The sequence below is a fragment of the Carboxylicivirga mesophila genome (assembly GCF_018271975.1).
Lineage (GTDB): Bacteria > Bacteroidota > Bacteroidia > Bacteroidales > Marinilabiliaceae > Carboxylicivirga > Carboxylicivirga mesophila.
The window spans coordinates 1-57,671 of sequence record NZ_JAGUCN010000020.1; the positions used below are offsets into that span (position 1 = coordinate 1).

At 41.5% G+C, this 57,671-nt stretch carries 41 protein-coding genes (1 of these 41 running past the window's edge); 20 read left to right on the top strand and 21 right to left on the bottom strand.

Annotated elements, in window-relative coordinates:
* The 4 genes from KEM09_RS15955 to KEM09_RS15970 form a co-directional block, all read right to left on the bottom strand.
* Window positions 1-2,105: efflux RND transporter periplasmic adaptor subunit (locus KEM09_RS15955; protein ID WP_212229807.1), on the bottom strand; the 2,105-nt coding region annotated here is incomplete at its 3' end.
* Between the two features lie 24 nt (window positions 2,106-2,129).
* Window positions 2,130-3,359: a TolC family protein gene (locus KEM09_RS15960; protein WP_212229808.1), complete on the bottom strand. Its 1,230-nt coding sequence runs from the start codon at window positions 3,357-3,359 to the stop codon at window positions 2,130-2,132.
* 3 nt (window positions 3,360-3,362) lie between these two features.
* Window positions 3,363-7,169 (bottom strand): efflux RND transporter permease subunit, encoded by a 3,807-nt coding sequence (locus KEM09_RS15965; RefSeq protein ID WP_212229810.1) that lies wholly within the window; start codon window positions 7,167-7,169, stop codon window positions 3,363-3,365.
* A 90-nt stretch (window positions 7,170-7,259) separates the two neighbouring features.
* Entirely contained in the window at window positions 7,260-7,625 is a 366-nt protein-coding gene (locus tag KEM09_RS15970) for an HYC_CC_PP family protein (protein WP_212229812.1), read from the bottom strand.
* Window positions 7,626-7,816: 191 nt separating this feature from the next.
* Between KEM09_RS15970 and porE the strand changes: the two genes are divergently transcribed.
* Window positions 7,817-9,790: a PorE family type IX secretion system protein gene (gene porE, locus KEM09_RS15975; RefSeq protein WP_212229814.1), complete on the top strand. Its 1,974-nt coding sequence runs from the start codon at window positions 7,817-7,819 to the stop codon at window positions 9,788-9,790.
* Between the two features lie 22 nt (window positions 9,791-9,812).
* Here the strand turns inward: porE and KEM09_RS15980 are convergent, their stop codons facing one another.
* From KEM09_RS15980 to KEM09_RS16015, 8 genes are all read right to left on the bottom strand, one after another.
* Window positions 9,813-10,253 (bottom strand): small multi-drug export protein, encoded by a 441-nt coding sequence (locus KEM09_RS15980; protein WP_212229816.1) that lies wholly within the window; start codon window positions 10,251-10,253, stop codon window positions 9,813-9,815.
* Between the two features lie 57 nt (window positions 10,254-10,310).
* Window positions 10,311-12,500 (bottom strand): DUF4838 domain-containing protein, encoded by a 2,190-nt coding sequence (locus KEM09_RS15985; protein WP_212229818.1) that lies wholly within the window; start codon window positions 12,498-12,500, stop codon window positions 10,311-10,313.
* 147 nt (window positions 12,501-12,647) lie between these two features.
* On the bottom strand, window positions 12,648-13,616 hold the full coding sequence (locus KEM09_RS15990; RefSeq protein ID WP_212229819.1) for a bile acid:sodium symporter family protein: 969 nt from the start codon (window positions 13,614-13,616) through the stop codon (window positions 12,648-12,650).
* Between the two features lie 173 nt (window positions 13,617-13,789).
* The gene (locus tag KEM09_RS15995; RefSeq protein ID WP_212229820.1) at window positions 13,790-14,131 is read right to left on the bottom strand and encodes an SdrD B-like domain-containing protein; all 342 of its coding nucleotides are present in this window, start codon (window positions 14,129-14,131) and stop codon (window positions 13,790-13,792) included.
* Window positions 14,132-14,148: 17 nt separating this feature from the next.
* Window positions 14,149-16,143, bottom strand: a complete 1,995-nt coding sequence (locus KEM09_RS16000; protein ID WP_212229821.1) for a SusD/RagB family nutrient-binding outer membrane lipoprotein — start codon at window positions 16,141-16,143, stop codon at window positions 14,149-14,151.
* Window positions 16,144-16,160: 17 nt separating this feature from the next.
* Complete coding sequence (locus KEM09_RS16005) at window positions 16,161-19,796, bottom strand: SusC/RagA family TonB-linked outer membrane protein (protein ID WP_212229822.1); 3,636 nt, start codon at window positions 19,794-19,796, stop codon at window positions 16,161-16,163.
* A gap of 122 nt (window positions 19,797-19,918) precedes the next feature.
* A complete protein-coding gene (locus KEM09_RS16010; RefSeq protein WP_212229823.1) occupies window positions 19,919-20,920 on the bottom strand; it encodes a FecR family protein in 1,002 nt (333 codons plus the stop codon).
* A gap of 136 nt (window positions 20,921-21,056) precedes the next feature.
* Window positions 21,057-21,608: an RNA polymerase sigma-70 factor gene (locus KEM09_RS16015; RefSeq protein WP_212229824.1), complete on the bottom strand. Its 552-nt coding sequence runs from the start codon at window positions 21,606-21,608 to the stop codon at window positions 21,057-21,059.
* Between the two features lie 411 nt (window positions 21,609-22,019).
* Here KEM09_RS16015 and KEM09_RS16020 point away from each other — a divergent pair, with 411 nt between their 5' ends.
* From KEM09_RS16020 to KEM09_RS16070, 11 genes are all read left to right on the top strand, one after another.
* Window positions 22,020-23,189, top strand: a complete 1,170-nt coding sequence (locus tag KEM09_RS16020) for an AIR synthase related protein (protein WP_212229826.1) — start codon at window positions 22,020-22,022, stop codon at window positions 23,187-23,189.
* Window positions 23,190-23,264: 75 nt separating this feature from the next.
* Window positions 23,265-24,353, top strand: a complete 1,089-nt coding sequence (gene prfA / locus KEM09_RS16025) for a peptide chain release factor 1 (protein WP_212189876.1) — start codon at window positions 23,265-23,267, stop codon at window positions 24,351-24,353.
* Between the two features lie 101 nt (window positions 24,354-24,454).
* Window positions 24,455-25,282: an orotidine-5'-phosphate decarboxylase gene (gene pyrF / locus KEM09_RS16030; protein WP_212229828.1), complete on the top strand. Its 828-nt coding sequence runs from the start codon at window positions 24,455-24,457 to the stop codon at window positions 25,280-25,282.
* Window positions 25,283-25,409: 127 nt separating this feature from the next.
* The gene (locus KEM09_RS16035) at window positions 25,410-26,681 is read left to right on the top strand and encodes a DUF2851 family protein (protein WP_212229829.1); all 1,272 of its coding nucleotides are present in this window, start codon (window positions 25,410-25,412) and stop codon (window positions 26,679-26,681) included.
* Window positions 26,669-27,724 (top strand): potassium channel family protein, encoded by a 1,056-nt coding sequence (locus KEM09_RS16040; protein WP_212189873.1) that lies wholly within the window; start codon window positions 26,669-26,671, stop codon window positions 27,722-27,724. The genes KEM09_RS16035 and KEM09_RS16040 overlap by 13 nt, the downstream gene beginning before the upstream one ends.
* Window positions 27,725-27,910: 186 nt before the next feature.
* Window positions 27,911-28,498 (top strand): hypothetical protein, encoded by a 588-nt coding sequence (locus KEM09_RS16045; protein WP_212229830.1) that lies wholly within the window; start codon window positions 27,911-27,913, stop codon window positions 28,496-28,498.
* Window positions 28,499-28,634: 136 nt separating this feature from the next.
* Complete coding sequence (rpsO, locus tag KEM09_RS16050; protein ID WP_212189871.1) at window positions 28,635-28,904, top strand: 30S ribosomal protein S15; 270 nt, start codon at window positions 28,635-28,637, stop codon at window positions 28,902-28,904.
* A gap of 210 nt (window positions 28,905-29,114) precedes the next feature.
* Complete coding sequence (pnp, locus tag KEM09_RS16055) at window positions 29,115-31,262, top strand: polyribonucleotide nucleotidyltransferase (protein ID WP_212229831.1); 2,148 nt, start codon at window positions 29,115-29,117, stop codon at window positions 31,260-31,262.
* 109 nt (window positions 31,263-31,371) lie between these two features.
* Window positions 31,372-31,851: a hypothetical protein gene (locus tag KEM09_RS16060; protein ID WP_212229832.1), complete on the top strand. Its 480-nt coding sequence runs from the start codon at window positions 31,372-31,374 to the stop codon at window positions 31,849-31,851.
* Between the two features lie 11 nt (window positions 31,852-31,862).
* The gene (locus KEM09_RS16065; protein WP_212229833.1) at window positions 31,863-33,983 is read left to right on the top strand and encodes a prolyl oligopeptidase family serine peptidase; all 2,121 of its coding nucleotides are present in this window, start codon (window positions 31,863-31,865) and stop codon (window positions 33,981-33,983) included.
* 352 nt (window positions 33,984-34,335) lie between these two features.
* Window positions 34,336-36,057 carry a tetratricopeptide repeat protein gene (locus tag KEM09_RS16070; RefSeq protein ID WP_212229834.1) on the top strand — a complete coding sequence of 574 codons (1,722 nt, stop codon included), beginning with the start codon at window positions 34,336-34,338 and terminating at the stop codon, window positions 36,055-36,057.
* A gap of 76 nt (window positions 36,058-36,133) precedes the next feature.
* On the opposite strand, the gene KEM09_RS16075 is transcribed toward KEM09_RS16070, so the two are convergent.
* Window positions 36,134-36,661, bottom strand: a complete 528-nt coding sequence (locus KEM09_RS16075) for an RNA methyltransferase (RefSeq protein WP_212229835.1) — start codon at window positions 36,659-36,661, stop codon at window positions 36,134-36,136.
* 97 nt (window positions 36,662-36,758) lie between these two features.
* On the opposite strand from KEM09_RS16075, the gene sucC reads away from it, so the two are divergent.
* Complete coding sequence (gene sucC, locus KEM09_RS16080) at window positions 36,759-37,949, top strand: ADP-forming succinate--CoA ligase subunit beta (RefSeq protein WP_212229836.1); 1,191 nt, start codon at window positions 36,759-36,761, stop codon at window positions 37,947-37,949.
* Window positions 37,950-38,026: 77 nt separating this feature from the next.
* Here the strand turns inward: sucC and KEM09_RS16085 are convergent, their stop codons facing one another.
* Window positions 38,027-39,289: an arginine deiminase gene (locus tag KEM09_RS16085; protein ID WP_212189854.1), complete on the bottom strand. Its 1,263-nt coding sequence runs from the start codon at window positions 39,287-39,289 to the stop codon at window positions 38,027-38,029.
* Window positions 39,290-39,434: 145 nt separating this feature from the next.
* A complete protein-coding gene (locus tag KEM09_RS16090; protein WP_212229837.1) occupies window positions 39,435-40,646 on the bottom strand; it encodes an NAD(P)/FAD-dependent oxidoreductase in 1,212 nt (403 codons plus the stop codon).
* Between the two features lie 102 nt (window positions 40,647-40,748).
* Here KEM09_RS16090 and KEM09_RS16095 point away from each other — a divergent pair, with 102 nt between their 5' ends.
* From KEM09_RS16095 to KEM09_RS16115, 5 genes are all read left to right on the top strand, one after another.
* Complete coding sequence (locus KEM09_RS16095) at window positions 40,749-41,510, top strand: DUF2490 domain-containing protein (RefSeq protein ID WP_212229838.1); 762 nt, start codon at window positions 40,749-40,751, stop codon at window positions 41,508-41,510.
* Between the two features lie 44 nt (window positions 41,511-41,554).
* Entirely contained in the window at window positions 41,555-42,829 is a 1,275-nt protein-coding gene (locus KEM09_RS16100; protein ID WP_212229839.1) for a cytochrome b N-terminal domain-containing protein, read from the top strand.
* 10 nt (window positions 42,830-42,839) lie between these two features.
* The gene (locus tag KEM09_RS16105; protein WP_212229840.1) at window positions 42,840-43,313 is read left to right on the top strand and encodes a QcrA and Rieske domain-containing protein; all 474 of its coding nucleotides are present in this window, start codon (window positions 42,840-42,842) and stop codon (window positions 43,311-43,313) included.
* Window positions 43,314-45,623 carry a multiheme c-type cytochrome gene (locus KEM09_RS16110; RefSeq protein WP_212229841.1) on the top strand — a complete coding sequence of 770 codons (2,310 nt, stop codon included), beginning with the start codon at window positions 43,314-43,316 and terminating at the stop codon, window positions 45,621-45,623.
* Window positions 45,624-45,843: 220 nt separating this feature from the next.
* The gene (locus KEM09_RS16115) at window positions 45,844-48,660 is read left to right on the top strand and encodes a M16 family metallopeptidase (RefSeq protein WP_212229842.1); all 2,817 of its coding nucleotides are present in this window, start codon (window positions 45,844-45,846) and stop codon (window positions 48,658-48,660) included.
* A 52-nt stretch (window positions 48,661-48,712) separates the two neighbouring features.
* On the opposite strand, the gene KEM09_RS16120 is transcribed toward KEM09_RS16115, so the two are convergent.
* A complete protein-coding gene (locus KEM09_RS16120; protein ID WP_212229843.1) occupies window positions 48,713-49,252 on the bottom strand; it encodes a dihydrofolate reductase family protein in 540 nt (179 codons plus the stop codon).
* A 232-nt stretch (window positions 49,253-49,484) separates the two neighbouring features.
* On the opposite strand from KEM09_RS16120, the gene elbB reads away from it, so the two are divergent.
* A complete protein-coding gene (gene elbB / locus KEM09_RS16125; RefSeq protein WP_212229844.1) occupies window positions 49,485-50,141 on the top strand; it encodes an isoprenoid biosynthesis glyoxalase ElbB in 657 nt (218 codons plus the stop codon).
* An 86-nt stretch (window positions 50,142-50,227) separates the two neighbouring features.
* Here the strand turns inward: elbB and KEM09_RS16130 are convergent, their stop codons facing one another.
* From KEM09_RS16130 to KEM09_RS16140, 3 genes are all read right to left on the bottom strand, one after another.
* Window positions 50,228-52,417 (bottom strand): glutamine synthetase III family protein, encoded by a 2,190-nt coding sequence (locus tag KEM09_RS16130; RefSeq protein WP_212229845.1) that lies wholly within the window; start codon window positions 52,415-52,417, stop codon window positions 50,228-50,230.
* Window positions 52,418-52,718: 301 nt separating this feature from the next.
* On the bottom strand, window positions 52,719-54,089 hold the full coding sequence (locus KEM09_RS16135) for a dipeptidase (RefSeq protein ID WP_212229846.1): 1,371 nt from the start codon (window positions 54,087-54,089) through the stop codon (window positions 52,719-52,721).
* A gap of 175 nt (window positions 54,090-54,264) precedes the next feature.
* The gene (locus tag KEM09_RS16140) at window positions 54,265-54,975 is read right to left on the bottom strand and encodes a YebC/PmpR family DNA-binding transcriptional regulator (RefSeq protein ID WP_212189827.1); all 711 of its coding nucleotides are present in this window, start codon (window positions 54,973-54,975) and stop codon (window positions 54,265-54,267) included.
* Window positions 54,976-55,174: 199 nt separating this feature from the next.
* On the opposite strand from KEM09_RS16140, the gene KEM09_RS16145 reads away from it, so the two are divergent.
* Complete coding sequence (locus tag KEM09_RS16145; protein WP_212189826.1) at window positions 55,175-55,429, top strand: hypothetical protein; 255 nt, start codon at window positions 55,175-55,177, stop codon at window positions 55,427-55,429.
* Between the two features lie 10 nt (window positions 55,430-55,439).
* On the opposite strand, the gene KEM09_RS16150 is transcribed toward KEM09_RS16145, so the two are convergent.
* Complete coding sequence (locus KEM09_RS16150; RefSeq protein WP_212229847.1) at window positions 55,440-56,924, bottom strand: carboxypeptidase regulatory-like domain-containing protein; 1,485 nt, start codon at window positions 56,922-56,924, stop codon at window positions 55,440-55,442.
* An 8-nt stretch (window positions 56,925-56,932) separates the two neighbouring features.
* Window positions 56,933-57,671, bottom strand: partial view of a CsgG/HfaB family protein gene (locus tag KEM09_RS16155; protein ID WP_212229848.1) — the 3' portion only. Its footprint extends 653 nt past the window's final position; the window shows 739 of its 1,392 coding nt (coding positions 654-1,392); the start codon falls outside the window, past its right edge; it ends in the stop codon at window positions 56,933-56,935.

The window sequence follows — 57,671 nt, forward strand, 5'->3', positions numbered from 1 at the left end:
AGGTTATCGTATACCTCATCATCGGCTTTGTGGTGCTCTGTATCGTGCCCCACTGTGGCAATGGCTTTTTCAACAGCATCCACTGTAGCCTTACCGCCATAATTCAGGTGCAGCATTTTGGTGTCCTTATCCCATTTGGCCGTAGTCACACCTTCCACCGAAAGAGCAGCTTCTTCAATGCGATCCTGACACATGCCACAGTTACCAGCTACTTTAACCATGGCGTGCTTTGACTGAGCTGCAGATGTTTTATTGGTTGCCGATTCTCCCATACGATCATAATGACAGCATCCAGGTAACTTATCGTAAACCGCATCATCAGCTTTGTGATGCTCCGTATCGTGCCCCGCTGCAGCAATGGCTTTTTCAACCGCATCCACCGTTGCCTTGCCACCATAGTTCAGATGCAGCATTTTAGTGTTTTTATCCCATTTAGCGGAGGTCACGCCTTCCACCGAAAGAGCAGCTTCTTCAATGCGCTCCTGACACATACCGCAGTTACCGGCTACTTTAACCATGGCATGCTTCGCCTGACTCGATTGCTTAGCTGAAGACTTTGTAACAGCCTGCTTATCCAAACGCTCGTATAGACAGCAACTGTGTAACGTTTCATAAACTGCAGCATCGGCTTTGTATTTTTCAGTATCATGGCCTACCTGAGCAATGGCTCTTTGAATGGCATCCACATTAGTATGTTCAGGATCAAATACTACCCCGACCTCCTGAGTATCGGCTGACCACTCGGCACTTACAACACCAAACACCGTCATGGCTGCCTTTTCGATACGCTCCTTACACATGTCGCAATTACCGGCTACTGTAAAACTTACCTTATTCTTATTATGCGTTTCTGGGGCATTCATCATGCTCTTCAGTCCCATCAGCTGTGCCGAGGCATCAATCTTAAACACGCCGTTGGTCGCAATCTCTTCACCAACAGATAAACCTTCTTTCACAATGTAATTGTTACCGGCATTGGGTCCAAGCGTAATCTCCCTAAACAGGAAAGTAGGTGTTTCACGCTCCGGCACTTTGGTATACACAACAGCGCGTTTGCCCGTCCACAATACCGCCGACTTTGGAATCACCATCACATCCTCATTTGACAAACGTGCCTCCAGCATGGCATTGGCAAACATCTCCGGTTTGAGCTGCAAGTTGCTATTGCCTACTTCCACCCTCACTTTAGCTACGCGTGTTTTAGCATCAATCATCGGGTCAACATAAGTTACCTTAGCAGTAAACGTTTCACCAGGCAAGGCTTCCAGTGTAAAGCTCACTTTATCGCCTTGCTTCACCCACGGCAAATCGGATTCATAGGCATTAAACAAGGCCCAAACACGCGTAAGATCAGTCACTTTGAACAGCGGCATCCCTTGCTTCACATAATCGCCAAGGGCCACATTTCGCATCATTACCGTCCCTGAGATAGGCGATAAAATATCAAAATTCACCTGTGGCTCACCGCTTTTTTCAATGGTAGCAATCTGCTCATCCGATAAATCCCATGCTTGCAGCTTGGCTTTAGAAGCCTTGTATAATGATGGATTGCTTTCCCTGACAGCAAAAGCTTCAATCAGCTCACGCTGGGCACTTACCAGCTCAGGCGAGTAGATGGTAGCCAGCTTCTGCCCTTTTCGCACATTCTGCCCTGTAAAATTAATATTAAGCTGCTCGATACGTCCACCAAAACGGGCTGTCAACTCAGCTATACGTCGCTCATCTACATGAATCTTACCTTGTAAATAAAGTTCCTTCACCGGTTTTCCCAACTGCACCACACTGGTTTCCACCTCGGCCAGCTTAGCAGCCGCTTCTGTCATAACCACTTCATTGGGATCGGCATTCTCGGCCGATTGCATACCTGCCAGTGGAATCAGGTCCATGGCACATATTGGACATAAACCAAACTCACTCTGTTTAATCTGCGGGTGCATAGAGCAAGTCCAAACCGTTTCTTCTTCGTGCTGATGCCCCTCGTGCGCATCGGCCTGAGCATTTCCATTACCAGATGGCGCAATGGCCCATCCTACCAACAAACCGATAGCCAATGTTATCAGTACCGGCTTGTAATTAGCTTTTATATATTGAAAGATTGTGTTCATCTGTTTACAATTAATCATTAACAATTATTTCCCCATCAGATAGCCAATAAAAGCGATGGCGGCCTGTTTATCAGTGCGAGCCTTTTCCAGCTCCAGCTGATACTGCAACAAGCGTCGCTCCATACGCAGTATCTCTTCGAAATTTTTATTGGCGTAGGCATACTCGGTTTCCAGCAATTTCATCGCTTTACGTGCCAGGCTCAACTGGGCATCAAACAAATCAATACGACGATGGGCATCACTGTAATCCTTCCAGGTATTTTCAAAAAGCACCTCTAATACATTAGCCTTATCAACTCGTTCATAGTCTTTGGCCATCTCCAGGTAAACCACCTCCTGCACCATGCTCTGGTATTTATTCCGATACAAGGGAATAGTCAACCCCACCTTTGGAAAAGCAATAGCATCTTTCCCCGACAGGTTATTGGCTCCTTTACCAATAGCCACGTAATCGATACCCAAGCTAAAAGATGGAGCACCCGCCTTTTTAGCCGCCTGCTTTTTGAATGCCAGTGCTTCTTTTTGCATATCGATACTGAGCAACTGATGGTTCTTTGCTTTGATAGAGTCAAGAGCAGCCGATTTATTCAGGTAAAAATCCGTTGTCCATAAGCTATCGGGCCAGGTAAGCGTCACCGGCTCTTCCACATTCAGTAGTTTGTTGAAAGCCACCTCCTGCACGTATTGCTTGTCGCGCAGGTTAGCCAGCTGATCCTCCAAATCGTTAACTTCCATCTCGATACGATACTGATCCACCGCCGATACTTTTCCTGTTTCCACCTTCACAGCGGCCAGCTTTTTAAAAGTATTGAGAATATCAATGTTCTCCAGTGTGATACCCACCGCCTTGTTGGTAAAGTATAGATTGTACCAGTTGGCTTTGACCTCGTTGAACAGTTTGGAACGTTTTTCCTCAAACAGTTCGTACTGCGCCTGGGCCTGCTGAATGGTTGAATTTTCTTTTGCCTTCAGAGTCCCAAACCAGGGAAACATTTGAGTGGCCGAAAATTTAAACTCCTGGGGACCATTGCGCGTTTCCACGGGCTGAATGAAATAACCAAAAGCCAGTTGAGGATCGGGCAAAGCCCTAACCTGTGGTGCTTTCTCAAGTGCCGATAGATAGTTGTTAAAAGCTGCCTTAAGGCCCGGATTATTCTCTGCCGCAATGGTGAGGTACTTGTTCAGTTCCTCCTGCCCCATTGCCAGAACCGGTAACAGCAGCGCCAGAATATATGTTACTATTGTTCGTTTCATCGCTTAATTATTTTGCTGTTTTACCTTACGTTTAATCACGGTCTCCTGCCAGAAGCTGTAGAGAACCGGCACTACAAACATGGTCAGCACCTCAATGACCATGCCCCCAAACAGCGGAATAGCCATCGGCACCATGATATCAGAACCTTTACCGGTGGACGTTAATACCGGCAGCAAGGCAATAATGGTAGTGGCTGTGGTCATCACCGCCGGACGTACCCGCTTGGTACCTGCCTCAAGCACCAAAGCACGTACCTGGGCCACCGTTTGCGGCTGCCGCTTGTCTTGCAACTGCTTGATGTAAGTACTGATAAGCACACCATCATCGGTAGCCACACCAAAAAGGGCTATAAAACCGACCCACACCGCCACACTGAGGTTAATATTACTTACCTGAAATAGCGTTCGTAAGCTCATACCAGCCAGTGTTCCATCCATAAACCATGGCTGAGCATAAAGCCAAAGCATGATGAATCCGCCTGAGAAGGCCACCAGAATACCTGTAAAAATCAAGCTGGTGGAGATAACCGAACGGAACTGAAAGAACAAGATGAGGAAAATAATGATGAGCGATATCGGAATCACAATCATCAGTCGCTTGGTAGCTCGAATTTGATTTTCATAGTTACCAGTGAACTTGTAACTCACACCGGCCGGTAATACCAGTTTACCTTCAGCTAGCTGCTTGTCTAGGTATTCCTGTGCATTTTCCACCACATCCACCTCGGCGTAACCCGGTTTCTTATCAAAAATAACATAGCCCACCAAAAAGGTATCTTCACTCTTAATCATTTGCGGACCACGTTTATATTGTATCTCAACCAATTGTCCCAGCGGCACCTGAGCGCCCGTTGGAGTCGGAATGAGAATCTTATTTAAATCCTCAGGATTATCCCTGAACTCGCGGGCATAACGCAGACGTACTGGGTAACGTTCGCGTCCCTCCACGGTACTGGTCAGCGGCATTCCGCCAATGGCACTGCCAATAACTGCTTGTAAACTTTGCACACTTAAGCCGTAACGAGCAATCGCATCGCGGTTAATCACCATCTCCAGGTAAGGCTTACCCACCACACGATCGGCAAATACTGACATGCTATTGACACCCTCCACATGTTTGAGTAGCTGTTCGAGCTGGAAACCAACCTTTTCAATACTATTTAAGTCAGGCCCATATACCTTCATGCCCATAGGCGCACGCATTCCGGTTTGTAGCATCACCAGACGCGTTGAAATAGGTTGCAGCTTAGGTGCTGAAGTCAGCCCGGGTATAGTGCTTTGCTCTATGATCTCGTTCCAGATGTCATCGGGCGATTGTATCTCTTTACGCCACTGCCTGAAATACTCCCCATTCTTATCCTCCACCAGCAGTGTTTTATCAATCAGTCTGAATCCATCTTCTTTGGGATTATACACACTGCCATCAGTTAGTTCGTAGGCTCCATCACGGTTGACCTTAAAACGCATGCGGTGCCCTTTCTCATTGAGCATGTACTCGGGCTTGTAGTTGATGACGTTCTCATACATCGACACCGGTGCCGGGTCTAAAGCTGAATTAACGCGGCCCCATTTACCTATAACGGATTCTACTTCCGGGATCGCATTCACCCGTTTATCTAAAATACGAATCACTTCCAGATTTTCTTCAATGCCCGAATGCGGCATGGTAGTTGGCATCAATAGGAATGAACCTTCATCAAGCGAAGGCATAAACTCCTTACCAATACCGGGCAGTTTCTTATCGAGGTAGGCATAGGTATCACTATCTTTTACAAACTGCGGCATAAAACCAAAGAGCTTATCGAAGCCCTGCCAGCTCGTGATACCAAATATCACCACCAAGGCAGGTATAGTCAGGAACTGCCACTTATGATTCAGACACCAATTAAGGATGCGTTGATAAAACAGAACCACCAATGACAAACCACCCAATACTACCGTAACAATGGCAATTACAAACAAAAAGTTGGCAAACATCGTATTCTGCGCTCCCAAAGGCATCCAGGCTTTGGTTAAGAAGAATACAACCACCACGATTGTAATAGCCACATTGATAAAGTTAATCCATTGTTTCTTGCCTTCAGGCCATTGATGCGCTAACAAACCATTTATTCCAAAAGCAGAAATAGACAGGGCTATATAATTCCCTGAGGCAACAGACAGCACCACGCCAGCTGCTATCAGGATGATATTCCCCAATCGCTGGTAGCGTCGTTTGTCAATTTTAATTGAAAATACCAGATGCGCCAAGGTAGGAATGATGATTAAGCCAATCAGCAAAGCCGATATCATTGTAAACGTTTTGGTGAAGGCCAATGGCTTGAACAGTTTACCTTCAGCAGCCTCCATGGCGAATACCGGCAAGAAGCTGATGATGGTAGTGGACAGAGCTGTGATAACCGCCCCAGCCACTTCGGTAGTAGCATTGTAAACCACATGCAGCAGTTCTTTTCCCCTCGCCCCTTTGTTCTCAGGCAACTCAATGTGCCGGATAATGTTCTCAACAAACACCACACCCACATCCACCATCACACCAATGGCGATGGCAATACCCGAAAGGGCCACAATATTGGCATCTACTCCAAATTGTCGCATCGTTATAAAAGTGATGAGTACCCCAATGGGCAACAAACTTGATATCAGGAAAGAAGCACGCAGATTGAACACCAGTACTATCACCACCAGGATACTGATCAGTAGTTCCAGTGAGATGGCCTCCTCCAGTGTTCCAAGGGTCTCTTTAATCAAACCGGTACGATCGTAAAAGGGGACTATAGTGACCTTCGAAACAGTTCCATCGGCTAAGGTTTTGGATGGCAGGCCGGGCGCAATCTCGGCAATCTTAGCCTTCATATTTTCGATGGCCTTCAGCGGATTGGTTCCATAGCGCGCCACAACTACGCCTCCAACAGCCTCGGCACCACCTTTATCCAGCCCTCCTCGACGGGTAGCCGGTCCAAAAGTCACCTTGGCCACATCTTTAATGCGAATGGGTACGTTATCCCTCACCGTCACCACACTCTTTTCAATGTCTTCCAGGTTCTTGATGTAACCCAAGGCCCGCACAAGGTATTCCACGCGGTTAAACTCGATGGTTCGTGCACCAATATCTAGGTTGCTGTTTTTTATCGCACTCATGATTTGCGCCACCGTCACACCGTGACCTTTCATGGCATTGGGGTCGATATCGATTTGATACTCCTTTACAAAACCACCGATGGAAGCCACTTCGGCCACACCTTCGGCCGCTGTTAAAGCATAGCGAATCTGGAAATCCTGAATGCTCCGCAATTCATGTGGATCCCAGCCTCCTGTCGGATTCCCGTCTTTATCGCGCCCTTCCAGTGTGTACCAGTAAATTTGCCCCAAAGCAGTAGCATCAGGACCCAAAGCCGGACTCACATCACCTGGCAGCGTACCTGCCGGTAAAGAATTGAGCTTCTCAAGGATACGTGTGCGACTCCAGTAAAACTCCACATCTTCATCAAAAATAACATAGATACTTGACAGTCCGAAAATGGAGTTGCTACGAATGGTTTTTACGCCGGGAATTCCCAGTAAAGAAGTTGTTAATGGATACGATATCTGGTCTTCAATATCCTGCGGCGAGCGGCCCGGCCACTCAGTATATACAATTTGCTGATTCTCGCCAATATCCGGGATGGCATCAACGGGTACCGGGTCGCTTGGCAGTATCCCTGTATCCCAGCCAAATGGCGAATTAATAATCCCCCAACTGATAAATACGATAAGTACCAGAAAGGTGACTAATTTGTTTTCGAGAAAAAAACGTATTAATGAATTAATCATTTCCAATATGTTAGATAATACATTGCTTTGATTCAAACAACATTAAGCAGGCACTATAAGATAAGCCTGATTAAAGCAGTTAAGCAATATCTAACAAAGAAAGGTTTGCAATAAAGAAAGACGCTCTGCCACCGGGAGCGGCGGCGAAATATCCTCAAACGTTCTCTTTACGGAAAGTATTGATAATTCTTCAGCATCTATTTCAAAATGAAACAGTTCAATCAGCAGGTCTAACTCAATGGCTGGTTCAAGTGCAGAAATTACAGGGCCGGTATAATCTTCCTCCACTTCGTAATGCACACTCTTGTTTTCACAACAGCCACATCCATCACCACAACAGGAATCAGCCTCAACAAATAAAGAGGTGGAAACATATTTACCTCCACAATAATGCATAGAAAAAGTTACTCCTGTGGTTGATACCAGGAGCATCAGGGATAGAACAATATGTAACACTTTTTTATGCATCATCAACAAAGAAACAACTAAATTGGCAAATTGGTTTGAATTGAAAGATGTTTAACATGGTTTTAACAGCCCCATCAATTACACATTGCTCTGTCCTGTTACAATAAATACGGTGCTTACTCGTTTTTTATGTGTCTAATAATTATTTATTTTTGGTTCTTTAATTAATCTCGGACCTAATGCCCACAATGCAAGTTAATTTCAGACTATTCATATATCTATTTGTTGCCTCTTTTCTACTATCCGGCTGTTTAGGAGGCAGTAAACTCGGCAATGCCAATAAAGCCTACCTAATAGGCGAATATGACCGTGCTGCTACCCAGTTTAAAAAAGCCTACCGGAAAGCAGATAATAATTACACTAAAGGAGAAATCTCCTATTACCTGGGCGAATGCTATCGCAAAACCAATAAACCCCGAAAGGCTACAATGCAGTATGCCAGAGCCGTGCGTTATAATTACGAGATGGCTGACGCAGGACTTTACCTGGGCGATTGTTACCTGGCCTCGCAAAAGTACGAAGACGCGATTGAGGCTTATGAGGAATATCTGCAAAAGGTGCCGCGGGATAAACGTGCGCAAAACGGGCTTGCTGCCTGCAAACTGGCCATGAAGGATACTCTTGAAACCCGTTATAACATTGAAAAACTGAAGAAAGTAAACAATACTCGCTACAGCGACTTCTCGCCGGGCTATGCCAGTACCAGCTACGATCAGATCTACTTCTCATCAATGCGCACCGAGAAAAAGAAGCGTAAAAAAAGTAGAATCACAGGTCAGGGAGGTACCAACATTTTTATGGCTAAGATGGATGCCAAAGGCGAATGGACCGATCCGGAACCTCTGGATGAAACCATCAATACTGAATTTGACGAAGGTAGTGCCACCATGTCGGGAGACGGTAAGGAGATGTACTTTACCAGATGCCGCTACGATAATGAGCAACCCCGAAGTGCAGAAATGTACATGGTGAGCCGCTCAGGAGGTAAATGGGGCGAACCTGTTCAGCTCGAAATTGGCGGCGACAGCCTGCTTGTGGCACATCCGGCCATCTCACACGATGGCGAAACCTTGTATTTTGTGAGTGACATGCCTGGTGGCTATGGTGGTAAGGATATCTGGAAAACAACCAAAGGGGGTGAAGGAGGCTGGGGACAACCGGTTAACATGGGCAGTGTGATTAATACAGCCGGCGATGAGGTGTTTCCTTCAGTTCGCATGGATGGTTCCTTGTATTTCAGTTCAAATGCACACATTGGCTATGGTGGACTGGATATTTACCGTGCCGTTTTCGACGAAGAAAAGGAAGACTGGGATGTTTATAACCTTGGCCGTCCGCTCAACAGCGAAGGTGATGACTTTGGCATTGCATTCAAAGGCATGGAAGAAGCCGGGCTATTAAGCTCATCGCGAGGCAGCTCTAAAGGCATTGATAACATCTATGCGTTTAGTTTACCTAAGCTCGAATTTAGCATGAAAGGACTGGTTTACAGCGAAAAAACGGATGAACCATTAGCTGATGCCTACCTGCGACTGATTGGTACGGATGGCACCAATATAAAGCTTAACATACGCAATGATGGTAGCTTTGGCGCCAAGCTGGCACCCCAAACTGAGTATGTGTTTATGGTGGCCTCTAAAGGTTACTTTAATCATAAGCACAAGCTATCAACCATTGGCCTGGGCAATAACAAAGAGTTTAATATTGAAGTAGGTATGCTGCCAATGGAAGATGCCATTGTCTTCAGAAATATCCGGTTTAGCAAGGACCAGTTTGATTTAAACACCAATTCGAAACAAGAGCTCAACAGACTGGCTGCTATCATGAACCTGAACAAGAAGATTGTGTTGGATATTGTTGCACATGCATCGGGTGAAGGATCGGAATCGGAAGCTATCGTTCTATCACAAAAACGAGCCGAATCGGTGATGAGCTATCTTATGAGTAAGGGAATTCCAACAGAACGCTTATCGGCCAAAGGTGTAGGTAGCTCCGAACCTGTTACTGTGAGTAAAAGACAAGCCAAAAAACTCGACTTTCTGAAGGAAGGAGATGTGTTATATGCATCGTTTATTAAACGACTGCGGGGTAATGCGAACAAAGAAGCAGCTCATAACTTGAATCGTCGAATTGAATTTAAGATTAAGGAGTAGTAAGGAGCTATTGGTATTCAGCTTAAAACAACCCTTTCACCAGTTGCACAACAGGCTCAGTCAGATAAGTGAGACCAAATGACCACAACACAATACCGGTCAGCAGGTATAATAGAAACTTTCGTGTATCATCGAGCAAAGCCATACCAATTATTAAAGCGATAAAAGGCCCAAGCAAACCGGTAACCATAAGCCCAAGACCTGGCACTCCATATTTATCCATCCACCTGGAGAACTTAGCTTTTTTCTGCTCAAATGTTTTAGAACCATACTTTTCCAGCAACCACCTACGAAAAGGCTCTCCCGAGAAATAAACCAACAGTGCGGATGACATGGCTCCCAATGCCACTAAAGAAGCGATAAGCAAGGGCTTTAAACCCAAAGCAATGCCAACCGGAATACCTTTATAAATACCTGTAGCACCTGTTAAATAAACAGCAATATACTTTCCAATTTCCTCCATTCAACAACTAAATTGGCTGCAATATTACTAAAAATTGCAGCCAGTCTCAATTAGTCATCAATAGACCTGCACCTCATCGGCAAAAATCCACGATGGCAATCCCACTGCATGGTGCCACACAGGAGGTGTTTTCATATTTTTTGCTTCAATCTTCACAAATCGGGCATCTGTTTCAGGTAACTCCACGGCGAATAGCTGCGTGTCATTTATTTTACTATCCTTCTGCAAAGGTCGTTTATTGAGTACCCTTCCAACCTTTTTGTAATTATTTCCATCAAGCGATACTGAGTAGCTGACTTCTGTTGGGAAAAACACCACATGATTGACCACTTGTAAAAAGCCGGTTGATATGTTCTCAAACTTTTGTACTTCGCCCAAGTCCACAACTGCCACCATATTGTTGCCTTCAAAACCCAACCAGTTGGCATAAAAGCTACCACCACCAAAAGCATTATCAGTTAATGTTTGCGGATCTTCATTGGCATATTTATGTGGTTTTGTCAGCAATGTAACATCTTTCCCGGCAGCCAGGTTTTTAAGTCCAGCTCTTTCAAGATGGCTCTTATATAAAGTCAGGTAGTCGGACACCATAAAACGCGTCTCATTCATCATGGTAATATGCCCGTCTTGGCAACTTTGCTCAAAAGCTGCCAGCTCCTTCTCAACAAAGGTTGTATTATTTAGCGAATAGATTTCTGATAAATTTGCCCGGCAGGCTTCAAGAGTTGCATAACGTACGCCCAATCTAGCTCTTCGAACCCGCTTTAACAGTTCTGCATTATCAGTAACATGGGCTTCGGCTTCGTCAAAACAACGGTTGTAACCAGCAAGAGCTTCCTTATTTAGAAATGAATCAAAGGCCTGGGATGGACCTCCATACAGAAACAGAAAAAAGTCAGGATGGCTTTCCAGTGCCTTATGTATGTCAGTTATATATTCAACCACCTTAGGTCCTGCCTCGCCATAGTACCCATCACAAAATTCACGTATCAACACATCGGTATTCCTTTCCGGATTCCATAGTAAACGAGCCATCAGATACGAACGCAACTCAAATAGCTCACTGGGATTATGACTGTGCTGCTCAAAAATCCATTTGGCGTTATTATCAGCAAAAAACCGGATATTGGGAGCCAGCGTGTAAATATTGGGAAATGGCGCCAGGAAGTTGGTAAACTGTGTGGTATAATCCCAAATACGAATATTCTCTGTCAGATTTTTCCAGGCTTGCAAATCAACCGCAAAATCAGAGCATTTATCTTCAATAGAGGCACTGCGATCACATTCTATAGAACAAAGCGTTATCAGTACATTGTCTAGAGGCTTGGTTTTGCAGGCTTTGCGGGTATACTGATAGGCCAATGTTGAGATTTGCTTATCGGGGAAGTTTTGTGCTACTGCATTCACAAAACGAATCATTGAACCAGAAGGACTGCCTTCCTCCTGGTGGATGGCTTCACAACCCTCACACTGGCAGTACTGCGTATTATCATCCTGGCTAACTGACACAACCGAAGCTTCAGGATGACTGGCAAAGGTTGCTTCTACATCCTCTGTGACTATACGAAGAACATCTGGGTTACTCAAGCAAAGCTGTGTAGGGCGACGCTTGCCATTCACTAACGCATAATAGTCTGGATGCTTATCAAAATATTGGTCGGCAGGTAAAAAGCGATGAAAGGTATGCACCCGCGCTTCCGGGACATACATAGGAAAAGCCTCGTATGTGACTCTTTGCTTATCGGCAAATTCAGGATATTCGTAAAACAATTTGGAATGTACCGTGCGCACATGCACTGGTGGCGAGTAGCGATAATTTATACTCGTTGGCAGTCTCAGTTTATCTGTTCGAGGAATTGTCTCTGCATCAGGCGCCCAAAACCGGCAAGCCAATTCGCGCTCCAGGAATTCATAAACCGCCGAAAGCAGGTATGCCTTATTACTCCCTTCAATCACTAGGGCATTTCCTTGCAAATAATACTTAATGTTAGGTGCAGGCTGGTCAATAACAATCAGCTGGATAGTTTTTTTATCATCTGAATAGCCTGTCTTAACTTCCAATTCGGCACCCGTTGACTGTTGAATGTATTGTTGCAATACCTTTGCCGCTTCCTTTTCATTGACTGATGCATCGGCCGCAATTTCTATATGATAATCTGAGCGTCCGTTATTTGTTATGGTAATGGATGATTGCTGGCATGAGTAGCAACCAATCATTAGTAGCAAAAGAAATAAACTTTGTTTCATAGCTGATTTTATTTGGGTTGCGCCTTCTCATCGAAAGGCATATTACTGTTTGTATTACTCTCCCAAATATATCAACATTCTTAAGCAACTAACGGACAGGTATGTTCAATAGATGCTCTGTCATGTTTAACTATCAGCTGTATGTAATTAGTCTTTTACCTGACGCCCCATGCGCTGAGCAATAAAACTGACGATAATCAGCTGAAACGAATGATACAACATGATAGGCACCAGAAATAGTCCCTGGCTGGCCACATTCTCAAATAAGACCTTTGAAAAAACCGTACCATGCACCAGCGACTTTTTTGAACCGCAAAACAAGGCGGCGATGCGGTCTTCGCGATTGAACCCAAACCACCGGGTAAATAAATGGATTATCCCATAAACCAAGGCAAACAGAACAATGGTAGCTATACCAATGAGCACCATATCAATAAAGCTAATGGTTTCAAACAGGCCTGTGGTAAACGACTTGCTAAAACTGTTATACACAATCAGCAGGATAATCATCTTATCAAACCAGGCCAGGGCTTTCAGATGTTTCTTGACGTATCCGCCCAAAGAATGGTGCAGTAGCAAACCCGCAACAACAGGCAGAAGTATTTGTAAAACAAGGCTTGTGGTGATGTCGAAGAAATCAAAAGCTGCTCCTTCCACCTGCCAGAATAAACCCATCCATAAAGGGGTTAAAACGATACCTATCAATCCTGAGATACTGGCATTAAATATGGCTCCGGCAATGTTGCCTTTGGCCAGCACTACCATCACCACCGATGACGATACGGTAGATGGCAAAGCCGCCAGGAAAAACATGGCCAGCCAAAGCATTTGCTGCTCATCGGTGTTAATAAACGGTTTAAATACGATAACTAACAAGGGAAACAACACAAACGTAGCTAATTGAATAAGTATATGCAGTCGGTAATTACTTAAACCACTCTTAAACTGCTGCGGGCTCAGCTTCAACCCATAAAAAAAGAAAATGAGCGTAATGCCAATGTCGGTAATCTGCTCCAGGTTACCAGGCCCATCGTAGGTACCTAACTGTGGAAATAACCAGGCCGATAACAGCATAAGTATTAAGCCAACAATAAATAGATCTATTTTCTTAAGCATTACGTCCGTATTTTTTTCACAAAAATAATATAAGCTATTAAAATAGACCTTTAATGATTGTTAATCATCATACAGGATGAAATGGGATACTATACATTACTTGCATATCAATAAAAAATGGAGGTATTCGTTACGAACACCTCCATTTAAATCTATGAGAATTTTAACTTAGCCTATTTAGCTGTTAACGAGAGAGCCACCTCTTTAACAATATCGTCATTTACGTATACCATTTGTGGTCGATTACCTGTATCAAATATTTGATCACCCACGGTAACAGTTGCCCCAATATAATAGTTACCACTATTGAGATCGGTAAATGCGAATTCTCCATTGGCATTAGTTGTTGTTGTTTCAGTCAAAGAAGAATCAGAGTTATATAAATTCACTGTAATATTTGATGTAATTACTTCATCTCCGTTTACAGCTTCTGCCTGACCTTTAATTACCCCTTTATCTGCTTCACATGAAGCAAACAAGAGAACTGCAAATACTATATAGATTAATTTCTTCATTATCTCAGTTTTAATGATTACTCTAAAATATTTTTCCACTTAGTTGTTCTGCCTGTTAGCCAAACTGGTTTATCAGGATCATTATCCGGACTAATGATAGCCCAGTTTTCAGGATCCGAAGCCTGAATACCACCAGGGTATGTCATACGCTCTTTCCACTGGAATACCTCGTATGGACCTGCAGGGTTATCGTCAAGGTATTTAATCAGGCGACGAGCACTGGTGTACACGGTTTCAAAATTGAAAAAGTTATAATGCGCCTGTAGTTGCATAAAAATAGCTTTTACCTTTTCCTGGTCTGTCATGGCATCAAAAGCCAAAGCAGCATTCTCTGCATAGGTAGCCGCATCGTACTCCTTTTTAGGCCGATCGTTAACGCGCGATTCAGCACAGTTAGATGGAAATGAAGGAATCGACTGCTTAGAATAAGTATGATCATGCAGGTTATACCAGTATTTGCATGACAGCTCGATGGCATTTTTATAATGCTCGCGTGCTGATCCATTCAGAGTACCAAAACCGCGAACGGCTGCTTCGGCAAGAGATAATTCTGTTTCAACTGCATGTAAAGTTGGATATCTTAAATCAAAGTTATACTGCGGACGAATATTATACTCAGCTACCATATTGTGATCTGTACCAATTGTCCAGTTAATATCTGAATATTGGGCACATCTCTCACGCATCGCCTTTAACAAAAATGCATCACGCAGGGTTATATCGTTTGCTGCCGCATCATTAAGTTTGATTTCAATCTCATCACCGTTATTATAAGTATACTTAAACACGGTGATGGCAGGATCTGTCATAATCGGATCATTGATATAATACCCTCTCATTATTTTACTAAAATAACTATCCGGATCATCAATTTTATCCCAAGTATGAGTGGTTCCGAGATAATCGCCTTTAATACTTTTTGAGAAGATGTAAGCCACACGTGGATCGACAGTTCCGTCTTCAAGTCCGGTTTCTGAATTATCACCATCAAAATACGGCAGGCTCTCACCGTTGATAATAGCGATTTTTTCAACTGGCTTACAGTTCATTAGATCATCCAGGAATCGTTTAGGCGCACGACATTCATCAGCACGCTCCCTAAAAGCACGTGTAATACCTAATTCACGCTGTAGCCTGCTTGGCTCAACAATAGCAATATCTGCCAAACCGGCCACGTCATCGTACTGATCAAACAACGGCTTTCCATTCAACTCCGAAATCACAGTTTGTGTTACAGCCGGCGTCTGTTCACTCACATTCATGGCACAACGTAAACGTAATGAATTAAGGTATTTCCTCCATTGAAGCAAATCACCACCAAATATCACATCCTGATTATTGAAAGAGGCCTGTTCATCATCAGATAATTCTAAATCAGCAATAAACTGTTCAATATTCTTTAGTTCTTCAATAATCACCGGATAAACCTCTTCCTGACCATAATACTTGGTTTTAATACCATCCAATCCGCCAGCTGTCCCGGTTTCAATGTATGGCACCTTGTCATATAAATCGGTAGCCCGCTGATAAGCATATGCTTTTAGCGCATGTAGCAGATTCATATACAGATTATCAAGGTTTGTACGATCAGCTTCAGGGATTAAATTATATTCGCGCTGTCCCCATAAAACTGCTGTTAACCATTCGTTGTTTAATTTATTAAATACAGTATTGTTAAAGCCATTGGTACCCCAGTCATGTTCCACATCCCTTAGGGTATAAGACAATCCATATCCATCGGTACAATAATACAACTGTATTCCCGTACCTGTTATACGAGAACCGCTTCGCATTTGGTGATAAGCAGCACCGTATTCACCTCTTAAAAAGAAACCTCGTGTTAATTGCGAAGTGAAGAAACCAGCAATCACACTCACACCTCCGGTTTTATCGGCCTGCTCTTTTGAGAAACCGTCCGGATCCTGATATAACTCTTCGAGTTTATCTTGACATCCAACTATAAAAGTAAATGCAAGGATGGTTAATATAGATTTTAGAAATATATTTTTCATATCGTTTGCTTATTTAATTAAAACTTAACTTTTACAGCTACACCAATTGAACGTTGAGTTGGCATGGCAGTGGTTCCATATGAACTATTACCCCATCCGGTACCATTTGAAGATTCCGGAATTGTGTTAGGAGCTGCTCTATAGATATAAGCCACATTATTGGCGAAAACCGACAATGTCAGATCCTGTAATTTTATTCTATTTGTAATACTATTAGGCACACGATAATCAAGAGCAATATTTCTTAATGCTATATAATCGCTTTTGAAAATCCGATCCTCAGGAAAGAATCCATTAGAAAAATATGATTCGTAATAGTAATCTTCAGCCGATACTACTGTGTTATTTACAGTACCGTCAGCCTTAACACCATCCAATATTACACCGTCCCAATACGTTGCAGAACCATCAGTTGCTTCTCCGGCAACTTTTTGTCCATCTACCATATGGTAAGCACTACCTCCATGCTCTTTATCGCGGTACTTTAATGTTTCATCAAGTACACCTGCCGCCATCATATAAGTCTCAGTTTCCGATATAAACGTTGCTCCGAATGAATAATCGAAATTGGCGATTAATCTGAAATTTTTATAGTCGAACGACGTGAAAACACCTCCTACAACGTCAGGCAGAAGTTTACCAACCACCTTGTTACTTGTTGCACTGTAATTATAGCTAGCGCCATTAGAAGCAACAATTCGTTTTCCATTATTCGGATCGTTTGGATCAGAAGGATTAATATAGTGTTGCCATCCGCGTTGCTGATAAATCAAACCATACTCGCCTCCTACCTCAGCAACAGCGTTTAATCCGTTGGTTGACCATAAAGTCAGTGAACTTAGATCGCCGCCCAGCTCTTTAATCTTGGTTTTATTACCCGAGAAGGTGAAATTCAGGTTCCACATAAAATCATTGGTCACAACCGGCTTGGTTTTTAAGGTTAATTCCCAACCTTTATTGGCCACATCACCGGCATTCATGCGAAGCGTAGAAACTCCTAATCCTGGAGGTGCTGTTACAGCCATAATCTGATTATAGGTATTTGAAGCGTAATAAGAGAAATCAATACCAATGCGTTGCTGAGCAAACAAATACGCTTCTAGTCCCACCTCAAATTCACGCTTACGCTCCGGTTCCAGATTTGGTACACCATCGGCATCCATAGGAGGTAAGTGGGAAGGAGGTGTAAGAATATAACCATTTCCTGATGCAGAAGTAGCATAGTTCACATTACTAAAGTAACGCGGACCTGGACGACCTACATCGGCCCATGATGCTCGTAGTTTAGCCATATTGACCCACTCAGGCAATGTTAATGTCTGATCCATTAACCAGGATACACTGACTCCAGGATAAAAGTAACTATTGTTTTCAGGAGGCAGGATAGATGACCAATCCTGACGGCCTTGTATTTCAACATATACTTGGTTATCCCATGCAAACTGAACAGAACCTAACACACTATATAACACATCTTCTCCATTATCATACTGGTATGTAGGCTGTACACCTGATGGTAAGTTGCTAAATGAGAAATAGTTCGGAATTACCATGTTGCCAATTTGGCGTGCTCCTTTTTTCTCCAGGTAATTATCGCGTATTGCACCTCCTACGAAACCGGATAAGTTAATCTTGTCAAAATCCGTATTGAAATTAAGCACTGCCTGGCCATAAGTTTTTCGAATAATTCGGCTTTCATCAACATAAGATGAACCACTATTTGGACCAATTAGTGAAGGATCCATCAGTTTCCCTTTATATTCGCTTCGCTCATTGGTTAAGTCCATACCTCCCAATACGGTTGCACTAAAAATTTTATTAATATTCACGTCCAGCGTTAATGATTGGATACTGTGCAAACGCTTAAAAATGGACTCATTTTGTTCCTGATCCCAGAAGTAATTGGCTACAGCCGAACGCCCTGGAGAGAAGAAGTTGGTCATATTGGGGTTGGCATAGTAATTGTAACCGGATTCTGTAAGCATATTCTCACGAATTAAATCGACATCAATATCGGCACTATAGGCGCCTAATCCGGTGCGGTTACCCTGTGCGTCAAACGAATTGGCATTCGCCGAGTTAAGGTTTTCTGACATAAAGAAGTTACCGGCATAGGTAATTTTCACGAAGTCGTTCATCTGGTGCGAAGCACTTAAGCTGAAGGTATTTTTATTGTACTTACCACTCACGGTTGTTGGTGTCAGGTGCATATTGGTATATGAAAAACGCATCGTTCCTTTTTCACCACCAGAGCTAAGAGCCACATTAGTAGTGTTTTGATGACCAATATCAAACATTTTGTCATACACTGTACTTCCTGATGGTGCCCAGGCACGTTTACTTCCATCCCACCAATTAAGCGTTACATTAGGGTCGAATTTTGGTCCAAAGGCAGAACCAGTATAATCAAGTGTTCTTTCGCCATTCTCATTAAGAAAATAACCCTGATCATCTGTTTCAGTATTACTTGGACTTCTACCTGTTCCATATTGATCCTGAATTTCAGGCAAGAAGGCTACCTTATCCCAGGTTGTTGTAAATGATGCACTTACGCCCAAGCCTTTGCCCTTTTTACCTGATTTAGTGGTTATAAGAATAACCCCATTAGCTCCCTCACTACCGTAAAGTACTGACGCCTTCGCACCTTTTAGAATTTCAAATGATGCAATATCATCCGGGTTGATATCATTAATACCAGTACCATTATCACGGCTGGTTGCATCATATCCCATTCCGGTACTTTCATCATGGATAGGCACTCCATCCACAACGATTAAAGGGCGTGTGGTTGAACTGGCATCAAACGAAACTGCATTACGAATATTAATCTTCATACCACCAGTAGGACCCGAAGCGGTTGCGGCTACCTGTACACCAGCAGCACTACCATACAACGATTGCAAGGCATTACTCGGTGTACCACTTGCCAATATCCGCTCAGTATCAACTTTCGAAACCGCATACCCTAATGCTTTGGCTTCTTTCCGGATACCTAAAGCCGTTACTAATACCTCATCCAGCCCTGTTGCTTCCTCAATAAGGGTAACATTTATTTCACGTGAAGCACCTACAACAATTTCTTGATCCTCAAACCCAATATATGAGAAAACCAAGGCATCATTGGCATCATCAACCTCAATATCATAGGTTCCGTCAATACCGGTAATCACGCCGTGCTGAGGATTTGTTTTTTCATATACATTAACGCCCGGAAGTGGTTCTCCATTGATATCAATAACTTTTCCTGTAATCCTGAATGTCTGCTGCTGATAAGCTGCTTTATCGTTAAGGACAGCAGATAAAACTACATGGTTTTCAATCATTGAATAACGCACATCACTGTTTCTGAATACGGTGGCTAGTAATTCTTCCAACGATTGGTTATCTGCTTTTACGCTGACACCCTTATTCACATCAATATTAGAATCGCTGTAAATAAACGTTACGTCAGTTTGCTTTTCTATCTCCTCCAAAAGTTGTTTGATACTAACATCTTTTAGGTTTAGGTTCACTTTTGATTGCGAGTAAACATTGGCTGATAACTGCAATGTACCCACCAATACAAATAGTATCAGTAGTTTCATAATTCTTAATGTTTGTAGCCAGGAAGCATACCAGCCTCCCGTACAGGCTTTTTCTGCACTTTTTTTCATAGTTTTGTAATGAATGTTAATGAATATCCAACTGCAATTGGATGTTTTAATGCTTATCAGGGATATGTTGGCGCATATTCCTGATTTTGGTTAACAATCTCTTTTTACGGATGTTACATAGGCTAAGGGTTTAGAATTGTTATAGACACCTGTTCTCCGTTTATTTGATAATCAAGTGGTTGAACAAGCTTCATAATGGTTAATAATTCACTCAATGATTCTGATTTGACCGTAAACGTGAAACGCTTCTGAGCCAACAGCTCACTGTTTTTTAGTTCAATTTGCACACCATACCACTTACTCAGTTTCTCTATCACCTCGCTTAATGGTGTGTTATCTAATTTCAACACATTATCTTTCCAGCAAATAATATTCTGAATATTGCCTTCTACTACTTGTAGTTTTCCCTCCTCACTGTTGGCATAGGCTAATTGTCCGGGTTTTATCTCAGCTCTTGTCCCATCAAACAAAGCTACATCAACCCGCCCTTCAAGTAGTGAGGTTTCTGTCACCGGAGCTGTTTCATAAGCCATTACATTAAATTTAGTGCCCACTACCTTTACCTCACAATCTTTGGTTAAAACTTTAAATGGTAAAGCCTCATTAGCAGCGACTTCAAAATAGGCTTCTCCATCCAGTTTTACTTCCCGGTTATGCCGTCCATAATCGGTATTATAGCTTAATACCGATTCTGAGTTAATCCACACGCTGGTACCATCAGGTAGTTCGAGCTTACTCTTTTCACCACTAGGTACCACGGTCTTGACTATGAGGCTACCTGTATCTGCTTCGGTCTGAAAAAACATAAAAAAACTGACAGACAGCAACAATACAGCGACAACGGCAGCAACCGATTGCCAGATCCGCAGTACTTTTTTAAGTTGCGAAGCTGACTTAATCGAAACGTCCTGTATATGCGTTTTAAACCTAATCCATTCATTCCCGGTATCAGCAATTTCACTGGCATTGAGGCACGAGCTTTCCCATACATCCTTCACCTCGGTGTAATAACGGGCATTACTATCCTTCTCCTTAACCCAGGATGCCAGGCTAATCTGCTCGCTTTTCGACAAATTACCTTCCAGGTAATCAATAATTCTGTTTTCAATCGACTGTTTACTCATTTTTTCATGCTTCATAGCTGTAACACATCAACCTCAATTTACCCTACCACATTTTTTGATTTTTTTACACTTTTTTGCAGATGACTTTCTAAACAGAAGGCATTCCACTGTATTTCTGACATTTAAATTGGGATGTTTAAAATAGAATAGAAAGGAGTTCGGCAAACTCTTTCCTGAAAAGTCGTAATGCCTTTGTAATGTGTTTTTCAACCATTTTAACAGAGATCCCCATCTTTTCCGCAATCTCTTTGTTCTTCAATCCATCATTACGGCTCATCTTAAATACTTCTACGCAACCGTGGGGTAGCCGATTCATGACTTGCTCGAACTGCTCTTCAAGCTCTAACTCCAATAAACTAACAAAAGGATTGTCTTCATTGCTGAGAATCACACGCTCAGCCTCATCTAATATGGCTGCCGGACTATCTGCTTCATGAAACAGTTTTTTATTATCACGAATAACATTTAAAGCCTTATTTCTTGCAGCCTGAAAAAGATATGCCTTAGCATTGCCGATAAATTCCTGCCCCTCCGTCTGCTTCCAAAAAGCAGTAAATGTTTCCTGAACAATATCCTTTGCCACCTCAATATCATGTACGTACTTATTAGTATACAATACTAAGCGGCCATGATACTTGGTATAAAGCTGTTCAAAAAAATCAATCCTACTATAAGCTGTATTATTCATGTGCTTACCTATCTTCTTTCACACTTACCGATTAAAATCTGATTTTTCATCTTGATTATGGGACACTTCAAGATGTAGTTCGTTATTTCATATTACATTTTGCACAAACATGCAGCACTTTGTGAAAATAAATATCAACACATTTTAATCTTTATTAACACTTCGGAAAAATAGGTATTTCACCTTATAAAACCAGCAGCTTATTTATTTTGAATAGTAAAAAGAACATGAGTCCTCTTATAAGAACATACTTTCAAGTTAAAAACCTACTTCCATTAGACTCATATATGGTAGTAGAAATTAGGATTTCTGACTCTAACACTACTCTATAGACGCTTTTTTTGACGAAGCCGAAAGATTGTGCTATTTTTGCACTCCAAAATAGGGTAAAAAACTGATAAAATAATACTTGTGAGCTCAGATTCGAGATACAACCTACGCGGCGTTTCGGCCTCTAAAGAAGATGTACACAACGCTATTAAAAACATTGACAAAGGCATATTTCCTCAAGCATTTTGCAAAATTGTTCCTGATATTTTAGGAGGTGACGAGGACTACTGCAATATTATGCATGCCGATGGCGCAGGCACCAAATCATCATTGGCTTACATGTATTGGCGTGAAACAGGTGATTTATCTGTGTGGAAAGGAATTGCTCAGGATGCTATTATAATGAACGTGGATGACCTGCTTTGCGTAGGTGCTACCGAAAACATACTGGTATCATCCACCATTGGCCGTAACAAAAACCTTATTCCGGGTGAAGTCATCTCAGCCATCATCAATGGCACTGATGAGCTGTTGGCAGAACTACGTGACATGGGCATCAGTATTTACCCTACAGGTGGTGAAACTGCAGATGTGGGTGATCTGGTAAAAACCATCATTGTTGACAGTACGGTAACCTGTCGCATGAAGCGCAGCGATGTTATCTCAAATCACAACATCCAACCAGGTGATGTTATTGTTGGACTATCATCATCAGGACAAGCCACCTACGAAAAAGAATACAACGGTGGAATGGGAAGTAACGGACTAACCTCAGCCCGCCACGATGTATTTGCGAAGTACCTGGCAGGCAAGTATCCTGAGAGTTACGACGACTCAGTACCTGAAGATCTGGTTTACTCAGGAAACTATGAATTAACCGACAGCGTTAAAGATTCGCCACTTGACGCAGGCAAACTGGTCTTATCTCCAACCCGCACCTACGCACCTGTGATTAAAAAAGTGCTGGACGAAATGCGTAGCGATATTCATGGCATGGTACACTGTTCGGGAGGTGCCCAAACAAAAGTGCTGCACTTTGTGGATAACGTTCATGTGATTAAAGATAATATGTTCGATGTGCCTCCACTTTTCAAAACCATCCACGAAGAATCGGGGACTGAATGGAAAGAGATGTACAAAGTTTTTAACATGGGCCATCGCTACGAAATATACCTTTCGCCAGAAAAAGCGGAAAGAATTATCGAAATAGCCAAATCATTTAATATCGACGCCCAGATTGTGGGACGTGTTGAAGCTCATGACGGCAAAAAACTAACCATCGAAAGTGAATTTGGTACGTTTGAGTATTAAGCACTTTTAATGGTTTTATTACGGATAGAGAAATAGCTATCCTTTTGATTAATTAACGGTATTCAAGAATAAAATATGTCGCAAGCACACGATTTATTAGAAAAACTGGAAGGTATTCGACTTCGTTTCGAGGAAGTATCGGAACAGATTACCAATCCGGAGGTTATAGCCGACACTAAGCGATACGTAAAGCTTAACAAGGAATATAAAGATCTGCAGAAAGTAGTTGAGGCTCGTCATGAGTTTAAAAACACTTTAGACAACATTGATTCGGCTCGTCAGATGCTTAAAGAAGAATCTGATGCTGAGATGCGCGAAATGGCTAAGATGGAACTGGATGAGCTGGAAGACAAGCTGCCAGAAATGGAAGAAAACATCAAGCTTCTGCTGATTCCGGCCGATCCTCAGGATGCCAAAAATGCGGTATTGGAAATTCGTGCCGGAACAGGTGGCGATGAGGCCAGTATCTTTGCTGGTGACCTATACCGCATGTATACTAAATATTGTCAGGAAAAAGGCTGGCGCATAGAAGTAACAAACAGCAATGAAGGCACATCCGGTGGCTTCAAAGAAATTGTGATGAATGTGACCGGCGAAGGTGTTTATGGTATTCTTAAATATGAATCGGGCGTTCACCGCGTACAGCGTGTTCCTCAAACCGAAACACAAGGGCGTGTTCACACTTCAGCTGCCACAGTAGCTGTATTGCCCGAAGCCGAAGAGTTTGACATTGAGTTGCGCACAGAGGATATCCGCAAAGACACCTACTGTTCGTCAGGACCAGGTGGACAGTCGGTAAATACTACCTATTCAGCTATCCGGCTCACTCACATTCCATCAGGCATTGTTGTAACCTGCCAGGATCAAAAGTCACAGTTGAAAAACCTGGACAAGGCCATGGCTGAATTACGTACCCGCTTGTACAACCTGGAATATCAGAAATACCTTGATGAGATTTCATCGCAGCGTAAAACCATGGTATCATCAGGTGACCGTTCAGCTAAGATACGTACATACAACTATCCGCAAGGCCGCGTAACCGACCACCGCATCAACCTAACGCTCTACAACTTGCCAGCCATTATGGATGGTGAAATTCAACAAATCATTGACAAACTAATTGTTGAGGAAAATGCTGAGCGACTGAAAGCAAGCGAATTGTAGGAAGCTCAAAAGAGCTTCAGGCAGAAGTTTATAAGTTATAAGGCAGAAGAAGAATAATAACAAGCTAGCAGCTAACAGCTAGCAGCTAACAGCTAAATAAAATGACATCACAAGAGCTTTTTGAAAACATTAAAAAGAAGAAGAGTTTTTTATGCGTTGGGCTTGATACCGATATCAATAAAATTCCTCGCCACCTTTTAGACACGACCGATCCTATTTTTGCTTTCAATAAGCAGATTATTGATGCAACACACGATGTAACCGTAGCTTACAAACCCAACCTGGCATTTTATGAGAGCCTTGGGGTAAACGGATGGAATTCACTGGAGAAAACAGTTAACTACATAAAATACAACCACCCGGATATTTTCATCATTGCAGATGCCAAACGTGGAGATATTGGCAATACATCAGCCATGTATGCCAAAGCCTTTTTCGACCACATGGAGTTTGACTCGGTAACAGTTGCACCATATATGGGTGAAGATTCGGTAAAACCTTTCTTAACTCATGTTGATAAGTGGGTAATACTGTTGGCACTTACCTCTAATAAAGGCGCTTTCGACTTCCAGTTTATGGAAGAAAACAATGAAAAGTTGTACGAGAAGGTCATTAAAACAAGTGCCCAATGGGGAACCGAAGAGAATCTGATGTATGTGGTTGGTGCTACAAAAGCAGAGATGCTCGCAGACATACGTAAGCTCATTCCTAACCATTTCTTATTGGTACCTGGCGTTGGTGCACAAGGGGGCAGCCTCGAAGAAGTGGCCAAAAATGGCATGAACAACAAGTGTGGCCTGTTAGTAAACTCTAGTCGTGGTATTATTTACGCCAGCGATGCTGAAGATTTTGCAGCTAAAGCCCGTGAAAATGCCATTGCAGTGCAGCAGGACATGGAAAAACTTCTAAAAGAACACGGCTTAATCTAGATTGGCCGGAATAACATAAAATGAAAGCCTGAAGCGACAACCGTCCTTCAGGCTTTTTTGTGAGTTAAGCGCTGTATTTGCACTTATTAACAATAAGATTTAAATTCATAGTCCAAACCTATGTGCGATGAATGAAGATCTCTTACACTACATCTGGCAATATAAGCTATACAAACCCGACTTACGCACCACCGACAATAAACCGATAGAAGTTATACACCCGGGCATAAAAAACACAGACGGTGGCCCGGATTTCTTCAATGCCAAAATCAAGATTGATGGCACCTTATGGGCCGGCAATGTAGAAATACACCAGAATGAGAAAGAATGGTACCTTCACCAACATCATCAAGACCCAAGTTATGATAATGTGATACTCCATGTTGTAGAGGTCAAAAATGAGACCACCTACAATTCGAAGATGAGATTGATCCCCGCTTGCTGTTTACCTGTTTCCGAAACGCTTAAAGATCGCCTTAAAAAACTGTACACCAGCAGCAACTGGATAGCCTGTGCTCAAAACATTTCAAACATCAATGAATTTACACTTTCGCAATGGATGGAACGAATGCTCATAGAGCGATTAGAGGAGAAAAGTCATCTGGTAAACAACTTACTGAAAGTAACTAATAACAACTGGGACCAGGTATTTTTTATTCTGCTGGCCCGCAGCTTTGGCTTTGGCATTAATGGCTTGTCTTTTGAGCTAATGGCCAAGCAAACGCCTTTAACCATCCTTTTAAAGCATACCGACAATTTGTATCAGATGGAAGCTCTGCTCTTCGGTCAGGCAGGCTTGTTACATGAACCAGAAGAACAGGATGAATACACTCTATCGTTAAAAAAAGAATATGAATTTCTTCGCAATAAATATCTACTCAAGCCAATTTCGCAAAGCCTTTGGAAGTTTCTTCGGCTTCGACCTGCTAACTTCCCCACCATCCGAATCGCCCAGTTAGCTTACCTGATGTGCAATATCAAAGGAAGCTTTGAGCAATTATTAAACCTCAGTCAACAACCACTCCTCTTAAACAAGATGAATATTGGAACCTCAGACTACTGGAAATCACATTACGTATTGGGAAAACAATCAAGTAAATCATCGGTCAAACTATTGGGAAGCTCATCCAAGCAGCGCCTTATCGTCAATACGATCATCCCTTATCTCTTTATTTATGCAGCTAAACACAAAGACGAGCAACAAAAAGAAAAAATCATTGACTATCTTTATCAACAACCAGCAGAGAAAAATAAAACACTTGAGCAGTGGAACAATTTAGGTGTGCCTTCAAAAAATGAAGCACAAGCACAGGCACTACTTTATTTAAAGAGTAATTATTGCAATCAGAAAAAGTGTTTAAATTGCCACATCGGACACGAGGTACTATGCAAAAATTAGATAATAATACAGTTTATCACGACACTATACGAGCCCTGCTAACAGCTGGAGGTTTATTGGTTCTAACAATTGCCATTGGCTCAGGTGGTTTTATGATGATTGAAGGTTATCGTTTCGTTGACGCCGTATACATGACTGTCATTACAATGGCCACTGTAGGTTTTCGAGAAGTAGTGCCATTAACCGATCCCGGAAAGATTTTTACGGTTTTTCTTATTATTTTTAGTTTAGGAATTTTTGGTTATGTAATAACTCAGGTAACACGTATTATATTTGAAGGCGTATTACATCAGTCATATAAAGCTTATCAGTTGAGAAAGAAAATTGTCAAATTAGAGGATCATGTAATTGTTTGCGGCTTTGGCCGTAACGGATACCAGGCATGTGTTGAACTGGCTGAGCATGGCGAACAGTTTGTTATTGTTGAAAAACGCGATCATGTGGTTACACGCATTCTGGAAGACCCTGAACTGCTATACGTACAGGGTGATGCCAGTTCAGAGGAGGTATTAGATGCTGCACAAATACGAAAAGCCAGAGCGCTTATCACAGCACTACCCAATGATGCCGACAATATGTTTGTAGTATTAACAGCTGCAGAGATGAATCCGTCGCTTAAAATAATTAGCCGGGCAAGTGATTTCAGATCAGACACAAAACTAAGACGTGCAGGCGCCACAAACGTTATTATGCCCGATCGCATCGGCGGACAGCGAATGGCCAAATTGGTAACCCAGCCTGATGTGGTGGAGTTTGTTGAATACATCCTACTGCAACGCTCTAAGGATGTGCAATTAACCGAAATCAACTGTAACAAACTGGCTGTATCCAACTATAAAAAAACAATCAGAGAACTGAAACTGCGGGAAAAATCAGGGGCCAATTTAGTTGGCATCAAAACAGCTGAAGGAGCTTACCTTTTTAATCCCTCACCGGATATTGAAATAACACCGGCCGATAAGCTGTTTGTTCTAGGCTCCCCTACTCAAATTGAACAATTCAAAGCTATATTAACAAGCACACCACAAACCATAAACAACTAACAAACAACAACCTCGATAATACGAAAGCTAAAAAGCACCAAAAGCTAAACCTTTTTCCATCAAAACAGTATAAAAGAAATTTGGCGTAACTAAAAAGGGAATTATTAAGCAATGTTAATTTTTGGTTCGCTTTTTGATAGTTGTTGAACGTTAGAATTTAATTAGAAACCCAAATACGAATAAATTATGAATACGAAAAGATTTTTTGGAGTTGCACTTTTAACCTTATCCATTGTTGTAGGATTATATAGCTGTAAATCGAAAGAGAAAGTTTCTACTAATAATGAAGTTGGAACAATTTTGGAAGATATGCCATGTGAGGATGCCGGTCGTTCTGACAAAAAATTCTTCCGCGCTAGCGCGATGGCAACAAGCTCCGATCTAAGCTTAGCAGAGGAGAAAGCACTACTAAATGCCAAGCAAAGATTGGTAACTCTAATTAGCTCAAACACCAAGTCAGTAACCGATCGCTATGTAAACGAACGTGAATTTGGTGATGCAGCAGAGTTTGAACAAAAATTTGAAAACCTGACGCGTGAAGTAGCAGACGAGACCATCAACAATATTGTGGTGGCCTGTCAGAAAAAAAGTGTACTACCTAATGGCAAATACAGAGGTTTTATAGCGGTTGAAGTGAGCAAAGATGATGTTTTAAATGGCATCAACAACAAAATTTCTCAGAACCAGAAATTACAAGTTGACTACGACAAAGCAAAATTTGAAGAAATCTTCAACCAGGAAATGCAAAAGATGGCTGAAGAAAGAGGTTTCTAAGAGCTATTGAGAAACAGAATAAAAGGCAGTCTGACATATCACGACTGCCTTTTTTATAAAAAACTAGTTTTCATACGCTTGCCACATCCAATTAATTACGTATCTTTGCACCCGCAAATATATTTAAACAAGAGTTATGTACTTAACAAAAGAGAAAAAGCAAGAAATCTTCGAGAAGTACGGAAAGTCGAATTCTGATACTGGTTCTACAGAGGGCCAGATTGCATTATTTTCATACCGTATCTCTCATTTGACTGAGCACTTAAAGTCAAATCGTAAAGATTATAGCACACAACATGCTTTGATTAAGTTAGTAGGTAAGCGTCGTAGCTTATTAGACTACTTAAAGAAAAAAGATATCGAAAGATATCGTAAAATTATTGCTGAGCTTGGAATTCGTAAGTAAGCAATTAAGAAACGTATTAGAGAGCAACTATCTATCGGTAGTTGCTCTTTTTTTTGTTAAAAATCGTAACACACACCCCTATTGGCGATCATTTTGCTTAATTTATCGCTTATAAATTAAAACATTCCATCCCAATTTTATCGTAATCAAAGTTTAATACATATCTTTGGCGGTGATAAAAGAAGGATAAAAAAAGATAAGAAAATTGTCATGATTAAACCATTTGAAAAAGTTATTGAACTGGGTGATGGCAGAACAATTACCATTGAAACAGGTAAGTTAGCTAAGCAGGCTGACGGATCGGTAGTTGTAAAAATGGGTAATACCTATCTGTTAGCGACAGTTGTTTCTGCAAAAGAAGCAAAGCCTGATGTTGATTTTATGCCGCTAACTGTTGAATACAAAGAGAAATACGCAGCTGTTGGACGTTTCCCTGGCGGATTTCAAAAAAGAGAGGCTCGTCCATCAGATTACGAAATATTAGTATCGCGCTTAATTGACCGTGCTTTACGTCCTCTTTTCCCTGATGATTACCACGCTGATACATTTGTTACAGTTAACCTTATTTCAGCTGATGATGAGATTTTACCAGATCAGTTAGCTGGTTTGGCGGCTTCTGCTTGTTTGGCTGTTTCTGATATTCCGTTTAACGGACCAATCTCAGAAGTAAGAGTTGCGCGCGTTGGCGGAGAGTTGTTGGTTAACCCAACTGCAACTCAATTAAAAGAAGCTGACATGGATATCATTGTTGCCGCTACCTTGGAAAACATTATGATGGTGGAAGGTGAAATGTCAGAAGTTTCGGAAGCAGAACTACTGGAAGCTATGAAGGTAGCTCACGACGCTATTAAAGTACAGTGCCAGGCTCAAATTGAGATGATGGAAGCACTTGGTAAGACTGAAAAGCGCGAGTACTGTCACGAAGAAAACGACGAAGAACTTGAGAAGAAAGTTTGGGAAGCTACTTATGACAAAGCTTATGCTGTTGCCAAGTCAGCTAACCCTAACAAGCACGAACGCATTGATGCATTTGGTGCTATCGTTGATGAGTTTATTGCTGAAAATTACCCGGAAGATTCTGAAGAAGAAGCTCCTGTTGGATTAATTAAAAAATATTACCACGACGTTGAAAAAGAAGCGGTTCGTAAAGTAGTATTAGATGAGAAGTTCAGATTGGATGGTCGTAAGACTAACGAAATTCGTCCTATCTGGAGTGAAGTAGATTACTTGCCAGGACCTCACGGTTCAGCTGTCTTTACTCGTGGTGAAACTCAATCATTAACAACTGTTACTTTAGGTACCAAGTTAGATGAGAAATTGATTGACGATGTAATGAATAAGAGCTATGAGCGCTTTTTGTTACACTACAACTTCCCTCCATTCTCGACCGGTGATGCCCGTCCCGCACGTGGAATCAGCCGTCGCGAGATTGGTCACGGTAACCTGGCTTTCCGTGCATTGAAACGCATGTTGCCTGAAAACTATGCATACACGGTTCGTATCGTATCAGATATTCTGGAATCAAACGGTTCGTCATCAATGGCTACTGTTTGTGCCGGAACACTTGCTCTGATGGATGCTGGTGTACCTGTTAAAAAGCCTGTATCGGGTATTGCAATGGGTCTTATCACGGATAAGGAATCAGGTAAGTTCGCTGTGCTTTCTGATATTTTAGGTGACGAGGATCACTTGGGTGATATGGACTTTAAAGTAACCGGAACACGCGACGGTATTACAGCTACACAGATGGATATTAAGGTGGATGGTTTATCATACGAAGTATTGGAGCAAGCATTAAACCAGGCTAAAGCAGGTCGTATGCACATCCTTGATAAGTTAGAGGAAACCATCACTGAGCCACGCGAAGATTACAAACCACATGCTCCACGTATCGTTAACTTCGATATTCCTAAGGACATGATTGGTTCTGTTATCGGACCAGGTGGTAAGATTATCCAGGAAATTCAAGCTACGACTGAAACCGTAATTACCATTGAAGAAGAAGGTAACATTGGTAAAGTAGCCATCTCTGCTTCCAATAAAGCGTCAATTGACGCAGCTGTTGCTAAAGTAAAAGCGATTGTTGCAGTACCTGAAGTTGGCGAAGTATACCGCGGTAAAGTCAAGTCAATTGTTCCTTTCGGGGCCTTCGTTGAGATTCTTCCAGGTAAAGATGGTTTGCTTCACATCTCTGAAATTGAGTGGCGCCGTCTTGAAAAAGTGGAAGATGCACTTAAAGAAGGTGAAGAAGTTGAAGTGAAGTTGATTGAAGTTGATCAGCGCACTGGCAAACTGAAGCTTTCGCGTAAGGTATTGTTACCAAAACCTGAGCGCAAAGAAAAACCTAAAAAAGACTAATCAGTTAGTTCTATACAATTCTAAAAGCCGTCTCTTAAGACGGCTTTTTTTTGATGCACTCACTTCTTTTTTCTATTTTACACTTCCGAAAACACCTAAACACTATTTCATGAAGCAACAAGAAGCATTTGATATACTTAATGCTCAGCTTAAGGATATACCTAAAGTTCAGATTCGTTCGTTAAGTTTAGCCGTTCTGCCAAGGTTAATTAATGTTCTGGATACACACATGGATAAATGCCCCCATTGCCGTAAATTCAATACTGAGGGCGAAGCTTTTATCAACAACATCGCCCCCCTTTTCAAAGACGATATATCATCCAGAAAGCAGTTTGAACAATGGGTTGATGAATCGCAGAAACACCTGAAGACAGAGCATAAACTGCAGGTTAGCGGACGAATCACATCCGCTTACACTGCAATAGGAATGGCTCTAGGCGCTATAATTGCCTTTGGGGCTAGCTTATTACTGGAAAATGCCAACACCCTGGCAAACGTAAGTATTGGCTGGGCACTTGGTATGCTCACCGGTTATATGACAGGCAAAATCACCGAAAACAAACTCAAACAAGACAATAAACTCTATTAATTCTCCCCATTATGAAACACCTTTTTCTTCTCACTCTGACAGCTATGTTAGTATTAAACGCATGTGATTGCAACAAAAGTCCGTATGAATACCCCGAAACTAAGAAAGGGGACGTGGTTGATGAATACTTCGGTATAAAAGTAGCCGATCCTTATCGCTGGTTAGAAGATGACCGCTCAGCAGAAACAGCTGAATGGGTCAAACAGCAAAATGAAGTAACCTTCTCATATTTGGAATCTATCCCTTATCGCCAAAAGATAAAAGAACGACTAACCGAAATCTGGAACTACCCAAGAACCTCAGCTCCTTTTAAAGCCGGTGGCAAATATTTCTTCTCTAAGAATGATGGCCTACAAAATCAAAGTGTTTATTACATGCAGGAATCGCTCGATAGTGAGCCTATTCTGTTTTTAAACCCAAATACTTTGTCCAATGACGGTACTGTTTCGCTCACTAACTTTTCGGTGTCTAACGATGGTAAATACCTGGGATATGGAATTTCAAGAGGCGGTTCTGACTGGCGCGAGTTTTACATTAAAAACATCGAAACTGGCGAAACTCTGTCAGATCACCTGAAATGGATTAAGTTTTCGGGTATAGCCTGGTATAAGGATGGTTTTTTCTATAACCGTTACCCTACCCCTACTAAGGGAGATGAATTAAAAGGTGAAAATAAGAACAGTCAGATTTACTATCATAAAGTAGGCACTGCTCAGGAAGCCGATCAATTGATATATGAAGATACCGAAAATCCTGATTGGAGCTTCAGTGCTTCTGTAACAGATGACGAAAAATTTCTCATCATTAGCGTTACGGAATCAACTTCAGGCAATGCCTTATATTTTAAAAGCTTAGAAACAGATTCACCGGTTATTAAGGTTATCAACTCTTTCGAGAAAGATTATTCGGTGATTGAACATGTCAACGGGAAGTTGTGGGTTTACACCAATGACGATGCTCCAAAATACCAGGTTCTCTCCTTGGATACTGAAAAACCTGAACGCTTCAACTGGACAACATTAATACCTGAAGACAAGCACAATGTACTTGAAGGCATTTCATTAACAGGTGGTAAGGTATTTGCCAACTATCAACAGGATGCACATTCCCAAATCAAAGTTTTCAGCACTGAAGGAGATTACTTATATGATGTTGAATTACCATCCGTTGGCACAGTTAGCGGTTTCAGAGGCAAAGCCGATGATCCGGAAACATTCTACACATTCTCTTCATACACATACCCATCAGTGGTATACAAATACAATTCTGAAACCAATGAATCAGAACTTTATAGTCAGACCGAGATCGATTTTGACATTGACCAGTATGAGACCAAGCAAATTAAATACCTTAGTAAAGACGGTACAGAGGTACCAATGTTTATTGTACACAAAAAAGGTCTTAAACTGGATGGTAATAATCCTACCTGGCTATATGGCTACGGCGGCTTCAACGTTAGTTTAAACCCGCGCTTTGATGTACGACGTTTATTATGGCTTGAGAATGGCGGTATTTATGCAGTAGCTAACCTGCGCGGTGGCGGTGAATATGGCGAAGAATGGCATAAAGCCGGAACAAAAATGCAGAAGCAAAACGTATTTGATGACTTTATAGCAGCTGCCAATTATTTAGTAGATAATGGCTATACCAAACCAAAATATCTGGCCATTCAAGGTGGTTCAAATGGTGGACTGTTAATAGGCGCTGTCATTAACCAAACACCTGACTTATTTAGAGTTGCCTTCCCGCAGGTGGGTGTTATGGATATGCTCAGATATCAGCACTTTACCATTGGCCGTTACTGGGCTACCGATTACGGCACAAGCGAGGACAGTAAAGAAATGTTTGAATACTTGCGGAAGTACTCGCCTGTACATGCCATTAACCCCAAACTAAACTACCCGGCAGTATTGGTAACAACAGCTGACCACGATGATCGCGTGGTACCCGCCCATTCGTTTAAATACATTGCCACGCTACAGAATGCCTACAGAGGCAAGCGCCCAATGATGATACGCATTGAAACAGATGCAGGCCATGGAGCTGGCACACCTACATCAAAAGTTATAGAAGAATGGACGGATTTGTATTCATTCACATTCGACCAAATGGGATTAATCCCCAACTTATAGTAAATAACAAGGTGGCTATTTTAGCCTCCAATTGTTTCTTTTAAAAAGATTTACAAACAGTACAACACAATAGTTCTACTGGAATATCAAAGTCAAAAGCATATTTAATTTACGTTATTTTGATGGATTATTTCCTCAAAAAACATTTAACAATATTTGACAAAAAAGGCATTTACTGAAGATTAATGACATGTTTTTAGTGATTAAACTGTTTATTTTCGGTTATTTCTTTATCTTTAAAGAATGATTATGTCATTTAATGGTATATCACTATTTAATTTTTTAAAAACATTTATAATTTTGCAGGAAACACTGTAGATTAAAGTCAAAAACAAATAATTGGGTAAACATTATGAAAAGAATTAGAATTTCTCTAATTGCATCTCTAGCAGTGGCAGCTTTGTTAGCGAGCTGTTCTGGTTTAGACAAGATGAACAAAGGTGCTAAAGACGTTAGTTATTCAGTCAATCCTCCAGTATTGGAAGCTCATGCTGGTCAAGTTAATCTTGATGTGACTGTTCAGTTCCCTGAAAAATACTTCGACAAAAACGTTAGCATCGAAGCTACTCCTGTATTAGTATACGAAGGAGGCGAGACTGCTTTCCCATCATACCGCGTTCAAGGTGAGAATGTAGAAGGAAATGATAAAGTAATTTCAAGCGCAGGTGGTACTTACACTTACAGCAATTCAGTACCATACAACGAAAACATGAGAGTTTCTGACTTAGTTGTTCGCATTAAAGCAACTAAAGGCTCTACTACCAAAGATTTTGAAGATTATAAAATCGCCGAAGGTGTTATCTCAACTTCTGAATTAGTGGCTGACCAGGGAGCTCAATCAACTATTGGTGATGATGCTTTCCAAAGAATCATTGCTCAATCTAAAGCTGCTGATATTTTCTTCTTAATCCAGCAATCAAACATTCGTGGTTCTGAATTAAAGAAAGAAGACATTGCTGCTATCAAAGAATACATGAAAGAAATTGAAGCTGCTGAAAACATCAACTTCAAAGGCATTGACATTTCTGCTTATGCGTCACCAGACGGACCAACTGATTTAAACAGCAAATTAGCTTCTCGTCGTGAAAAAGTAGCTAAAGATTACTTGGTACGTGAGATGAAAAAAGCTAAAGTTGAAGGTGGAACAGACGAAGCGCTTTATACTTTGAAAAACACTCCTGAGGATTGGGAAGGTTTCAAAGAGTTGATGGAAAATTCAAACATCCAGGACAAAGAGCTTATTTTACGTGTTCTTTCTATGTATAGCGATCCTGAAGTACGTGAGCGTGAAATCAAAAACATGTCAGAAACTTTTGACGTGATTGCTGACGAGATTCTTCCTCAGTTACGTCGCTCTAAAATGTCTGTTAACGCAGAGGTAATTGGTAAGAGTGATGAAGAAATTTCTGAGATAGCTGCTAATAACCCTAGCGAACTTAATATTGAAGAGATTCTTTATGCTGCTACTTTAACTGACAATGTAGATGAGCAATTAAAAATTTATGAAGCTGCTGCCGCTAAATACCCAAAATGCTGGAGAGCTCAAAATAACATTGGTTGTGCTAAATATGTAAAAGGCGACTTAGCTGGTGCTAAAGCTGCTTTCGAAAAAGCTAACAGCCTTAAAGGTGGTGTTGCTGAAGTTAACAACAACCTTGGTGTTATTGCACTTCGCAAAGGTGATATCGCTAAAGCTGAAGAGTATTTCGGAGCTGCTGCAGGTGCAGGTGCAGAACTTGACAACAACTTAGGTATCGTGGCTATCCACAAAGGTGACTACGATGCTGCTATCCGTTACTTCGGTAACAGCACAAGCTGCAACGCTGCATTAGCTAAAATCTTAGCTACTAAATACGATGCTGCTTTATCTACAATCAATGCTAACACTATGGAAGTAGGTTTCAAATACTACCTGAAAGCAATTGTTGGTGCAAGAACTGCTGATAATGACATGATGTTTGACAGCTTGCGTAAGGCTTGCGAATTAGACGCTAAATTCAAAGGTGCTGCTGCAACTGATATGGAATTTGCTAAATTCTTCGAAGATGCAACTTTCAAGTCAATCGTTCAGTAATTAAAGACTATACGATATAGAAAAGGGGTAACAATAGTTACCCCTTTTTTTGTGACTTAAACCAAACAAATAGTGATTAATTCAACTTACGAAAGAGTTCCCAAAGCACAATGCCTGCACTTACCGATACGTTAAACGAGTGCTTTGTCCCATACTGAGGAATTTCGATACAGGCATCACTCATGTTAACAATTTTCTGTTGAACGCCCTTTACCTCATTGCCAAGTACAATGGCATATTTGGCATCATTTTCGGGCGCAAAATCAATAATTGAAGTACTGTTCTCAACCTGTTCCAGACTGCAAATAACCCATCCTTCAGACTTCAATTGCACAATAGCATCCTCTGTGTTCTCAAAATATTGCCAGTCAACAGCATCTTCAGCACCAAGGGCCGTTTTATGTATTTCTTTATGAGGAGGTGCGGCTGTAATACCGCACAACACAATTCGCTCCACTTTTAGCGCATCAGATGTGCGAAAAACCGAGCCCACATTATTCAAACTTCGAATATTGTCCATTACAACTATGACAGGCATTTTTGAGCTATTCTTAAACTCTTCAATGGATAAACGATTCAGCTCACTTGTCCTTAATTTTCTCATTCTCGCATATTTTGACAACAAAAATAGCACTATTCCTGTTTTTATAGGTAATTGTATAATAATGAAACCCTTTATTGGATACTAAATCCCTCTGATTATGAACATACACGAGTACCAAGGAAAGCAAATACTTAAGTCTTTTGGCGTTGCCATTCAGGAAGGAATTGTTGCAGACACACCAGGAAAAGCCGTTGAAGCAGCCAAGCAATTGCAAGCTGAAACCGGCACAGGATGGTGGGTTGTAAAAGCCCAGATTCATGCAGGTGGAAGAGGCAAAGGTGGTGGTGTTAAGTTGGCTAAATCTTTGGATGAAGTGAAAGAACTGGCCAATAATATTATTGGCATGAACCTGGTAACTCACCAGACAGGACCTGCCGGTAAAAAAGTAAACAAAGTACTAATTGCTCAAGATGTATACTATCCGGGCGAGACCGAAACGGATGAGTTCTATATGAGCGTGTTGCTTAACAGGCAAACAGGTAAGAACATCATCATGTACTCAACCGAAGGAGGAATGGATATTGAGGACGTGGCTGAAAAAACTCCTCACCTTATTTATAAAGAAGAAGTTGATCCTGGCCTAGGTTTATTGGGTTTTCAAGCTCGTAAAATTGCCTTTAACCTCGGATTATCTGGTCAGGCTTTTAAAGAGATGACCAAATTTGTTACCGCTCTGTATAAGGCTTATGTTGAAACAGACTCTTCCATGTTTGAGATAAATCCTGTTCTTAAGACATCGGATAATAAAATACTGGCTGTAGACGCCAAGGTGAACCTCGATGACAATGCATTGTTTCGCCACCCGGCCTATGCTGCTATGCGCGATCTGTCTGAAGAGGACCCTGCAGAAACAGAAGCCAGCAAAAGCGACCTTAACTTTGTTAAGTTAGATGGTAATGTAGGTTGTATGGTGAATGGTGCCGGTTTGGCAATGGCAACCATGGACATTATTAAACTATCTGGTGGCGAACCTGCCAACTTCCTGGATGTAGGCGGAGGTGCCAATGCCACAACAGTTGAGGCCGGATTGAAGATCATCTTAAATGATCCTAATGTAAAAGCTATCCTTATTAATATATTTGGTGGTATTGTGCGCTGCGACAGAGTAGCAAATGGAGTTGTTGAAGCCTATAAAAACATCGGTGAGATTGATGTGCCGATTATCGTTCGCTTGCAGGGCACCAATGCCGAAGGAGGTAAAAAAATCATTGATGAATCGGGGTTAAAAGTCTATTCTGCCATAACGCTAAAAGAAGCATCCGACCTGGTTCAGCAAATTGTGAACTAATTTAATTGAAGCCATTGTTATATACTAAAAGAGGGACCTGTTAATTTGGCCCCTCTTTTTTTTAAATTCATTCTATTCTACCACTTTACAGGCTTCCGGCGAACTGGCATACTCATGCATCGTGCTCCTCCTCCACCTCTTGACAGTTCAGAACCACCAATGGTTACAACATATTTTTCATACTCAGCCAAATCAACCTGTCCACTAATAACATCGTTGGCCTTAATAATTTCAAATCCGTTCTTATTCATCTCCTCCATGGTATAAACATTGCGCGCATACCCCAGCACCTTACCCGGTCCCATTGCAAAGAAGTTCGCTCCACTATGCCATTGCTCACGCTCCTGCGTCCAGATATCACTTGAGCCACCACAGCAAATTGGTTTCAAATCCATACCCAAATCTTTTAGGCAGCTAATAAGATTAGCTTTCTTTTCAATGGAGGCTACTTCGCCATTATCAATGGTAATCAGGATGGTACTATAACGGCTATCCTTAAGGATAAGTGGCTCGTATACCATACAGGCATCTTTATCAAGAAACGTAAAAACCATATCCAGATGAATGAAAGACTCAGGTGTATCAGGCAATTGCTGTACCACCACATAATGACGTTCTTTCTTCTGCTTTAATTGATTAACGATAAAATCGATACCTTGCGACGAGGTGCGGGCGCTATTACCAATGACCAATACATCCTCACGGGCAATCTGAACATCACCACCTTCTATCATCGTTTCGTTTCCAACATTATAGAAGTTTAGTGGATTAACCGTTTGTGTTTTAAAGCGCGATGAATGGTTAAAAATGGCTTCCATCACAATTGCTTCCCGCTCACGTACCTTATTCGCCATTTTCGAAATCAGCACCTTATCATACATGGTTACACTGGCATCGCGTGTAAAAAAGAAATTGTGCAGAGGACGAAGTGAGTATCTGTCATCTGATAAGAAGGTAGTTAACGAATCTGTCTTAAGATTAACACCCTCAATTAATTGACGCGCCAGTTCTGTTGCCGGCAATTCTAATAAATCTTCTTTAATATTTAGTACCTGCTCGTATGTACAGATTTTCTCAATCAAACTGAGCTTAATTTTTGGCTGTTCCAATATCTCGGCCAAAAGGTCCTTCACCTGATAGGTTTGCGTCACCTTCTCTAAAACACCTGAAAACTGCTGATATTCTTCTACGGCAACCGACAAGTTGAGAATATCACTATACAAAGCGCGTTCTGCATTTGACGGTGTCATGTTTTCCACTTCCTTGCCCGGCGTGTGCAATATAACACCCTCCAACTCTCCTATCTCAGAGAATACACCGGTATCAATGGTTTTAATCATGAACTAATGGTTTAAATTATTTGGTTTTTCTTCTTGTCGCAAATTTAAAAACCAAATGCAATTAAAAAAATGATTGAAGACACTTCTTTAATTTCTTTAAAATAAGCCACTAAACAAAGTACCGTTCAATACCAGGCATTAGCAATCAACCAAAAGAAAATGTCATCTTTGGAGGCAGAGGCAATTCATCCTGGACCTTCTCTTTACTCCATTGCTCAAAAAGTGCTTGCTGGTAGATCTTAGCCCGTGGTCCGTCATTCAGAAAAACCGCAGCTTTTAAAGCATTATCGTTGTAATACATAATGCGCCGTATATCACCATCAACTTCTTCAACCTCTTCATCCACACCCGGAATTACATACTCATAAGCTCCTGAAAACATATATAATCCGAACACCTCTGTTTTTAATCTGAAAGGCGGCAAAGTGTGTTCCTCTGGTTTACCTAACAATGTTAATGCAGCCAGTTTACCCTGATGTTCGGCCGCATGCCACAAACCTGTAACAATGCCCTGCTCGTGCTGTGCAACATCACCTGCCGCCAGAATATCGGCATCTGAGGTTTGCATAAAAGCATTAACAATAATTCCTCGCTCAACCTTCAGGCCCGCTTTAATACCCAACTCAATATTCGGGACGGCTCCAGTACAAGCTATTACTTCATCAAACTCCAATTGCTGCCCCTGTAGATTAACAGTGTAATGCCCATTGTGCTCATGGATAGCTGCAACACTAACGCCCCTAAACAACTTCACCCCCTTATCCATCATCCTTTGCTCCAGTTCGTTCAGCAGACTAATCGGAAACAGCTTCTGAAGCGGATATTTCATCCGGTTCGCCAAAATAACCGTTTTTCCTTTTCGCACCAGCTGATCTGCTGTCTCAACGCCTTCTACACCTCCCCCAATAATTAAAAAGCGGTCTTTATTTTTACATGTCTCCAACACACGATCAACATCACTGGCATTTTGAACACTATGCAGATTTTCTGTGGCAATTCCAGCAATTTTAGGTATGACCGACACCGCTCCTGTTGCTAACATCAACTTCTCGTAACTGCAAACCAAGCCACGTTGGGTACTAATCACCTTTTCGGCACTATCAATATTTATTACACGATCATATATCAGGTCTACATCGTTATCCTTATACCATTCTCTGTCAGCTATTTTAAAATCATCCTTATCAAATCCACGCACCATGTTCTTATTGATTTTGGTACGTTTATATGGCAATCTGTCCTCACCATGTATCAGTAATATTTTTCTTTTGTCATTATTGGCACGCAGTGTACGTACAAAACTGATAGCTGCAATACTAGCCCCAACCACTATTATTGGGTAATTATTTCGATTCATATCTGGTCAATATTATAAATTACAAAACGATAATTAATATCTTTGCATTTCTTACTATCTATAACAAATCATAGCTATTTGGGTTGAATGAGGCAATACAGAATGAAAGAAATATTACTACTTTTTATATGCATCATAATACCGGTTGTGTCCATTAATTCCCAACAACATGCTGACTTACACATCTTCAATGGAGAAGGTGAGCTGCGAACGATTTATGTACAGCGCCACCGCTTAAATGAGAACTACACTCTTAACCTGGATGGAGGATCGTATATAGGTATAGGAACTAACTTTTGGACACGATGGGGCTTTCGCGGCAACATACAGCGTACACTTAACCATAACACGAAAGTTGATATTGGTTTTATGTACAACCGGGTACACCTATTTGATAAAACAAACAGCGATAACCCTGAAGAGTCTTTTGATGTAGTGCGACACGAATACCGTCCACACCAATCATTAAACGTTAACTACCCTCGCTTTGCAAGTTCCGCTCTTCAGCATCGCTTTCGTTTAGAGGAACGTATTTTTAAAACAGCGCATAATGATAAAACAGACTTTAGAATGCGCTTACGATATCGACTGATGCATCAGGGACGATTCGATGGCAAGCCAATTGCCCCCAAGTCACTATTCTACAGAACATTTGCTGAGTTTAATTTCAACATATACGAAGAAGCTGATGATGTATTCTGGGTGCGTGGTCGATATTGCTTGGGCATTGGCTATCAGTTTAACTCACGCCTAAGTGCAGACACTAACTATTTCTTTGAACACAATAAAACGTCCAGTAGCGAGCCCACAACAAACATCCATATCTTTCAGATCACTCTGAGACATACAATATATTGGCAATAAAGCGCGTTGATAGATTTAATTACAGCTATATTAAGACAACAGGCATGAATGAACCAGCAACACAAAAAGCGATAACCAGGTTTTTACTACACCTTCACCCGCCCAGAGTTAATTCGCAATCCATAAAATATACTCGCACATTCGGCTTGGGTGGTATTGCTGCATTGCTCTTTGTGCTCCTTTTTATCACAGGTATGCTACTACGCTTTATATACGTACCATCAGAAAAGGGAGCATATGACTCTATCAGCTATTTGCAAAACGAAGTGTTTTTTGGCCAGCTATTACGCAATATGCACTATTGGTGCGGAATGCTGTTAGTTGTTGTGTCTTTTCTCCATGTCATACGCGTTTTCTATAGTCAATCGATATACAACGAAAGACGAAAGAACTGGCTGTATGGGCTACTCATCATGTTCCTGGTAATTATGTCTAACTTCACCGGCTATTTACTGCCCTGGGATCAGTTGGCTTACTGGGCTGTTACCATCATGACCAATATGTTGAGTTATATTCCTGTAATTGGCGATGGATTAGCAACCCTGGTTCGTGGAGGAGCTGAAGTAAACGAGGGCACTTTGTTAAGGTTCTACCATTTTCATACAGGCCTTTTACCATTACTGATGGTGTTTACCATGAGCATCCACTTTTGGCTGGTTCGAAAAGCTAAAGGGGTAACCGTTGCCGATTCCAGTAAGAAAGAAATGGTAAACACCAATCCTGAACTGGTTTATAAAGAAATTGTTGTGGCCCTCTCGCTCATACTATTGCTAATTGCCTTTTCCATGCTGGTGGATGCACCGCTGTTAGACAAAGCCAACCCACTGGAAAGCCCCAACCCAAGCAAAGCACCCTGGTACTTTATGGGTTTTCAGGAGTTGCTGCTGCACATGCACCCAGGCTTTGGTATTTTTATTGTACCTGTTCTGGTAACAGCATTTCTCATTTACATCCCCTATGTAAAAGGCCTTAATGCGAATGTTGGTGTTTGGTTCAATTCGGCTGTTGGCAAACAAGTAACTATCTGGTCGGCCATTTATGCCATTGTATTTACAACGCTAATGATAGTGGGCACTGAATACTTCTTTAAGTTCCAGGAATGGATGGTCAACCTACCTGTACTTATTACAGCAGGATTGGTGCCTTTTATCATATATATTCTACCAACCTACGGATTTATATTGTTTATACAGAAGAAATTAAAGGCTGGTAAAATGGAAGTCTTAATTAGCCTGGTCACCATTTTGCTAACTGCCTATCTGGTAATGACCATAGTTGGAAGTTTATTAAGAGGCGAAGGAATGCATCTGTTTGCCTAAAAGTAAGTGTATGAGTTTTATAGAAAAGATAACAAGACGCAGTTTTATAAAGAAAGCCATTATTACAGCTATATCGCTCGAACTAGCATATGTATTTATTAACCTGCTGAAAAAAGGTAGTGAAGCCGATGTGCCTGCTAATCTGTATGAAGCTGGCGATATCGAACTGTTTGAAAAAGGGAAGATTTACCCCTTCAGTGCACAACGTTTCTACTTGTCGCGCCTTCAGGATGGTGGTTTTATGGCCATTTCAACCAAGTGCACCCATCTGGGCTGCACCGTTCAGTTCAAAAACAAGGACAATAAGTTTATGTGCCCCTGCCATGCATCTGCCTTTAGTGTGAATGGAGAAGTATTAGCACCGCCTGCCACAAGGGCTCTTGATCTGTTTCCCATCACCATTGTAAATGATAAAATTTTGGTGGATACCAATAATCCACAAAGGCGTGATAAACACAATAAATCACAAATAACGTACGCTTAGATGATTAATACCCGATTATATAATAGCCTGATGCTGGTACTGGTAGCAGTACTTATATTGCTTTTTCCTATATACCTTCTGTTCCAAACCTATTCGGCAAAAAACATCTCAGAAACAGATGCTGCTCCACACTTTGTAGGTCATGAAACGTGCATTGAGTGTCACCTGCCGGAATATAACGATTGGCTTGGTTCGCATCATGAAAGAGCCATGGATGTAGCTAATGACTCAACCGTTTTAGCCAATTTCAACAACGTAAGCATTGATGGCAATGGCATGACGCATCGTGCCTTTATGCAGGATGGCAAATTCATGGTCAATACCGACGGAGCCGATGGCACCATGCAGGATTTTGAAGTGAAGTATGTCTTTGGGTATACACCTTTGCAACAATACCTGGTTGAGTTTGATGGCGGACGTCTTCAAACACTCGCGCTTACATGGAATACACTTGACAATGTTTGGTATCACATGGTCGACTCGGTATATAAAGACCAGAATATCCATCACGATAACTGGCTGCACTGGACTAATCAGGCACAAAACTGGAACAGCATGTGTGCCGACTGCCACTCAACCAACTTGCAAAAAAACTATGATCACATCAACGATACCTATACCACTACCTGGTCAGAAATAAATGTGAGCTGCGAAGCCTGCCATGGCCCCTCATCGAACCACTTAAAATGGGCCGCACTGCCTGAGTATGCGCGTGATGAGTACCACAACTTTGGTTTACCAATCAAAACCAGCGGCATTAATAATGAAGAATACGTAGACAATTGTGCCCGGTGTCACTCTCGACGAAGTTCACTGAGTGATTTTGACTATACAACACAAAATATTCATAACCATATTATCCCCAACCTGCCCGATGTACCAACCTGGCACCTCGACGGGCAGATTCAGGATGAGGACTATGTATATGCATCATTTACCCAAAGCAAGATGTATACCAAGCACCGGGAGGTGCAGTGCAATGACTGCCATAATGTGCACAGCGGCAAACTACTGTTTGATACCGACTATAACAGACTTTGCCTGCAATGTCACTCAGCCGATGCGTATGATTCATATACACACCATTTTCATAAAGAAGAGGGTATGCCTGGCGAGGCAGTCATTTCCGACTCTGGTGTTAAGTTCGATGTGGGTTCCGGCACGCTATGTATTAACTGCCATATGCACGGACAGTATTATATGGGTGTAGATTACCGCCGCGATCACAGTTTTAGAATACCACGCCCCGACTTATCGATTAAATACGGCGTGCCCAATGCCTGTAACCAATGCCATGCTGACAAGAGCAATCAATGGTCTGAAAACTATGTCACCCAATGGCATGGAGAAAGCCGCACCTTCCATTTTGCCGAAGCATTTGACGATGCGCGTAACAGTAAGGCGGAAGCTCTGCCTCGTTTAAAAGGCATTATTGAGGATGAACTATATACGCACAATATCCGCAGCTTGTCAATTCAGTACATGGGCAACTATTTTCAGGACTCGCTTAAGAATGAGGTCGAAAACTACCTGAGTAACCTCTATCCTGATATGCGCTTGGCAGCTGTACGTGCCATTCAACTTAACAGCGAAGCAGATGCGGCTTTGCTATATCCTGTTTTATCGGATGATACAAAAGCCGTGCGCACTGAAGCAGCACGTATTTTATCAACCATGGGAGCTGAGCAAATTCCAGCCAAATACAAAAAAGCATATGAAACGGCCATTAAAGAATATGAGCAGATACTGATTTATAATGCTGATTTTCCATTGGGTAAGTTTAACCTGGCCAACTACTATTACAACCAGGCAAATTACACCGATGCAGAAACTTTCTATCTAAGAGCCTTAAAGCAGGATGAGGAGCTTCATTTCATCAAGCTCAACATGGCCTACCTTTACAATAAAATTCAGAAAAATGACAAGGCAGAGCTACTATTCAGAGACTATCTAAAACATGAGCCTGAAGATGCAGTGGCCATGTATTCATTCGGCTTGTTATTATCCGAAATGCAAAAATATGATGAATCGTTAGCTTTTCTTGTAAAATCATACAGCCTGCACCCAGAGAGACCAAGGATTGCTCACAACATTGCCATGATGTATGATTTCAGGGGTAACAAGACAGAGGCTGAGAATTATCTTATAAAGGAAATTGCCCTCATAAACAACTATAACTCCAATGCCGAGCTATTGCGATTCTACCTCAATAACAGCATGAATTCCAAAGCCTTAAAATTAGCTAAACAAATGCAACAGGACTACCCTGAGGCAAAGGAATTAGAGCAGGTAATTGAACGCTTAAATTAAATATAACGTTTTAAAACATAGGCCGTCAGGCAGATTCACCATGAATCTGCCTGACGGCTTTGTTTTTGCCGTGCAAATAATCATGTTTTCTGTCTATCTAAAAAAGATATATTTGTTGCCGTCAAGCAGTTGACTGATTCTAAAAAGACTTGTCCCATTGCAGTCATTAACATTATTTTCCCATCTAACTTGCTATGGGAGTTTATAAAAAACTAATCAAATGAAAAAATTAGTACTACTTGTTGCAGTTCTAGGTTTGTTTGCGAGCTCAACAATGGCGCAGCAGTATGACCTGAATGCTCCTGTCCCGGTTGACCCGGATGTAAGAACTGGTGTATTAGAAAATGGCCTGACTTACTACATTCGTCATAATCAGGAGCCCAAAGAACGCGCCAGCTTCTACATTATCCAAAATGTCGGAGCCATTCTGGAGGACGATTCACAGGATGGACTCGCTCACTTTTTAGAGCACATGGCCTTTAATGGCACCAAACATTTTCCTGATAAAGGAGTAATATCTACACTTGAGAAACATGGTATTGCCTTTGGACGCAATATCAATGCATACACGGCTCAGGACGAAACCGTATACAACATTTCCAATGTTCCGGTTGGACCGACAGGCCTGATGGACACATGCCTATTGATATTACATGATTGGTCGAATTACCTTTCACTGGATGAAGAAGAGATTGATGCCGAGCGAGGTGTAATTTCTGAAGAATGGCGCACACGCCGCGATGCTGGTTTTAGAACACGTGCGCAAATGATGCCAGCCCTGTTAAACAATTCTAAATATGCCGAGCGTGACGTAATTGGTGAGCTGGATGTGATTAAGGGTTTTGAGTATGATGAATTGCGCCGTTTCTACCACGACTGGTACCGTACCGATTTGCAAGCCATAGCTATTGTGGGAGATTTCGATGCAGAAGAAATGGAACAAAAGGTTATCAAGTTATTCTCAAAAATACCTGCAGTAGACAAAGCATTGGAACGTTACGAGGTGAAAGTAGCTCCCAAAGCCGAACCTACTTTTGCCTTAGCACTTGATAAGGAAAACCCACAATCAAGTATATCAATGTACATCCGCCACGAGGCGGTGGCAGCTGAATATAAAAATCACAACACGCTTAAAACAAACTACAAACGCAGCCTTATCCGTAGCATGATTTCGGCACGTATTAGTGAACTACTGCAAAAAGGGAATCCTCCATTCATTAATGGCTCAGTAGGCTTCTCTGATTATCCGCGTACAGTAAGCCTGATGAGCATCAGCGCCACAGCCAAAGAAAATGAGGAGGCGATAGCATTTGAATCCATCCTGACTGAAGTAGAACGAGTAAAGCGCCATGGTTTTACCGAGGGTGAGCTTGAGCGTGCCAAAGCTTCCATGCTGCTGGGATATGAAAACTATTACAAGCAAAGAGATAAAATCAACCATGACAGCTACTGTAAAGAAATAGCTAGTTTATACCTTGAAAATACGCCAATGCCGGGCATTGAGTATGAATATAAATTTGCCCAGGCTGTTATCCCTTCTATCACAGCAGATGAGTTATCAGCTTATTTCAACAGCCAGTACACTGATGAGAACCGCGTTATCATCGTATCAGGTCCGGACAAAGAGGGTGTACAGCACCTTAATCAGGCAGAAGCATTTGCTATCATTGAGAAGGTAGCCAACAACAGCAACATTGAAGCCTATGTTGATGAAGCAGTTAGTTCATCATTAGTTGAAGAGCTTCCTGTAGAAGGCAAAATCGTTTCGGAACGTCAGTTGGATGATTTTGATGCCGTTGAATGGACGCTAAGCAATAATACCAAAGTGGTGTATCGCTATGCCAACTATAACAAAAACCAGGTGGCCCTATCGAGCTATAGTAAAGGAGGCTCATCACTTTACGGAGTGGCAGACCTGCCATCGGTAAATATGACATCGGACTTTGTACCAGCCTTTGGTATTGGTAACTACGATGCAATTGCACTAAAAAAAGCACTTACCGGCAAAAAAGCCAGTGTTGGTTTCAATATCGGCGGACTATCAGAAGGCATCAATGGTAGCTGTCGCACCGAGGATTTTGAAACCATGATGCAGCTGGCCTACCTGCACTTTGAGCAACCACGCTTCGACGAAGAAGCATATAATGCTTTAATGGCACGCTATATGGCGTATGTAGCCAACATGGGCGACAATCCAAAGAAGATAATGCAGGACAGCATCAGTCAAATCAGAAGCAATTATCACGAAAGAAGTTTGATATTTAATGCCGACTACCTGCAAAAGGTTTCATTTGAACGCATGGAGGAAATCTATAAAGAGCGCTTTAACAATGCTGCTGACTTCACTTTCTTTATTGTGGGTGATATAGAGAAAGAAACAGCTAAAGAACTCGCCACAAAATACCTTGGAGCCATTACATCAAACAACAATACCGAGAACTGGGTGAACAATGAGGTAAACGGCCCCAAAGGCACTACAAAGAAAACCATTCCTTTGGCCTTGTCTGAACCCAAAGCTACTGTTCAGATTTACTATAACGGAAACCTCAAGTATACACCTGAAAACCGCATTGGTATGTCATTTATCAGTGCCATATTGCGCTTGCGCTACACCGAGAGTGTCCGCGAAAAAGAAGGTGGAACCTATGGTGTGGGCGTGCGCGCATCCACCAACCAGTTCCCTCAGGCAGAAGGCGATGTGAGCATTCAGTTTGATTGCGACCCAGAACGGGCCAACGACCTTATTCCACTGATTTATGTAGAAATTGAGAACATGATGAAGACAGGTGCTTCGGATGAGGACATCACCAAAACCCGTAAAAACATCCTGAAGAGCCGTGCTGAAAGCAAGGAGCAGAACAGCTATTGGATGAACAACATCTACAGCTACTATGTGAATGGCACCAACATGGCACTGGCCGAAAACTATGAGGATATTGTGGAGAACATGACATCGAAGGACATTAAAAAACTGGCTAAGCAGTTCTTTAAGAAAGCCGATAAAATTGAAGTGGTATTTGTTCCAAAAGAGGACTAAGTCCATTTCTCAACAAAAAAAAAGGCAACTCGCACATGGGTTGCCTTTTTTGTTATCGCTTCCGACGATAATGAGTCTGAATCACATTATCGAGATAAATCTGAGAACTGACCAACTCAAAATTTAATGCTTCGCTGGTAGTGCCAAACAATGGTGCACCTCCGCCCAAAACTACCGGAATGGTAGAGACAATAAGGTCATCAATCAAATCTTCATTCAAGAAACTCTGGATAGTTTTACCGCCATCAATATATAGACGCAGATAGCCTTTATTATTGATTAGCCGAACAACATTCTGCAAATCACCACTAACTAATTGGGCGTTTTCCTTGTATGCTTCAGGGATTTCTTGCAGAGATTGGCTCAAAACAAAGACAGGTATAGGATAAGGCCATTCACAATCAAAGCCGCATACGGTTTCAAACGTGCTGCGCCCCATGACAATGGCGTCCACACCACTGATAAAATCATTATAGCCCATATCCAATCCTTCAGGATTGGGCACTGCATACAGCCAATCAAGCCCTCCACTACGGTCGGCGATAAAACCATCGATACTCATTGCAATAAATACTTTGTTGCGTGTTTCCATTACCCTACTGTTAAAGGTGTCAAAAATAATCGTTTTGTGCCTGATTGTAAAGCTCCACCATAAACAACAACTCGCACACTCCCAATTTATAAAAGCTTTAATGAAGTAAAATAATCATCCTTTTGCACCTTAGCTTAACGATTCGTTGTTGCAGTGCATCTGTATAACTATTGAACACATTCGCACAGATGCGTTATTTATTGTAAATTTAATTCCCAAAAACAGTTTAACTATGACAACAAAAAAGCAAGTAGCTGTCATCCTTTCGGGATGCGGCGTATATGACGGGGCTGAAATTCACGAATCGGTCTTATCACTACTGGCCATTGCCAAACAGGGTGCCGAATACACCATTTTCGCACCAGATGTAGACCAGTACCATGTCATTAACCACCTGAAAGGTGAGCCAAGCGATGAAACAAGAAATGTACTGGTAGAAGCAGCTCGTATTGCCCGTGGTTCTATCAAGCCTTTAAGCGAATATGCAACCAAAAATTTCGATGCCTTGCTTCTGCCTGGTGGTTTTGGAGCTGCAAAAAACCTGAGTACTGTGGCCTTTGATGGTCCTAACTGCACCGTTGAAGGTGAAACGCAACGAGCAGTGAAGGAAACGCATGCAGCAGGTAAACCAATTGGTGCATTATGCATTGCGCCGGCTGTAATTGCAAAAATATTGGGCGATGTAACAGTAACCATTGGGCAGGATGAAGGTACTGCACAGGCTATTGAAGCCATGGGCGGTAACCATATGACCACTAACCACGGAGAAGTGATTGTTGATGAGGCCAATAAAATTGCCACAACCCCTTGCTATATGCTGGATGCGAATATTTTGCAGATAGCCGAAGGTGCCGATAATGTAGTAAGAGCAGTATTAGAAATGGCTTAATCAAAGGCTACTGATAAAGTGATAAAAAAGGTCGCAACCAAAGCTGCGACCTTTATTTTTGTAGATTCTCTTTCTGGAATTATCTATTATCTGAAGAATAATAATTCGCGGTACTTTGGTAATGGCCACATCTCATTATCAACAATCAATTCCAACTTATCGATGTGGTAACGAATCTCATCCAGATAAGGACGAACTTCTTTGTCGTAAGCATATGCTTTCTCTGTTTCCGACTCAATAACGTTGCACTTCTTGCGCGCCTCAATCATATCCGCAGTTTTAGCTTTTATGGTTGAAATATGACCCGAGATAGTTTTGATCAGTTCTTTGCGTGCACCCGCCAACTCTTTGAACTCTTTCTCATCAAAGATATCGCGCATACCCTGCACATTATGAATAAGTTCAGTTTGATATTGAATACCCGTTGGTACAATGTGGTTAATTGCTAAATCACCTAATACGCGTGCTTCAATCTGTATCTTTTTGGTGAATTTCTCCATCTCCACCTCAACGCGTGCTTCCAGCTCACGAGCCGACATCACACCTGTTTCTACCAGAATATCTTTTGATGCTTTATCCAGGTATTTTGATAAAGATTCAGGCACTGAAGTAATATTTGTTAAGCCACGTTTTGCTGCTTCTTCTTTCCACGCATCAGAGTAACCATCACCGTTAAAACGGATTGGGTTCGACTCAAGAATCACCTTCTTAATAGTCTGGAAGATAGCTTCGTCTTTCTTAACACCACTTTCAATAAGCGCATCAACATCCTTTTTAAATTCTTCAAGCTGAACAGCCATGGCTGCACTTAAAGCAGTTAAAGGTGCTGCACAGTTGGTCATAGAACCTACCGCACGGAATTCGAAGCGGTTTCCTGTGAAAGCGAATGGTGAAGTACGGTTACGATCGGTGTTGTCCAACAAAATCTCAGGAATACGACCAATACCTAATTTAAGAGCCGTTTTCTCATCTGGCGTCATCTTCTGATCTGTAATTCGCTCAGCCAGGTTATCCAGCATATCAGCAATTTGAGAACCTGTAAATACTGAGATAATTGCAGGAGGCGCCTCATTAGCACCTAAACGGTGGCTGTTAGAAGCTGTTAAGATAGAAGCACGCAATAAATCCTGGCTCTTATAAACAGCTGCGATGGCATTTACCACAAAAGTTAAAAATTGCAAGTTTCCCTTTGGATTCTTACCTGGGGCCAATAATACAACGCCCTTATCGGTTTGTAACGACCAGTTATTGTGCTTACCAGAACCATTAATACCAGCAAATGGCTTCTCGTGTAAAATAACTTCGAACTTGTGGTGACGAGCCACTCGCTTCATCACATCCATTAACAGCTGGTTGTGGTCGTTGGCAAGGTTGGCCTCTTCGTAAATAGGTGCCACCTCAAACTGGTTAGGTGCTACCTCGTTGTGACGAGTTTTAACTGGTATACCCAATTTATGACATTCGATTTCCAGTTCAATCATAAATTTACCTACGCGCTCAGGAATCGAACCAAAGTAGTGGTCATCTAACTGCTGATCTTTTGCCGATGAGTGCCCCATCAACGTACGACCGGTCACCATTAAGTCAGGGCGTGCCTGATATAAAGCCTGATCAATCAGGAAATACTCCTGCTCCCAACCTAAGTTTGTATGTACTTTTCTAACATCCTTGTCGAAATATTGAGCCACACCAACAGCTGCTTTATCAACTGCTGCCAAAGCTTTCAGGAATGGTGTTTTATAGTCTAATGCTTCACCTGTATATGAAATAAATACCGTTGGAATACAAAGAGTGGTTCCGATAATAAATGCTGGTGATGACACATCCCACGCTGTATAACCGCGCGCTTCAAATGTTTGACGAATACCACCTGATGGGAAAGATGATGCATCTGGCTCTTGCTGAGCAAGTAATTTACCTGAAAATGCTTCAATCATATTACCATTGTCACCGTAGTCGATGAAACCGTCATGTTTTTCTGCTGTTCCGTCAGTTAATGGCTGAAACCAGTGCGTGTAATGTGTTGCACCACGCTCCATAGCCCAGGCTTTCATCCCTGAAGCAACATTATCTGCTACTTTTCTATCAATAGCATCCCCCTTATCAATAGCTTCTTTAACGGCTTCATAAGCATCACGCGACAAGTACTTAGACATTGCCTCTTTGTTAAATACTAATTCACCATAGTAATCTGTTGCCTTTGCTGAAGGAAATGTTACTTCTTTTGGCTCTCTGTTCATCATTTCTGACAGCGCCCGAAATCTTAATTGTGCCATAATCTTTTATTTTTTTATCGAGTTAGCAGGAGCAAAAATATACTTTTTTCTTATTCAACCATCATTTTTCAATGCTCAAAATGTATTTTTTATTTTTTTTAGAGGTTTTAGTTGATTTTTCAGGGGTTATTAGCGACATTTTAAATAGCAACACCTTTACACCCCCAAATAAAGCATGTAAAAATGTCTTTTAAAGAACTACTATAAAAAAAGGCTACCCATTACAAAATGGATAGCCTCTCTAAAAAAATCAATATTTATATAACAGCACCCCTAAGGAACACCATCAATCCTCAAATAATTATTTTCCTGATTCTGCAAAATATTTGTAGAAATACGGAATAGTATTTATACCATTAAAGAATTGCTCCAATGGGAAGTTCTCGTTAGGGGAGTGAATAGCATCAGCCTCTAAACCGAATCCCATTAATACAGATTTTACACCTAAAATACGCTCAAAATCAGAGATGATTGGAATCGACCCTCCACTTCGCACTGGTACAGGACGTTCTCCATATACTTCTTCACAAGCTTTTTCAGCAGCCTGGTAGGCTGGCAAATCAATTGGGCAACCATAGGCCTGTCCACCGTGAAGGTGTCTGATATTGACTTTAACACTCTTTGGTGCTATTGATTCGAAGTGTTTACAGAATAACTCTGCAATCTTTTCATGATCCTGATCTGGCACCAAACGAGAAGAAATCTTAGCATAAGCCTTAGATGGCAATACTGTTTTTGCTCCATCACCTGTGTAACCGCCCCATATACCGCAAATATCGAACGACGGACGAATACCTGTACGCTCATTAGTTGTAAAACCTTTTTCTCCAGCCAGCTCCTCTACATCCAATGCTTTTTTGTAAGCCTCTTCGCTATATGGCGCTTTTGCCATCATGGCTCGCTCGTCATCAGAGATTTCAACAACATCATCGTAGAAACCAGGAACAGTTATATGCCCGTTCTCATCCACCATCTGGGTAATCATTTTAGCTAACACATTGATAGGGTTAGCCACTGCACCTCCAAATAAACCGGAGTGCAAATCACGATTAGGACCAGTAATTTCAACTTCCCAGTAACACAGACCACGCAATCCAGTTGTAATGGTAGGCACATCAGGCGCAATCATACCCGTATCCGAAACCAGAATTACATCTGACTTCAACAGCTCCTTATTCTCCTCACAGAATTTTGGCAAGCTTGGCGACCCTACTTCCTCTTCTCCTTCAATCAAAAACTTAACATTACACTTCAGCTGGTTAGTTTTTACCAGGTACTCAAATGCTTTTGTATGCATAAAGCCCTGTCCCTTATCATCATCAGCTCCTCGTGCATAAATTTTTCCATCGCGAACTTCCGGTTCAAAAGGAGGTGTTGTCCATAACTCTAATGGTTCTGCAGGCTGCACATCATAGTGAGCATACACCAAAACAGTAGGATATGATGCATCCAATATCTTTTCACCGTAAACAACAGGGTTTCCTTCTGTCTCCATTATTACTGCCTTATCAGCACCACCCTCAAGCAATAACTTTTTCCACATCTCAGCACAACGGTACATATCATCTTTATGTTCCGGCTTCGAACTAATAGAAGGGATTCGAATTAGTTCAAACAACTCATCTAAAAATCGCTGTTTGTTGTCTTCAATGTATTGTTTTAAATCTTGCATGGTATAATAATTTTATTTGAATTTCTGATTGAAAAGTACATATCTCACCATCAATATGCAAGAACATATCTCATGCTTTACAGCAATACTATCACATATTGATTAAACTCATTAAAATAAAAAGCGGTAACCCGAAATGTTCAGATTACCGCTCACTATTTTTTTTAAAAACTATCTACTTTATGTTATTGAAGACGTTGGTTACATCATCATCTTCTTCAAATTTTGCCAGCAACTTATCAATCTCCACCATCTGCTCTGCAGTCAATTCTTTTGTATCCTGTGGTATACGCTCAAACTCGGCATTTTCAATTTCAAACCCATTATCCTCCAGGTACTTTTGTATAGGCCCAAATCCCTCAAAGTCACCATAAATCATGATAAATCCTTCATCCTCAAAAATCTCCTGAACACCAAAATCAATCAGCTCAAGCTCCAACTCTTCAAGGTCAACTCCTTCTTTCATGACCACCTTAAAGTTGCATTTGTGCTCAAACATATAATCTACGCAGCCACTTGTTCCAAGCGAACCGCCATATTTATTAAAGTATGAGCGAACATTAGCAACAGTGCGGGTTGTATTATCAGTCGCTGTTTCAACCATAAATGCAGTTCCGAAAGGCCCATAACCTTCGTACACCACCTCTTTATAATCTGCTGTATCTTTACTAGTTGCTTTCTTAATGGCACGCTCAACATTATCTTTTGGCATGTTAGCGGCCTTGGCATTTTGAATTAACACACGTAATCGCGAATTACTTGACGGATCCGGCCCGCTTTCTTTCACACACATGGTTATTTGTTTTCCGATCTTTGTAAAAGTCTTGGCCATCGTTCCCCAGCGCTTAAGCTTCGAGGCCTTTCTGTATTCAAACGCGCGTCCCATTTCTTTAATTATTCTTAATTGTAATAATTCGCAAATTTAGATGGTTTTTTGATTATTCCATCATTCCATCCAATTTAAATAATGGAGAGGGTACTAATACTCAATCTTATATTTTCATGCTACCACATTAATCGACTCCTTTCTCGGGAATACAATTAAGTATTTTTATTATTTTTGCACTGGTAATCACTCCTTCTGAATGGCAAAAAAGGCAAAAAGACAACAACAGAAAGCAATCTCCAGGGAACAAGCACTTCGACGTAAACACAGAGCAACATTTCTGCTAAATGACAAAGAAAAAGATGCCGTTAGTGTTTATTGCAAGAAATATAAAATTGGCAATAGATCTAAATTTATGAGAGAAGCTGTGATGCGTGTCGTTATGGAGCAGTTCTTAGATGATTACCCCACACTTTTCGAGAAGCAGGATTTAGATCGACTAATATCGGATTAGGCATTTCAATTTATCGCCACTCAGGCATCTCTGCATTTTCGAAATAAAGCTCCCGGTTAGCACCGTTAACATCCATAACATAGATATCTTTCTGACCGGTTCCTGTATTCGAGGTATTCACAAATATAATTTTAGATCCATCTGGTGAAATGCGTGGCTGGATATCATTTGTCCCATCAGGTTTTCCGTTTCCGGAAATATCTGCAACTGCAGCAGATGAAATATTATAGGTATATATCCTGGAGTCATACATTCTGCCATACGGATCATTCACATTAGCATTATCATGCGTGTAAACAACCAGTTTACCATCTATACTAAAAGTAGGATATTCTGTTCGACCATTAGCATTATCGACAATCCTTGTCATCCCACTCCCATCCGGATTCATCAGGTAAATCTCACTATCATAGATATTAACACCTCTTGTCTGCATAACAATTTTGCCGGCTATACCAGACCAATCGACAAATACATAATTTCTTCCGGCAGGCGCCGTTGATACTGTAAACAAGCCACTCCCATCCTTATTTATTCGATACAATTTATCATAGTGACAAAAAAGCACCTGATCACCAGTTGGCGACCAACAGAACCCTTCTCCTGAATGATGATTTCCATCAACAGGCAAAGGTGATATCACATCAGTTACCCTATCCTCACCATAGGTTAAGTATATATGATTCTTGGAATTATAACTCGCCGAAAAAATAACCTCATCTGTAACCGGATTAGCTCTTGGGAAGTTGTTAAGAATTGTTTCTTGTGTCATTCGGTGTTTTGTCCCTCCCTTACCTGCAGATAAATAAATGTGAGCATCATCCGGCTCTACGAACATAAAAGGCAAACTGGCACTACTGACCGTTCTGAAATTCCAGAAATCACTTTGTCCAATCTTTTCATCGTTTTTTTTTGCTATAACAGTCCAGGTGTGATTTTTAGAGTAACTCAGATTTTGAGCAATATAGAATGTATCAACTAAATCCTCAACAAAAATAACGGGTTCAACAGATTCAGGCGTACGAACTTCTAGCTCGAAAGAAATATCACTGGAGTCACTAACACCTGTATAAGCCCACGAAAAGGTTATTGGCACACCAACATCTTCCTGATTAGGGCTTGGCGTAGGACTACTGAATTTCACTGTATTGGCAGCCAGATCACCATCTTCCAACTGAATAACAATATCTGTCACCTTATCCTTTCGCACATTAACTGCTGAAGAACCATTAGCATACTCATGTTTGGATGCTGTAACAACGTAATCACCAGCCTCTAGCTCATCGAGCGTAAATCTTCCATCTGCGTCTGTTTTAACAGAGCGACTGGCAGGATTAGTGCTTATCAATGCTCCTTCAAGCGGCATGCCATTGACCTTGCTTTCAATAATGCCTGTAATAGTTCCATAGTTATCCGAAACAACCGCTTCTTCGCAGGAAGATACCGTTAACAGCAAGGAGATTGCAACTAATTTAAGTGAAATATATCGTATCATTTGATTAATTATTTTCGTTTAAGCAATGTTTTATTAAACCACCCACTACCTATCTGATAGCTGATTCCGAAACTCCCTTCCCAAATCATATCATGATAACTGCCATTTACCAAGCCGTCCAAATCATCATTTAGAAAGTACTTATTGGAAATGGCCACATTCATCTTTACCCTTTTGGAAAGAACATACTCAAAACCAAAAGCACCACTCCCATACGAATATCGGTGCTTAACATTTGTTTCATCCGTCAAGTACTTATTGGTCAGCAAACCATACCCAACTGACAGATAAGGCGAAATACGTTCGTTTGGCAACAAATCGAACCTGAGGGAAGGTGTATAAGCCAGATACTGGTTATTTCCTATTACATCACTATCCAACTGACCATATACCAATTCCTGGTTGAATGATATAACCGGCGATAATCGCAGGTTCAGATTCAGTCCGGTACTAAAACCTGCATTAGAACCTTCTATATCAATATCCGAATATGAAAATCCACTTATCAACCCGATTGATAACACACTTCTGATATCTTCAAACTGTCGACCAAGATGATCAATTTCTGCATTCTCTTCTTTCTCTTCTAAATAATCACTAACAACATTTTCAACTTCAGCCACATTTGCATTTGATGCCCAGAGTCCATCAATCATACCTTCTACAATAAGACTATACACGGCTTTCTCAATTGCTTCTGTCACGGCCATTTCTGATGGTTCATTATAAGTTATTCCCGTCTCGGCC

What these genes read in the sequence shown, in the direction of transcription:
- KEM09_RS15960 (WP_212229808.1), bottom strand. Translation starts at nt 3,359, where the DNA reads ATGAAACGAACAATAGTAACATATATTCTGGCGCTGCTGTTACCGGTT.
- KEM09_RS15965 (WP_212229810.1), bottom strand. Translation starts at nt 7,169, where the DNA reads ATGATTAATTCATTAATACGTTTTTTTCTCGAAAACAAATTAGTCACC.
- porE (WP_212229814.1), top strand. Translation starts at nt 7,817, where the DNA reads ATGCCCACAATGCAAGTTAATTTCAGACTATTCATATATCTATTTGTT.
- KEM09_RS15980 (WP_212229816.1), bottom strand. Translation starts at nt 10,253, where the DNA reads ATGGAGGAAATTGGAAAGTATATTGCTGTTTATTTAACAGGTGCTACA.
- KEM09_RS15985 (WP_212229818.1), bottom strand. Translation starts at nt 12,500, where the DNA reads ATGAAACAAAGTTTATTTCTTTTGCTACTAATGATTGGTTGCTACTCA.
- KEM09_RS15990 (WP_212229819.1), bottom strand. Translation starts at nt 13,616, where the DNA reads ATGCTTAAGAAAATAGATCTATTTATTGTTGGCTTAATACTTATGCTG.
- KEM09_RS15995 (WP_212229820.1), bottom strand. Translation starts at nt 14,131, where the DNA reads ATGAAGAAATTAATCTATATAGTATTTGCAGTTCTCTTGTTTGCTTCA.
- KEM09_RS16000 (WP_212229821.1), bottom strand. Translation starts at nt 16,143, where the DNA reads ATGAAAAATATATTTCTAAAATCTATATTAACCATCCTTGCATTTACT.
- KEM09_RS16005 (WP_212229822.1), bottom strand. Translation starts at nt 19,796, where the DNA reads ATGAAAAAAAGTGCAGAAAAAGCCTGTACGGGAGGCTGGTATGCTTCC.
- KEM09_RS16010 (WP_212229823.1), bottom strand. Translation starts at nt 20,920, where the DNA reads ATGAGTAAACAGTCGATTGAAAACAGAATTATTGATTACCTGGAAGGT.
- KEM09_RS16015 (WP_212229824.1), bottom strand. Translation starts at nt 21,608, where the DNA reads ATGAATAATACAGCTTATAGTAGGATTGATTTTTTTGAACAGCTTTAT.
- prfA (WP_212189876.1), top strand. Translation starts at nt 23,265, where the DNA reads ATGTCGCAAGCACACGATTTATTAGAAAAACTGGAAGGTATTCGACTT.
- pyrF (WP_212229828.1), top strand. Translation starts at nt 24,455, where the DNA reads ATGACATCACAAGAGCTTTTTGAAAACATTAAAAAGAAGAAGAGTTTT.
- KEM09_RS16035 (WP_212229829.1), top strand. Translation starts at nt 25,410, where the DNA reads ATGAATGAAGATCTCTTACACTACATCTGGCAATATAAGCTATACAAA.
- KEM09_RS16040 (WP_212189873.1), top strand. Translation starts at nt 26,669, where the DNA reads ATGCAAAAATTAGATAATAATACAGTTTATCACGACACTATACGAGCC.
- KEM09_RS16045 (WP_212229830.1), top strand. Translation starts at nt 27,911, where the DNA reads ATGAATACGAAAAGATTTTTTGGAGTTGCACTTTTAACCTTATCCATT.
- rpsO (WP_212189871.1), top strand. Translation starts at nt 28,635, where the DNA reads ATGTACTTAACAAAAGAGAAAAAGCAAGAAATCTTCGAGAAGTACGGA.
- pnp (WP_212229831.1), top strand. Translation starts at nt 29,115, where the DNA reads ATGATTAAACCATTTGAAAAAGTTATTGAACTGGGTGATGGCAGAACA.
- KEM09_RS16060 (WP_212229832.1), top strand. Translation starts at nt 31,372, where the DNA reads ATGAAGCAACAAGAAGCATTTGATATACTTAATGCTCAGCTTAAGGAT.
- KEM09_RS16065 (WP_212229833.1), top strand. Translation starts at nt 31,863, where the DNA reads ATGAAACACCTTTTTCTTCTCACTCTGACAGCTATGTTAGTATTAAAC.
- KEM09_RS16070 (WP_212229834.1), top strand. Translation starts at nt 34,336, where the DNA reads ATGAAAAGAATTAGAATTTCTCTAATTGCATCTCTAGCAGTGGCAGCT.
- KEM09_RS16075 (WP_212229835.1), bottom strand. Translation starts at nt 36,661, where the DNA reads ATGAGAAAATTAAGGACAAGTGAGCTGAATCGTTTATCCATTGAAGAG.
- sucC (WP_212229836.1), top strand. Translation starts at nt 36,759, where the DNA reads ATGAACATACACGAGTACCAAGGAAAGCAAATACTTAAGTCTTTTGGC.
- KEM09_RS16085 (WP_212189854.1), bottom strand. Translation starts at nt 39,289, where the DNA reads ATGATTAAAACCATTGATACCGGTGTATTCTCTGAGATAGGAGAGTTG.
- KEM09_RS16090 (WP_212229837.1), bottom strand. Translation starts at nt 40,646, where the DNA reads ATGAATCGAAATAATTACCCAATAATAGTGGTTGGGGCTAGTATTGCA.
- KEM09_RS16095 (WP_212229838.1), top strand. Translation starts at nt 40,749, where the DNA reads ATGAAAGAAATATTACTACTTTTTATATGCATCATAATACCGGTTGTG.
- KEM09_RS16100 (WP_212229839.1), top strand. Translation starts at nt 41,555, where the DNA reads ATGAATGAACCAGCAACACAAAAAGCGATAACCAGGTTTTTACTACAC.
- KEM09_RS16105 (WP_212229840.1), top strand. Translation starts at nt 42,840, where the DNA reads ATGAGTTTTATAGAAAAGATAACAAGACGCAGTTTTATAAAGAAAGCC.
- KEM09_RS16110 (WP_212229841.1), top strand. Translation starts at nt 43,314, where the DNA reads ATGATTAATACCCGATTATATAATAGCCTGATGCTGGTACTGGTAGCA.
- KEM09_RS16115 (WP_212229842.1), top strand. Translation starts at nt 45,844, where the DNA reads ATGAAAAAATTAGTACTACTTGTTGCAGTTCTAGGTTTGTTTGCGAGC.
- KEM09_RS16120 (WP_212229843.1), bottom strand. Translation starts at nt 49,252, where the DNA reads ATGGAAACACGCAACAAAGTATTTATTGCAATGAGTATCGATGGTTTT.
- elbB (WP_212229844.1), top strand. Translation starts at nt 49,485, where the DNA reads ATGACAACAAAAAAGCAAGTAGCTGTCATCCTTTCGGGATGCGGCGTA.
- KEM09_RS16130 (WP_212229845.1), bottom strand. Translation starts at nt 52,417, where the DNA reads ATGGCACAATTAAGATTTCGGGCGCTGTCAGAAATGATGAACAGAGAG.
- KEM09_RS16135 (WP_212229846.1), bottom strand. Translation starts at nt 54,089, where the DNA reads ATGCAAGATTTAAAACAATACATTGAAGACAACAAACAGCGATTTTTA.
- KEM09_RS16140 (WP_212189827.1), bottom strand. Translation starts at nt 54,975, where the DNA reads ATGGGACGCGCGTTTGAATACAGAAAGGCCTCGAAGCTTAAGCGCTGG.
- KEM09_RS16145 (WP_212189826.1), top strand. Translation starts at nt 55,175, where the DNA reads ATGGCAAAAAAGGCAAAAAGACAACAACAGAAAGCAATCTCCAGGGAA.
- KEM09_RS16150 (WP_212229847.1), bottom strand. Translation starts at nt 56,924, where the DNA reads ATGATACGATATATTTCACTTAAATTAGTTGCAATCTCCTTGCTGTTA.